Raw genomic sequence first — 57398 nt, forward strand, 5'->3', positions numbered from 1 at the left:
AGCTCACTGGTCTAAATAAGAGATCCTGCGGCGAAGATGTAACGGGGCTAAAGATATGCACCGAAGCTTAGGGTTGCAGTTTACTGCAGCGGTAGCGGAGCGTTCCGTAAGTGGATGAAGCGATCTGGTAATGGATCGTGGACATATCGGAAGTGCGAATGCTGACATGAGTAGCGACAAACAGTGTGAGATGCACTGTCGCCGAAATTCCAAGGGTTCCTGCTTAAAGCTAATCTGAGCAGGGTGAGCCGGCCCCTAAGACGAGCCCGAAGGGGGTAGTCGATGGGAACACAGTTAATATTCTGTGGCTCGGGAGTGTGTGACGGATTGCGTAAGTTGTCTGATCTTATTGGATTGATCAGGCTTCGAAGCAGTTCCAGGAAATAGCCCTCCCTTATGAACCGTACCCTAAACCGACACAGGTGGAATGGTAGAGTATACTAAGGCGCTTGAGAGAAGTATTCTGAAGGAACTCGGCAAATTACCTCCGTAACTTCGGGAAAAGGAGGCCCCATCTGAAGGCAACTTTGGGTGGGGGGCACAAGCCAGGGGGTAGCGACTGTTTAGCAAAAACACAGGACTCTGCTAAGTCGGCTTCAAGACGACGTATAGGGTCTGACGCCTGCCCGGTGCTCGAAGGTTAAGAGGAGGAGTGCAAGCTCTGAATTGAAGCCCGAGTAAACGGCGGCCGTAACTATAACGGTCCTAAGGTAGCGAAATTCCTTGTCGGGTAAGTTCCGACCTGCACGAATGGCGTAACGACTTCCCCACTGTCTCCAGAATATGCTCAGCGAAATTGAATTCTCCGTGAAGATGCGGAGTACCCGCGGTTAGACGGAAAGACCCCGTGCACCTTTACTGCAGCTTTAGAGTGGCATTAGGAAAGAACTGTGTAGCATAGGTGGGAGGCTTTGAAACTTGGGCGCCAGTCCGAGTGGAGCCAACCAGTGAAATACCACCCTGTTGTTTTCTGATGTCTAACCTCGCACCGTTATCCGGTGCAGGGACCCTCTATGGCGGGTAGTTTGACTGGGGCGGTCGCCTCCTAAAGAGTAACGGAGGCGCGCGATGGTGGGCTCAGGACGGTTGGAAACCGTCTGTTAGAGTGCAATGGCATAAGCCCGCCTGACTGCGAGACTGACAAGTCGAGCAGAGACGAAAGTCGGTCATAGTGATCCGGTGGTCCCTCGTGGAAGGGCCATCGCTCAACGGATAAAAGGTACGCCGGGGATAACAGGCTGATGATTCCCAAGAGCTCATATCGACGGAATCGTTTGGCACCTCGATGTCGGCTCATCACATCCTGGGGCTGGAGCAGGTCCCAAGGGTTTGGCTGTTCGCCAATTAAAGTGGTACGTGAGCTGGGTTCAGAACGTCGCGAGACAGTTTGGTCCCTATCTGCCGTGGGCGTCGAAATTTGAGAGGAGTTGACCCTAGTACGAGAGGACCGGGTTGAACATACCTCTGGTGTACCAGTCATTCCGCCAGGAGTGCAGCTGGGTAGCTATGTATGGACGGGATAACCGCTGAAAGCATCTAAGCGGGAAGCCTCCCTCGAGATAAGATTTCTTAGAGTCGTGGAAGACCACCACGTTGATAGGCCAGGTGTGGAAGCGAAGTAATTCGTGAAGCTAACTGGTCCTAATTACTCTTTCGCGCTTGTAGAATCCCACCATCAATGACAGTTTTGGAATATTCCAGGACGATCAGATGATGGCTGCGGATGATAATAAGCTCGGCCCATGATATGTAAGTTAACCACTTACTTTTGATGTACGAATGAATGTGCACGATTAAAAAACCCGAATATTACAGTATATGCGCCTGCTTCATTGCTTGGTGGCCATAGCGCCTGTGACCCACCCGATCCCATCTCGAACTCGGCCGTGAAACCAGGTAGCGCCGATGGTACTACCGCTTAAGCGTTGGAAGAGTAGGTCGTCGCCAGGCATTGTAGCCGGCGCATATGCTGACATATTCGGGCATAGCCCATTTACAATTTCAAACCTTTATAGACCTTCCTGACGCGGGATGGAGCAGTCCGGTAGCTCGTCAGGCTCATAACCTGAAGGTCGCAGGTTCAAATCCTGCTCCCGCAACCAGGAAATACAGGCGCCTTATGGCGCCTTTTTTATTGTCCAGTTGCTCTGGATTCCTGATCAGCCCTGCTTTAGCGGGGCTTTTTTGCGTTTTGGGCAATGGCCTGTTCAGCCTGCACAAAGCTGATGTCTGCTATATGTTGCGCATGAGTTTTACGGTGGAAAAAACACGGCAGGACCGCCTGCTCTCCATAGCGGCCACGCTGGTTATTCATGTCGGCATAGTGGCCGTGCTGGTGAGCGGTTTTGCGGTACAGGCTGTTCGTGCTGCGAAAAAGACACCGACTATCGTGACTGTCAACATTGCGCCGCCACCTCCGCCGCCAGTGATAGAGGATAAACGGGCGCACACTACAGCGCCTGAAGGGCGTGCTTCAGCGGCCAATATGAAATCCAGAGCTACCAACGTCGCGGCCCCCAAAGTGAAAGTGCCGCTCCCGGCAAAAACCGACATCGTCGCTGCGAAAAAGCCGATGGATGCAGATGACACTTCAACCGGCGCATCGAATGAACCAGGTAAGGGAACTGGCGCGGGCGGTGCAGGTGACAGGACTGGCAGTGGCGGCCAGGGTGATGGAACTGGCGGTGGAAACATAATCGCACGCGCGCAGAAAATATCAGGGCAGATCACACAGCGCGACTATCCCAAGGGGTATTCGCGCCGCAAGGGTGTCGAGGAAACTGTTGTCATAAACTATACCGTCATGCCCAATGGCCGTGTAGCGGATTGCCGCACGGTGCAATCAAGTGGAAATCCTGCACTCGACACGTCAACCTGCCAGCTTGTTACAAAACGGTTCCGCTACAGCCCGGCCCGAAATGCGGCCGGCAAGGCGGTGTCCGATGTGACAGGCTGGAAGCAGGTGTGGTGGATTGGCAAGCGTCGCTGAGTATGCAGCCTTCTCAGGAAAGTTCCACCACCTGGGTGCGTCGCCGCACTACTTTTTGTCAGGTGAGGTTTTTGGTGTGGTTCTGCTATCAGGCATCACATATTACGCATAACATCGATCTTTTCATTCTGGTTTCCTTCGCTGATTGTCCGTATAAGCGACCTGAAGACCGTGCAGCGATCGAGAGATCCACCGCCGCCTTGCAGGACATCAATGATCTTATCTTTACTAAGGCTTGTTTCTGCCTGCATCTGCCGGATTAATACCTCTGACAAGTTGAAAGAGGGCGCCTCTTTACTTTGTGGCAGGTCAAAGTTCTGTGCTGCCAGCAAGACTTTAGCTACATGTTTGTTGAATCTGTCGTTCAATTCTTGAGGGAAATTCCCGAAAGCTGCTCTGCCTGATAGGAAATTATCACATGCGCCAGCGTCTTTCTCCCCCAAAATATCAAGCTTTGCTAAAAATATATGCCAGTGTTCCCGCAATAGGTCAGGCTCAGCTTGCCTTACCGCGTGTTCATATTGCGCCGACAGATCTGTGCCTAGTGTATTGCCAAATGATTGCAGATTCCCACCTTTCTGCTTTGAATTAGTCCATATGGATTCAAGGTATGAATAAAGGCTCGGGTTTTTACTTTGAATAGCTACAACACTTAAATTTTCACCAAAAAGCTGATTTAGCACTGTTTCCACGTCTGTACTGGCTGCTATCAATTCCTGCGTCGGGGCATCAACCCCAAAACCACTCTCTACACGATCCGCCTCCTGTGCAATCCTGCCGCAAAAGCTCAATAGCGGTAAGATTATGAAAATTACCCACCAATAATCGAATATGCTGCGATCATTGCCGCTATCGCCCCCGCTGGCCTGATCATATGATTGGTGCAGGTTGAGTTCTCTTTCCCAGTGCCCCACCACTTCATAGTCAAATACTGCTGCGACCGATGGATAGTTGTCCTGTGCATGAACCAGTAATTCATGCACTTTCTTTTTCAATCTTGTATCAAAAAAACTGGTTTTCTGCCTCTCCCCTGTAAGCTCAAGATAGGCAGTATGGTGGGAATGATCAGGGTTCATTATTTTTGCCAGAAAGACATTACCGCCATGCCGGGTTAAAATATGGGTAATAGCCGGATCGCGATCCCATTCCGCACCGCTTCGATCCCAGCCAAAATGTGCAATGGCTTCTTCCAATAACGGATCAGAACGGGGGATGGCATATGCAAGCAACCTCGCAAGGTCGCTTTCAAATGCTTGAGAAACAAGAATAGAAGACGTATTCAACCATGCGAAAAACGCCTGCGTATGTGCTGATAACAGAACCTCTTCATCTTCGGCTAGAAACTGTTCCTGCTTTTCTTCATCAATTAGGATTCGGGCAATATTGTTGAACAACATTTTCACCAATGCTAACAGCTGAGGGCGTAAGCAAATCACCTAGGCTATTGGGTATCAGTTCCGGTTTGCCATCACGCCAGACGGCAACTGCGCTATTAGTGGTTCCCAAATCAATTCCGACGACCGTCACAATGTTCTCCAGCAGGCCTAAAATACTAGCGATATTGGTAATATTCTTTTTTGGCAACAGGGCATATTGCCTTATCTGGAGAGTTCAAGCGCCTCACTGGCCTTGACCCACCGGCTTTCCGCTTCTTCAAGCGCGTCGGCGGCTTTTGCGCGCAATATCATCAGGTCGGACATAGCCTTGTCCGCATATTGCGGTGCTGCCTTGCCAGGCGCGAACATCGCCTCGTCTATTGCGCGCACTTCCTGTGTGGAATCATTCATGTCCTTTTCGGCAGACTTGATGGCCTTGCGTAGCTGCTGGCTTTCCTTGCGTTTTTCAGCAGCGGCGCGGCGGGCGTCCTTGCGCGATGCTCCACTTTCACTTTTACGAGGGCTGCCATCACTGTCTCCACGCAGCACAAGTTCGGTATATTCGTCCAGTGTGCCCGAAAATTCACGTGCTGTACTGTCTGCCACAAGGAATAGCCTGTCAGCGGTCAGTTCCAGCATATGCCGGTCATGGCTCACCATGATGACAGCGCCCGCATAGGCATTAAGCGCCTGCACCAATGCTTCGCGTGCGTCGACATCTAGATGGTTTGTGGGCTCGTCCAGTATCAGGAGATGCGGTGCATCGCGTGTGATGAGTGCCAGCGCCAGCCGTGCACGCTCCCCGCCGGAAAGCTTGCCGACTTCAACCAGCGCCTTGTCACCAGAAAAGCCAAACCGTCCCAATTGCCCGCGTACGGCGCCGGGTTTTGCCTCGGGCATGAGGCGCGACATATGCGCCACCGGCGTTTCATCACGGTCAAGCTCCTCCACCTGATATTGTGTGAAATACCCGATATTGAGCTTACCGGATTTTTTTATCTCGCCGGTTCTGGTCTCCAGCTGACCCGCGAGCAGCCGGGCTAGCGTGGTTTTACCATTGCCATTTTGACCGAGCAGCGCGATCCGGTCTTCCGGATCAAGCCGGATATTGAGGCCGGACAGAATGATTTTGTCACCATATCCGGCAGATGCATTATCCATGGTGATAAGCGGCGGCCGTAGTTCACGGGGATCGGGAAAATCAAAACTGAGCGTCGGATCATCCACCATTTCAGCGACAGGTTGCATCCTGGCCAGTGCCTTGATGCGGCTCTGCGCCTGTTTTGCGCTATGTGCCTTGGTGCGCCACCGGTCGACAAAGGTCTGTAGCTTGTCACGTTCGCGTGCCTGCCGGTCACGCGCCGCCGCCATCTGCGCCTGTCGTTCGGCGCGCTGTTTTTCAAACGCGTCATAGCCGCCAGTGTAAAGCGTTGTTTTGCCGCCCTGCAGGTGCAGAATATGGTCGGCAACCTTGTTCAGCAGGTCGCGCTCATGGCTGATGACTAAAATAGTGGCGGGATAGCTGCGCAGGAAATTTTCCAGCCATAAGGTTGCTTCCAGATCGAGATGGTTGGATGGTTCATCAAGCAGCAGCAAGTCTGGAGCGGAAAATAGCAGTGCCGCCAGCGCGACACGCATCCGCCAGCCACCTGAAAAACTGTCCATTGGTTGCTGTTGTGCGCCATGGTCAAAACCAAGACCGTCCAGTATCCGTGCAGCGCGGGAGGGCGCACTATGTGCGTTGATGGCATTGAGCCGCTCATGAATCTCTGCAATGCGTGCAGGCTCAGAAGCTGTTTCCGCCTCTGTAAGCAGCGCGGTGCGCTCGGTATCTGCCGCCAGAACTGTTTGCAATGGCGTTTCATTCCCGGCCGGAGCTTCCTGTGCAATATAGCCCAGGCGCGCATCTTTGGGCATGTCGACACTGCCATCATCCGCTTCCAGCATCCCGGCCACCACGCGCATCAGTGTGGACTTACCAGCGCCGTTCCGACCGATCAGGCCGACACGTGCGCCGGGCGGAATCGACGCGCTTGCACTTTCCAATATGGTTGCGCCACCCAGCCGTACAGTTATGTTTTGAAAACCCAGCATCATCTATCCTTTTTTGAGCTGCGTAATGGCCAGGTCGAGCGCGGAAAGGAACCTGGAACGGTCGGTTTTGCTGAAAGGGGGTGGCCCGCCGATATTTTCCCCCACTGCGCCAGCGCGCAGATCTGCCATAAGTGCCCTGGTGGCAACTGCCGCACCGATTGAATCTGCTGTGAAAGGCTTGCCGTTCGGAGCGATGACCATGCTGCCCGATTTCATGCAGCGCTGCGCCAGCAGGATATCTGCTGTAATAACTATCATGCGGCCATGCGCCTGCTCTGCGATATAATCGTCTGCCGCATCAAAACTGTCGCTGACGACTTGCCGTGAGATAAGCGGGTGGCGCGGAATGCGCATATGGCTATTGCTGACAACGCATACGGGGATTTCATAGCGATAAGCGACTTTATACACCTCATCCTTTACCGGACAGGCATCGGCATCAATGAATATCTGTATGGGCAGGGCGGTATTGTCGGACATTGCCCTGCCATATGGCGCAATTGCCTAGGCCGCAACCATTTGCCGCACGCCGCGCATGACTGAGAAAGATTTTGCCCCTGATAGTGCAGTCGATTTCTGCTGTACGGTTGCAAGGGTATGAAAATGGCTCGTCACTTTTTCAGGTGTCAGCGATACGGTCATATAGCCGCGATTCTTTGTGTCGGTCCATTTCAGCGTGTCATTCGTGCGGGTGAGTGCAGCGGCAACCTTGTTCTCGTCCACGCCTTTTGAATAGGCTTCAAATCCTGGAGAGGTAACGCTTTGTCCGGCAAATTCGACGCCCGCCGCGCGGCCATCATGCTCGAGCTCAAACGCCCATGCATTATGGCTGTCGCCTGACAGCACGATCAGGTCGCTATCGGCTTCCTGCGCGGCGGCCAGCATTTTGCGCCGCGCCGCCGGATAACCATCCCATGCATCGAAATTGAATGGCAGTCCTGCCTGTGCCGCAAGGACACCCAACTGTGCCCTGCGTTTCACAAATGGACTTGCATCCTGCGGTATCCAGTTAGCCGTTTCACTCGGCAGGCGTAATTCACCCATCACACATTGCTGTGCCCAGATTTGCCATGGCTTGCCCGATTTTTTGGATCCCTTAAGGCCGTCCGCAAGCCATTTTTCCTGCGCCCTTCCCAGCATTGAGCGGTTTTCATCTTGCCATTCATTATCCCTGAAATTGACAAGCGCACGGCCAAGGTCGCTCTGTCCGCGCAGTGCTTCTGCCAGTTCAGCAGGCTCATCACGCCCACTGATACGGCTTTCGGTGCGAAATATCGTGGCAAGATCGCCAATTTCATATTTTGTATATTGTGGCTCACCCGCGGCGCGGTCGCGCACCGGCATCCATTCACGATAGACTTGTTCCGCTGCTTTTTTACGCACGCTCCAGTCGCCTTCACTTGCCTCATCATGGTTTTGCGCGCCGCCTTTCCAGGCATCGTTGGCAAGCTCATGATCGTCCCATTGCGCGACCATGGGGTAAAGCTGGTGCAGCCGCTGTAAATCCGGGTCCGCGCGATAAGACGCATAGCGCATCCGGTAATCGGCCAAGTTCAATATTTCATGATCCGGCTGTATCAGCCGGCCGGGCAGTGCTTCTTTCAGCGAAGGGTAGGTGCCGCGCGCATATTCATACAGGTAGTCACCAAGGTGCAGGACCAGGTCGAGATTGTTGCTTTCAGCCGCATGCGCATAGGCGTTGAAATATCCGAATGGCAGGTTGGAGCAGGAAAACACACCCAGATTAAATCGCTGCGTTGCACCTGCCGGCAATGTGCGTGTGCGTCCAACGGAAGAGACCTGCCCATCAGGTGCAATAAAGCGGTAGTAATACCAGCGGTCTGGGCGTAGCCCGCCAAGCATTGTTTTGGCAATATGGTCATGCATGCCGTGTGCCGTGACATCGCCGCCAGCGATGATATCGCCAAAATCAGTCCGTTCGGAAATTTCAGCTGTCAGCCGTGTGTCATTGGAGCTTGCAAAGCGGGTCCATAGCAGCACGGAATCCGGACCGGGCTCACCACTGGCGACACCGTGTGTGAAACCCTGGCGCAGCATTGCGCTCGCAAAACCTGGCGTGGCCATGGCACCAAGCCCCAAAGTGGCTCCTTTGATGAGCAGGCGGCGGTCAATTTCCAGTGTCATATGCAGAGCCCCTTATTGTGCAATTGCGGTGATGATATTCGAATTTTCCGGTGATTCTATGGTCACTTTGCGGCCGATAGGATCATGTGCCGGTTTTGCCAGCTTAGCCAGGATGGCCGCAATATTTGCATCGCTGGATGACGTGTGTGCCAGGATGCGCCCATTCTCGGTTACCGCGCTTATGATAGCACGGTCGGGCCTGCCGCGTTTATAGCTAAGCGTATAGCTTTCAATATCTGCGGTAATATTACCTTCAAGCTTTGCCACTGGCTGCATCGCATCAATTTCCGCCTGTATGCCCGAACTGCTGACCGGTTGCCAGTCAGGTTTCGGCCGGGCCGAATATATTCCCACTGCCTGCTTTGACAGGAAACCACCATTGGCAACAATCAGGCCATAGTCATTCGGGCAGGCGCGCAGTTTCATGACCATTTCGGCAATGGCATGCATCGAATAATTATTGCCTGCGCCACCAAAAAACGGCAACCCGCCGGTCAGTGTCAGTTGGCGTGTCCGCCAGTTTATGCCTGCTGCTTCAGCGGCAATGAAAACGGCACAGGGGAAGCAGCTGTACAGGTCCATATGCGTGGCATCGCCTGCCATTATGCGCGCACTTTCAAATGCGAGCCCAAGGCTTTTTTCTGCTGCGATTGACCTTGATAAATCCGTTCGCTCGCTAATCATTTTTTCATTGGCGGCGCCATAGCCATGCAGATAGATCCACTTACCCTGAGGGATGCCTAACTCCGCGGCTTTGCGGACGGATGTCAGGATTAGCGCTGCACCCTGGTTGACCGCATCCTGTGCCACATGCCATTTGAGATATGGGTCTGATACCGGGTAGTTTTCAGCCGATGGCGCAGAAAGAAATTCCGCGCTGCGTTCCTGCCGGAACCCGGCATAGGGATTGGCGGTGGCAGTTTTGGAAAAGCGGTGCCACAGCTCTGCCATGTCAGCGGCATGCTCAGCGCGGGTTTGCCCCAGCCTGGCCCGCAATGCGTGCTCAAACAGCGGATAGGTTTGTACAGGCACACCAATGCCATTCGCTATTTCATAGCCATTTACAAAATAGCTTCCAAATCCGCGATCTTCCATATCTTCGTCGTCATCAGAGACGTCCGACCAATCGAGCACCATGTCCTGCCGCAAAGCCATTTTGGCGGCGGCAATGGCTTCTGCACCAGTCAGCAATACGGCGCTGGCGACACCTGCGTAGATTTCTTCGGCAAATTCATTGACCAGAGCCTGGGGGCTTTGCCCGCCGACAACCGAATAGATGGCGCGTTTCGGCATTATACCGTTTTCGCGTGCGACATAGCGAGGCAGGTTATCACACTTGCCGAATTTTTCTGCGCCGGGAATGCCTGACAGTGAATCCGCAAAAAGGCGAATAACTGCCACAACGTCAATATGTGCAGCTATTTCTGCTGCACCGCAGTCATGTAGTGTAGCGCGCGTCGCTGCACACATAAGTGATTGCGGTGAAGGCGCGCAGGCGCTGCTGTGTCCATCCCAGCGATCGATATGCTGCGCAGCGCCAACAAGAATCGGTGTATCCGGCGAAATAGTGTTTTCATCCGCTTCGTGCAAAATCAAAACTGCCCTTTTGTAGTCAGGACCATCGTTTTACCCTTGGGTGTAAACCCGAGCCTTCCCAGAATACCTGTCATATCCGCAGGCGAACCTTCCACTTTGAACACAGCTTCATAGCGGCCGCCTTCCTTGATCGTCAGGTCCAGTCTTTCTAGTCCTGACTGCCCCGCAAGCGGCACGTATAGCGCGCCATAGCGACAGGCGATCTTGCCGGACAGTCCGCGAGAGAGATTCATGCCGAGCAGGCTTTGCTGCACATTGACGCGTACCGTACCGCTGGCTTCCACACATTTGCCATCACGCATTTCTGCATTCACGTTTTCCAACTGGATATTTGACACAGGGACAGGCGCAAATATACCGCGTGTGGCAATATCGGCTGTGACATTCCGGGCAATCAGCACATCATCATTGCCGCCAATCACCGCATGCAGTGCCGGTGAAGAGGCCGACTGTTTCCCGTTTATCACTATTTCTGTCTTGCCTGTCAGAAGAGGCGGGGCGCGCAAGCGGGCACTGACATCGCCAAGCGGTAACTTGCCGATATGAAGTTCGCGCAACCTGCCTGACCAGATGCTTCCTTCGACTGCTTTGGCGGACATACCTCGTTCTTCAAGATCGCTCATACCCAACACGATCCGCATAGGGATGAATATCAGTAGGCATATCAATAGCGCCGCCAAAATGATGAGTGCGCGTTTTGCAGAAATATGTTTCATCATGACGCGCTCATAAAGCTGGCATTTACCGAAATCGTGCCATTGGCCGTTGGCGAGATGCTGAGCGTTTCCAGCCTGATGCCCTGCTGTTCAAGTTCATTGATCCATGCAAAAAATGCAGATGCACTGGCGCTGGATATGGTGATTGTCGTGGAATCATTGCCCATCGGGTTGTTACTGTCGACCGTAAAGCCTTTTTCTGCTGCAGATTCTGCAATAATTTGGTGAAGCGAACCGTCCAGACGCGTTTGCGCCCGTGCATTACCTCTTCCCAGCAAATCTAGCTTGGCCGAAAGTCGCGCACTGTCTTCAACTGCGACCGAATAATCCTGACGTACGGAGCTATATGCGCTGATGAATGGGAGGATAATGCCATATATACCGATTACGATGGCGAGCAGGGCCGCGAAAATGCTGACCAGTATCTGCTCACGCCTGCTGAGTGACACAAACCAGTGTTTGATCCTGGCGATCATAATGCGCGCACCGTTATATTCGCCACTACAGAGCCGGTGGCATCCTGTGTCAGGGCAGGCGGGACTGTGACGGCATAACCGCGCTGCTGTAATAATATGAGCGCGCTATCAATATCTTCCTTGCGCACGGCCGCCAGCGTTACGGACACTGTGCCATCTGCCTGATAGCTCATTTGCCGCACGGAAATGGTGCCGAGCGGTTCAATAGCCGAAAACAGCGCGGCGGTGGGCACTGTAAACATTCGTGTGCCAGCGCCGCGCCGGCGCAATTCTTCATCAACCATCTGCTCTGCACCTGCAATGTCCGCAGCATTCGGGAAAATCTGCTGCGCTTCCGTGAGGGTGCGGCTTTTGACCGTTTCTGTCGCTATGGCATATTTGCCTATCTGCACCAGAAAGATTGCCAGGCTGAGCAGGATCAGTACCACTACCATTATCGCAAGTGTCTGGATTTGCTGCCGAGTCAACCATTTGAATGTGCGTTTTTTGGCATAGACGCCCTGACGCATGTTAAGGGGCGGATCTGTAAAACCGGATGCAATTTGTGCCTGCATTTTGTCCGTGCTGAACTGGGTAACGGCAATATCGCCGAGCAGAGCATCACGTAGTGCCGGCTCGTCACTGAAAACCGCACCGGCTGTGCGGATGACCGGTCCATTCCCGGTATCGCCAGCGACAGCGCCTTCCTCCGGCTCTGGCAGTAATAGACCCACAGGCATGACTATGTCGGGATCAATCCCGACCAGCGCCAGTGTTTCAAGCCAGCTGACCAGATATTGCCCGCTCACCGCAGCGCTTACGGTCCTGATAGGTTGGGTATTGGGGAGTGCGGCGCTTGCGCAATGCATCTCTTCGGTCTGCCCCATCAACTTGTCCATTGTCTGCAATGAAGCGGCGGCAGAGGCCTGCGCGGGTGCGAGTTCAGACCATTCCGCAAAGTGTACAGTTGTCTCGCTCGCCGGGAGTAGCGCCATGATGCGCGCATCATCGTCGCTGGACAATATATCGGTCAGCTCTGCATCGCTTTCCAGCAAGTCAGACTGTCCTGAAGATATGATGGTGCCATTTCCCAATTGCCACCAGTTCACGGGTTGGGCAGGTGACATGGGTAATGCCAGGACGAGGCCGTGTCCTTCACTCACGTGCTGATCCGCTGGGAAGCTGTTGCTGGCTTATGATAATGTGCATCGGATACCATCTTTCGCGGGTTTTGGGGCTACGGTCCAGCCCCTAATTGCCGCCGCTATTTATATCCGCGTTCAACCCGTCGCCGCCAGGGGCACCATCTGCACCCAATGAATAGATATCATAGCCCGTGCCGCCGCGTCCCGGATTGCTGTACTGGTACGGCCTGCCCCAGGGGTCATCCGGCAATTGCTGGATATATCCGCCTGCCCGGTAGCGTTCGGGCCGTGTGAGCGAGGCAGGCGGGGTACGCAGCGCCTGCAGTCCTTCACCAGTGGAGGGGTAATTAAGATTATCCAGCCGGTACATTTCCAGCGCCTGGCCCATAGTGGCGATATCGCTTTCGGCCTTGGTAACCATGGCCTGGTCCTGGCTGGGCAGCACGTTCAGAATGACCACCGTCGCCAGCAGGCCGATAATGAAAATAACCACCATCAATTCCACCAGGGTGAACCCCTGTTCTTTTTTCCGCATTTTCCGGCGTGTGTGCGTCATTCTGGCAAGCAGTTCGGCAAGTCTTTGTGAAAGCATGATTATAATCCTGTCAGGTTTTGCAGCTGCAATATGGGCAGCAATATAGCGAGAATTATGAGCGCCACCAACCCGCCCATTATGACGATGATGGCAGGTTCCAGCAGAGACAGCGCGGTGGAAGTGAAATTGCTGAATTCGCGTTCCAGATAATCTGCGGCGCGGTCGAGCATGGGACCCAATTGTCCGGCACTTTCCCCGCTGGATGCGAGATAGACAAGCAGGGGCGGAAAATGGCCGGAAGCTGACAGGGCACCAGAGAGGCTGCCGCCGCCACGAATGCGTTCGACGATTTCGTCCATTGACCGGCGCAAAACGGTGTTGCGTATAGTCTGGCTGGTGAGTTTCAGGCCATCGAGCAGGGGCAAGCCGCTTTGCACCATGGTTGCAAGCGTGCGGGCAAGGCGCGCTGCATGCACATCACGTATCAGCTTCCCGATTATCGGAAGTCTTAGCAACATGGAATCAAAGCGGTAGCGTATGTCCGCATTTCGCAAGGCCTGCCACAGCAGCAGCGTCATGATCACGAGCCCGGCCAATATGGCCCACCACCACTCAGCGAGAAATTGTGATACCGCAATGACTATCCGGGTAAGCAGTGGCAGCTGCCGGCTGGCATTATCAAACTGTTCGACAACACGCGGGACAACCGAAACCATCAAACCTGTGACAACTGCAATGGCCACCAGGGTGAGCACCACCGGATAGGCGAGTGCCGAAATAATCTTGCCGCGTATTTCCGCCTGTTTTTCCAGCAGGTCGGCGAGCCGTTCCATTATAACAGGCAGGCTGCCTGAATTCTCACCTGCAGCCACCATTGCCCGGAAAATTGCGGGAAAGCTTTTGGGCTCGCGCCGCATCGCTTCGGCAAGCGTCTGTCCTTCGACTACGCCGGCATGGACATTACCCAATATGGTGCGGTGGCTTTCCTTTTCAGTCTGCCTGCTAATGGTGCGCAGGCTTTCTTCAAGCGGACTGACACGCATCAAAGAAGACATTTGCCGGGTGAATAAAGTAAGCGCTTTGGTCGACATTTTTGGCTGGCGGCTTGAAAGAATCGGCTTTCTAACGGCTTTTTCCGCTGCGGGACTTATGGTGACGACGTACAGTTTCTGGTTTTCCAGTTTGCTGCGCCCGTCGGCATCATTATCCGCAGTCAATCGGCCCAGCTTTTCGCGGCCCTTCGGGTCAATCGCAACATAGTCGAATTCAGCCATCATTGCTCTCGCGCCGCGACACGCGGATGGCTTCCTCTGCCGTTGTTTCCCCGCTGCGTACGAGTGCACGTGCCGCCGCACCCAGATTGGGGTTGCCGACAAAGGCATGGCGGGTAATGATGGCCTCGTCACCGCCATCGTTGATCAGCCGACGCAGAGTTTCGTCAATCTTGACTGCTTCGAATACGCCGATCCGGCCCTGAAAGCCTGTATGATTGCAGCTGTCACACCCACCGGGCTGATAAACGACCGTGCCGCTGTCAAAACCCAATAGTGAAGCGACCGAGCCGCTCGCCTGAACAGGCTGGCGGCAATCGGGACACAGCCGCCGCACCAGTCGCTGCGCGATCACTGCCCTCAGTGTCGATGCCAGCAGGAAAGGTTCGATTTTCATATCGCGCAGCCGGGTGATTGCGCCGACCGCATCATTGGTGTGCACGGTGGACAGCACCAGATGGCCCGTCAGTGATGCCTGCACTGCGATTTCGGCGGTTTCATGGTCGCGTATCTCGCCGAGCATGACGACATCGGGGTCCTGCCGCAATATAGCGCGCAGACCGGTGGCAAAGGTGAGGCCGACTTTGGTGTTAACCTGCGTCTGACCTACACCTTCAATCGCATATTCCACCGGATCTTCGACCGTGAGGATATTGCGCGCGCCATCATTAAGCTGTTTAAGGCCAGCATAGAGCGTCGTGGTCTTGCCCGAACCAGTCGGGCCTGTAACCAGGATAATGCCATTGGGTTCATTCAATGCTTCTTGCAGTATTGCCCTTGTCTGTTCGCTCATGCCCAGAAGATCGAGATTGAGGTCGGCATTGTCCTTGTCCAGCAGGCGCAAGACAACACGTTCACCCGCGCGGCTGGGCAGGGTGGAGACGCGTACGTCGATCAGCTTTCCCCCCAGCGTAAGGCCGATACGTCCGTCCTGTGGTATGCGGCGTTCGGCAATATCAAGCCGTGCCATCACCTTGATGCGGCTGACAATCACGGGCGCGACATGCGGCGGCATGCGCAGTTTTTCCTGCAATACGCCGTCGATGCGCATCCTGACCACCAGCCCTGTTTCATAGGGTTCAATATGAATATCCGAAACACCCTGCCGTGCCGCCTCTGCGATTATCCCATTGATAAGGCGTATGGCGGGCGCATCGTCCGCACTGTCAAGCAGGTCTTCGGCAGTGGGCAGGTCGCCCGCTATGTTGTTCAGGTCGCCGGTGTCCATATCGAATGAACTTGCCATCGCCTCGGCACTGCCATCCATGGCGTAGCGTGTTGAAAGCTGTTTTTCAAAAGCTGCCGCATCGATAAATTCCACGTCAAAGGGCAGGGCAAGGTGGCGCCGCACTTCGAGTAAAACATAGGGGTCAGCATTTTCACGCAGCGCGATTTTTAACCTGCCATCCTCTTCACCTGCAATCACCACGCCATTATCGCGGGCAAAACTGTACGGAATCTCGATAATATTGGCGGCTTCCGAAACAGGAGCGGCGATATCATCTGCAACCTGTTCCTGCGGCAGTTCTTCTGGCGCAGTTTTTATTTTTTCGCCGCCGCGCTTTATCTTCATTTTGCGTCACTCTCTGGCACGTCAGTTTGGTCAATTGCGGCTGGAGGCTGCATGGATGACGGACGTATGATCATGTCACTGGGCCGGAAGACGCCCGGAGGTGTGGTGCCCAGATAATCACGCACCAGTTGATCCAGGCTTGGCTCAATATCCGGATTGCGCAGCAATTGCTGCCCGCGCACATAACCATAACGCTGTGCGGCGAGCCTGCGGGCATCGGCCTGACTGCGCAAAATAGTGGGACGGATAAAGACCATCAAATTGGTTTTGACCCGGCTGCGCCCACGCGATTTGAACAGCTCGCCAATGATCGGGATATCGCCCAGCAGCGGTATTTTCTGGATCGTGCGGCGTTCGTTGTCATCCAGCAAACCGCCCAGTGCGACAATTTCGCCGTCCCCGACCGTCACTGTCGTGTCAATTTCACGCTTGTTGATGATGAGCTCGTTAAAATCATTGGAAACCGGGCCGACTATCGAGGACACTTCCTGCCTGAGGTCCAGCTTGACCTGGTTGCCCGCGTTAATCTGTGGCAGCACCTCAAGCTCGATACCGACATTTTGCCGCTGGATGGTACGGAATGCATTGTCGAAATTGTTGCTCAGCGCCTCGCCGGTCGACACCGGAATTTCCTGCCCGAACAATATGCTAGCCTTCACATTGTCATTGGTGGTGATGGAAGGGGTGGAAAGGATATTGGAATTGCTGTCCGCCTGCACGGCATTGATAATGGCACCCAGCACTGCGTTATTGCCAAGATCGGTGGCGAACCCTGTAAAGCCGCCGCGTGCTCCCAGTGCAGCCTGTGCGGCATTTTGACGCAGGAAATCACTGGTGGCGCTGTTTGTGCTGGTGGTGACGGTATCGCCATTGATAACTGTGGTCGTTTCATCAATCCGATCAGCGATCAAACCGCCCGCAAGATCAAGGATATTGGGTATCACATTGGAAAAATTGGTGACAGCAAAGGGAATATCCTTGCCCCCCAGCAATATCTGTACGCCTAGTTCTTTGGCGACGCTGTCTGAAATCTCGACGATAATTGCCTCGACCAGCACCTGTTCCTGTCGAACGTCAAGTTGCCGGATCAGTTCGGAGAGTTGTCTTTGCACGTCTAGCGGTGCGGATATGATGATGGCGTTTGCGCCTTCATAGCGGGTGATGATTGCCTTGCCGCGGCCATTGGGCAGGGTGATTGCGGATCCTCCCGTTGCTGCCGCGACAGAAGAGCCATTGCCGTTTTCCGAAGCGACAGGGGTGATGGCAGCAGCAGCGGGCGCGCCCTGGCCGCCAACCAGCCGTTCCAATACAGGCACCATTGTGGTGGCATCGGCATAATCGAGCCAGATCACGCGGATTTCCGAACCATTGGCGGCGCGGGCATCAAGCTCGCGGGCCATGGCCGCCAGCCGTGCAAGCGTGCGTGGTTCGCCGCGCATCGCAATGGCATTGGAACTGTCCACCGCAGCAATGGAGGCAAGCGGGCTTGCGCCTTCACGAGCTGGCACAAGCTGTGTCAGGGCCTGCGCAATTTCACGAGCGCCCGCATGCTCAAGCCCGACCAGCATGGTGGAAGCATTGTCCTGGTCAATCTGCCGGATAAGCTGGCGGATGCGGCGCACATTATCGGCATAATCGGCCACCACCAGACTATTGCCTGAACGGTTCGCGGTCACCGAACCTTCCTTGCTGACCAGGGGACGCAAGGTTTCGACGGCGCTGGCGGCATCCATGGCTTTCAGGCGGAAAACCTCTGTCACAAACTGATTGCGGTTAACGCGTGTCGTGCCCACTGGGCCGGGCTGGCTGGCCGCATTGTCGGCCGGTTGAATTCGTAGTGCGCCGCCTGCGACCGGTATCGCAACCAGGCCGTTGGCACGCAAAGTTGCCAGAAATACTTCAAAATATTCAGATCGCGATAATGGCCGGTCAGTAACGACGGATACAGTGCCCTGAACGCGCCCATCAACAATGAAGGTACGGCCGGTAACGCGTGCAGCATCTTCCACAAACGCACGGATATCGGCATCACGAACGTTCAATATATGCTGCGCCATGACAGCGGCTGGCGTAGCCATAGCGACGGAGGCAATGGCAAGAGCCATTGGAACAAAAATTGTTTTTTTCATTGGGCAGGTATCACAATCGCTATGGGCACTTCAGATGCGCCGCGTTCCACATTGACGGAAATGCGGGCGCCGGGGGCAAGCTGCCCCATTAATTTTTCAACATCAGCAGCTGATCGGACGGGCTGGCCGTTAATGGCTGTTATCACATCTCCGCTACGCAAACCGGTGGCAGTGAATATTTGTGCATTGCTTCCGGGTGAGACAGTAAGGCCCGTAACAGCCCCGTCATTGCTTCGAGGGGCCAGCGACACTGCGCTTCGTATCGTCGCGGCATTGGTTGGCATTGCAGGTGCAGTACTGGCAGGACGCCCGGTTTCAACTACCGGAACTCTGGCACCTGCCGGTAGATTGCCCGTCCCTGCTGTGCCTACCGTTTCCGCTGGCACAGACTGATCCAGATACAGACTTTCTTTTGCGCCATTGCGGCTGAGCGTCACGTGATCAAACGCGACCGAGGCCAGTGTGACACCGGGCATAATTTCCTGTCCCACATCAAATGTTTTCTGTACGCCATCTTCGCCGGCGATAATTGCTGAGCCCTGGCCGGATGCCTGATTGATGCGGATACCGTAAAGAGTAAGCTGCAATGCAGTGATATCCGTGGTCTGCTGTGTCTGCACGGCATTGCGGTTAAATGGGTCAAAGCGGGTAAAAAGCAGTGTGCGAGCATTGGGGTCGATCACTTCCGCGCCTGCGGGACGCCAGTCACCATAGGGAGTAACAGGCGTTACGATTGCCCAAACCAGCCTCGCCGCCTGAACAATGATTAGAAACGCAAGCACTGCCCATATCCAGCTATACAGCACCGATGCATCGCGGCGCAGGAGCAGTGAACGCGCCGGATGTAACCAGGACTGGTTGTATAACGCTGTCACGAATCATCACCCCTTTGACTTACATCGTAGCTAGAGGCGGTAAGTTACCATAGGGTGACGGAAATATTACAGAAATTTTGACATGCGGCTACATCCCCCATTTTCCCGGGGTCATATTGCTGGAAACAAAGAAAAGGCGGCCGTTTAAACGGCCGCCTTCCAGGGTATTTCGCCATGGGGGGAGGAGTGGCGAAAACAGTATGTTTAAAAGGTCGTGCTGACCCCAAACTTGAAAGTAGTGCCAATGTCATAGGCATTGTTCAGGATCAGGACCTCACCCTGCTGGAATTCGCGGTAATCCTGTCCGGTAATGTTCCGCGCTTCCAGTTTCAGTTCCAGCTCGCGGCCAAACAGGGTCACGCCCTGACGCGCGACAAAGTCGATCGTTACGCCTGGGCTTTCCACAAGGTCGGGATCAATCAGGCCGCCTGTGATAGGCCCGCGCGCCGTGACGCGGTCACTCGCGTAGCGCATCAGGAATGTATATTGTGACAGGCTCTCTGTATCCTCTATGCCGATTTGCACGTTGGCCAGATGTTTGGACTGTCCTGTCAGCGGGCTGCCATCGATGAATACCTGCGAAGCAGGGCGGAAGCCAAGGTTGTCGTTGAGGATTGTCTCGTCATTCGCGCCGACTTTCAACTCTGATTCGGTAAAGGTGTAGTTGCCGATAAGCACAAGGCGCCGTCCGGACCAGAAGTCAGAGTCGAAAACAGTATCCAGCGGGATATATTTAAGAACTTCCAGTTCGGCCCCGTACAACTCCGCTTCGGGGGCATTGGCAAATGTGGTTTGCAGTCCACCACCCCCCGGAATGAAAGCGACAGGTTCAACCGGATTGTCAATTTTCTTGTAAAAACCGGCTACACTCATCCGCTCGCCATCGCCGAAATACCACTCGTAACGTGCTTCTGCATTAAACAGCTCGCTGTCCTGCAGGAAAGGATTGCCAAAGAATATACGGCCACTGTCGGTATCAAGGTATTGCGGGCGTGCAAGTTCGCGAAACTGCGGCCTTGCAATGGTTTTCGACGCGTTGAAGCGCAATTGCATGTCTTCAACGAAATTCCATGTAACCGTTGCTGCGGGCAGCCAATAGTCGTTGTTCAAAGGCGGCGTCTGTTCCACGGTGCCGTCATTGAAGATATCAAGGGCCACAACCTGTTGCGTGGCATCTTCGTAACGGACCCCGACATCCACTTTCACATATTCAATTGGCTCGACTTCCAGCTTGAGATAGGCACCATGCACTTCCAGGCCAGCCTCATATGCCTGCGAACCGGCTGCGGTGTTGGCTTCCTGAAGCTGTATATCGAACAGCTGGATTGTGGCGTCTGAGACGAGGAAGTCGGGGCGCAACTGGGTTACGCCGAACGGCAACGTGCCTGATGGGCGGTAAATGAAATCGCGGCGAAAAGCGTCACGTGTCGTGTCCGAATACCCATAACCTGCCGAAACGATCATGTTGACGGATGACGGAATGTTATAGGCAACATCAATCGAGCCGCTCCAGATATCCTCGTTCAGGTCACTGAAGGTTATCGTCGCTGTTTCGGGATTGCGGGTCAGGCTATTGACATAATCGTCGGCATCTTCATCAAAACGGTAGACAAAGTTACGCTCATAGGGCGCTTCACGCTGTGAATTTGCGTATGCGCCGCGGATATCGACCGCCAGGTCGCCAAATTCGAATTCACCGATAAACTGGCTGTCGATGAGCTGGCGCTCGATCCAGTTGGTACGCTGGCGCAGCAGGTCAGGCGGCGTGGATGGATCGATATCGCCAATGCCAAGGTTGTCTGCAGCCGACAGGCGGGACTGTTTCAGGCTGTCCCGGATATAAAGGTTGGTGAAACGGACCTTATGCTCATCAAACTCAGCGCCCAGGCCCAGCAGCCCGCTGACGACAATATTATTGTCAGTACGCACTGTGCGTGCATCGTCGGCAATCGCGGCACGCGTCCCTGCCTGCTGGATGGCGTCGCGAGTCATCCATGTGTTGCTGTAACCCAGGTTGGCGATCACGCCAAAACGCGTGGCACCAATGTCCGTGCTGATGCCACCAGAAATATCCAGCCCAAAATTGGCAGGTATGTTATCGTTTCTTTGCAATAATGTGGTTGGCGCGTTGAGAAGGCTTGTTGCAAAGCCTTCCAGATCATCTTCCGAAAAGACATCGTTGAATTCAATGGGAACGCCTGCATTAAAAGCGGCGGCCAGCCCGGTCGGAATGTCACGGGATCCGTCATCAAAGCCGGTAAAATCACTGTCACTGCCAAAATGGGTATAGCCCAGCTGTCCTGTTGTTTCCGTGTTGGCGGCCACGGAGCCACCGATGGTCAGGAAACTTTCGTCAGGAATAGCCGATGTCGTAAGGTTGATGACACCGCCGCCGAATTCGCCTGGATAGTTGACGGAATAGCTTTTCTGGACAACCGCGCTGGACAGTACGCTGGTCGGGAAAATATCAAGCGGGACAACGCGTTTGAGTGGTTCCGGTGACGGCAGGGGGGAGCCATTGAGCAAAGCCTGTGAGTAGCGGTCACCAAGGCCGCGTACATAAACGAAACCGCCACTATCGACGGAAAGGCCAGTCACGCGTTCCAGCGAGCTGGCGATATCGCCATCGCCCGAGCGGGCAATATCTTCTGCCGAAAGGACCGAGACCACCTGTGTTGTGTTGCGGATGGGTTCCGGGATGAAGCGGCCTTTGACGACGATGACATCATCGTCAAAACTGCCGGCGCCAGGCGTTGATATATCCACATCTTCCTGGCTGGCCTCTTCAGGCTGCCCTGTCTGCGTGCCAGTTGTGTCTTGCGTATCTGCAGCGGTTGCTTCTTCTTGTGGATCCTGCACTTGCGCATATGCAGGCACGGCGTAAAGCGCTGTAGAAAAAAGCAGTGCGCCGGAAATGGCTGGCTTGTTCAGCATTGTAATTCCCCGATTAAAAAAGGGGGTGCGACAGCATGGCTGCCGCGCCCCCGCAGTCTCACTCAATTAACTTGCCGGAATATCGACACAGTTTGCAGGAGCGCTGAAATCGGCATAATCCGCATTACAGCTCCAGCTCTGGTACCAGGTGTCGTTGGCGTCGCGAACCGCGCCAATATAGTCGACCTGGGTAAAGAAGCTGCTGAATGACAGGAGATCAGCAACAGCTGTCACAGCGGTCTCGTTCGCTCCGTTGATGTACAGCATGCTCAACGTGCTGGTCAGCCCGAAATCGTTGTTCATGTTGCCCGCGGCGTTGAAAGCCGTTGCTTCAAAATCATCGCTGTCATCGTCAAAAGGCGTATCGCCGCATGCGCCAACCACCGACTGGAATTCAGGTGGGCCGTTTTCGTCAGGGCCGGACGCCTGTACGGTTTCAGCCTGGTCAATATCAAGGCAGTGACCGGGCGTTACAATAACACCGTTCAGTATCTTGGCATCTGGTCCGCCGCGCAGGTGGATCGCTTTGTCGCCTGTCTTGCGCTGGATGAATGTGAAGTTGGCAAGCCGTGTGTCCTGACGGGGCGTGAGGTCAAAGCCGCTGTCATCGTCTGAGTCTGCTTCCCATAAAGTATCGCCACCGGACGTGTTCTGGATACCGATCAGGAACTGGATCGCGCCTTTATAGCCAAGGTCCGTATCCAGTGAATCGTCATCAGCGCCAGTGATGATGATGTTTTTGAGATTGGTGCGACCGCCGAAAATCTCAATTCCGTCATCGCCGCTATTGTGAACCTGCACAAACGAAATGTTGGTGTTGGAGCCAGTGCCGGCAAGCGTCAGGCCTTGCAATTCCTTATTAGGTGTTGAGGCATTGCCGGAATAGCGTATCTGAAGATACTGGATTGTACCGCTGTCATCATTGGCATCGCTGCCGCCGTAAAAGTCCGTTGGCCCGGCACCTTCAGCCAATTGCTGGCAATCCGCAGCGCCGCCCGTCGCGCCGCCGATACAGTTACTGATGGGGGCACGTCCCAGAAGCAGGATGCCGCCCCATTGTGTTGTGTCCCTGTCGGTTGCCTGGCCCAGCATGTTCTGGCGCGATGTGAAAATGACAGGCTGTGTTGCCGTGCCGGTCACATTAAGCTGTGACCCGCGGTTGACGATCAGGAAGGTGTTGGCGCTTTGTGCGTATACTGTGACGCCTGCCGCAATATTAAGCGCGGCAGACTGCCCCCCGGCTGCGGCACCATCGCCGCCTACATCAGTACCAACTTCCACACGGCCGCTCATTGTATATACAACGCCATCAAGCTTATCGAGCGAGAGTGTCGTCGAAATCTGGTTGGGTAGCTGGCATGCGCGGTTGTTCGCGATCGTGCCGGCGTTGGTAAAGCCGGTCGGGCAGCTGTCAGCAGGGCCCGCAGTAGGCGTTGGTGTTGGTGACGGTGTTGGTGCTGGCGCAGGAGCTGGCGCTGGCAATACAATCACACCTTCGCCAGGAGAGGCGACATCATCTGCGCCACATGCACTGACTGTTATGGCAGCTGCGGTTGCGAAAAGAACGGAACGCATACGAGAGTTATTCATCTGGAAAGTCTCCACCTTGATAAAATCTTTTAAAAGCAAGCTATTATATAGATTTACTGCAAATAGATTCGGTATTGAGCAGCCCTTTACTGCTCTCTTGGCGAGGGCAATAGGCGTGAGTCATTACGCGCTGTTGCACTTTCCGGGTCTTTTCGGAGACAGTTTTTTGACACTATTATTGCACGCCTCCGGTGCGGCAGTGAGTGTCCTTACAGATGAGGCGGTTATGCCTTGCAGGCGACAGGGCGCATAAGGAAAAGGCCGGGAATAATTCCCGGCCTTCTTCTTTTAATTCTGGCTTCTTTTAATTCTGGGCTGATTTAGCGTGCGGCCAGTTTGCGATCCATTTTGTCAAGGGCGATCTTCGCTACCGTGCGCGAATTCATGACCCCGCCATTTGCCAGCACAAGGTCAAACTGCTTCTTCCCCTCCAGAGCCGCCAGTACCAGCTCCCGTCCCTCGACCAGACGGCCCGTTTTCGCATAGGCCTGGCCAAGGTTGATAAGCCTTGCCGGATCATCATGCGCTGCGCTTCCCCGCTCGATCTGCGTTATTGCTGTTTTATAGTCGCGCTCAACCATGGCATCATAGCCGAGTGCGCCCTTCGGATATCCGACCTCGCTGCTTTCTCCGCCCCTTGGCGCATCAACGCGAATTACTTCGGTATTGTCGGCAAACGCTGTGCCGACACTCAATGCTGTGATTATGGCAACTGCAGCCGCTTTTACGGTTTTCATGTCATCTCTCCTAGAATGAAGAGATTATTACACTAATATTACAATCTATGCAACAAAACTGTAATATTAGTGTTTAGAGGCGTGCCTTCAAAATGGCTGCCCTATCTTTTCGTTTTTTGCAACTTATTCAGAAAAAAGAATTTTTATCAGATTCGGCAGTTTTATCCACGACCGGCTCAGCTGCCGGTTCCTTGTCTGCAAGCTGCGGCTTCGCGGCTGCGTCTGTTTGAGCGGCAGTGGTTTCATTCTCCGCCTGCCGCCTTACTATTCCGAAAACAACATAAGCAAAAACCAATATCGCGATGCTTGCCGCCTCAATCAGCATGACAGAGATAATGCCTTGTGATCCGGTTTCCATGAAAACTCCGAATAGGCGGCCCAGAAAGGCAACTATAAAGAGCGCAATGGCGCCCAGCAGCCAGTGTCGCTGCCGCGGGAAAAGGGATGTCAGAGCAAAGCCGCCAGAGCATACAAAAAATGCGCCCATATCCGCACGCACTGCACTACGGCCGTCCAGGGTAGGGGATACAAGACCGAAATCGTTCATCAATGTGCTAGGATCGAGCATTGTTCCGATGCCGATGATGACAAATATAACTCCGAGCAGTGCAACCAATAAGCGTGCAATCCATATCATGGGAAACCCTCCTGTTTATCTGGCAGGAAGACTATAGACGCCAGCCAGTTACGGCAAGGCTGCTATGTGACCTTTGCTTTGACTTGAAATATTCGGGAATGCTGGTGCGGACGGCGGGACTCGAACCCGCACACCCAGTTGGATAGCAGATTTTAAGTCTGCTGCGTCTACCATTTCGCCACGTCCGCATGCGATTTGCCTGACACACGCAGATGATATCATCTGCAGTTTTCAGGACATCGCGACAGCGTGCCTCGTCAAACAGGAATTATCGCCACGGTCAAGTGCCGATAGGGAAAAACTGCAATCTTTGGGATTATTGCGTGTCGATAGAACAGGCCCGGAGCCTAGCCATTATTCAGGCGAGCGTGCATTTCCTTGCCAGCTTTAAAGTAAGGCACGCGCTTCGCAGGCACATCAACGGATTCACCTGTGCGTGGATTGCGGCCTTTGCGGGGCGCACGTTCACGTGTTGAAAAAGCACCAAAACCGCGCAGTTCGACACGGCCACCTTCGGCTAGCCTCTGAGTAATCTGGTTAAAGAAGATGTCGACAATTTTTTCGACTTCTTCGGGTTTCATATCCGAATTTTCGTCAGCAAGCTTTTGAATTAGTTCTGAACGGATCACGGCAATTCCTTCCTCGGTTTGTCCTGACGCATATATTATTTTATTTTGTCGCCAGTTTTGGTCTTTTCTGAACGCTATCTATCCGAAAACTGACAGAAAAGCTAGTGTAATGCAATTGCCATAATTTGCCATGCCCCGATTTGGCACAAAAAAAGGGCGCCCACAAAAGGCGCCCTTTCTTTACAGATGCTTACACAAGTGTCGGTAAGTGATTAATCCTTTTTCTTCAGCGCTTCGCCAAGGATATCACCCAGGCTTGCACCGGAATCGGAGGAACCATATTGCTCGACAGCCTGTTTCTCTTCTTTCAGCTGGTATGCTTTGATAGAGAAGTTTGGTTTCTTCGACCGATCAAAACCGGTGACCATCGCGTCAAGCTTCTGACCGACCTGGAAACGGTCGGGACGCTGCTCGTCGCGGTCGCGCCCAAGGTCGCTGCGCTTGATAAAGCCGGTTGCACCGTCTTCACCTGCCTGAACCTCAAGGCCACCGTCACGAACTTCGAGAACAGTTACAGTCACGATTTCATTGCGTTTCAGCGAGCCATCTGTGCCACCCACAGCAGGCGCACCTTTTTCAAGCTGCTTCATGCCAAGTGAAATACGTTCTTTTTCTGCATCGATATCAAGCACGACAGCTTTCACTTCTTCGCCCTTACGGTGCAGGTTGAGTGCGTCTTCACCGGAAATGCCCCATGCGATGTCAGACATGTGGACCATGCCGTCAACATCACCGTCAAGGCCGATGAACAGGCCGAATTCGGTGGCGTTCTTGACTTCACCTTCAACGGTGCTGCCAACAGGGTATTTCTCTGCAAACGCATCCCATGGGTTGTTCTGTGCCTGTTTGAGGCCCAGTGAGATGCGGCGTTTTTCAGCGTCAACTTCAAGCACGACCACGTCAACTTCCTGCGAAGTTGAAACGATTTTGCCGGGGTGCACGTTTTTCTTGGTCCAGCTCATTTCAGAAACATGGACCAGGCCTTCGATGCCGGGCTCAAGCTCAATGAAAGCACCATATTCGGTAATGTTGGTGACTGTACCGGAAAGTTTCGCACCTACAGGATATTTGGCTGATGCGCCTTCCCATGGGTCGCTTTCCAGCTGTTTCATACCCAGCGAGATACGCTGTGTTTCCTGATTGATGCGGATGATCTGCACCTTGACCGTATCACCAATGTTGATGATTTCGTTCGGGTGATTGATGCGCTTGTAGCTCATGTCGGTGACGTGGAGCAGGCCATCAATGCCGCCCAGGTCAACAAATGCACCATAATCGGTGATGTTCTTGACAACGCCTTCGATCATCTGGCCTTCGGTCAGATCCTTGATCAGGCCGCTACGCTGTTCAGCGCGGGTTTCTTCGAGGATGGCGCGGCGCGAAACAACAATGTTGCCGCGGCGGCGGTCCATTTTCAGGATCTGGAATGGCTGCGGGATGTCCATTAGCGGCTGTACGTCGCGGACGGGGCGGATATCAACCTGGCTGCCGGGCAGGAAGGCTACGGCACCGTCAAGGTCGACGGTGAAGCCACCTTTAACACGGCCGAAGATTACACCTTCAACGCGCGCATTTTCGCCAAATTCATTTTCCAGTTTGTCCCAGGCGGCTTCGCGGCGGGCACGGTCGCGTGACAGCATGGCTTCGCCGTCGGCATTTTCAACGCGGTCGACATAAACTTCGACTTCGTCGCCAACGCTGAGTTCGGCTTTCTGGCCCGGCGCAGCAAATTCGCGCAGCGCAACGCGGCCTTCTGATTTCAGGCCTACGTCGATGACGGCTTTGTCATTTTCGATGCCTGTGACAGTGCCTTTTACAACACGTCCTTCAAAACTGACGTCTTCGCCGCCAAGTGATTCGTTTAATAGCGCTTCAAAATCGTCGCGCGTCGGGTTTGCCGTTGAGGCCATAAATTGTGTTCCTGTACTTGCTTTATTCCGGCCAGCCGGTTGTCTCCGGCGGTCTTGGCCAAACTGCCACATACACCGAATATGTACGCGGCGTCCGCAGAACTAAGCCGTTTCTGGTGGTTGGCTTATTATATACGAAAAGACGCATAGCGGAGAAAAGCACTGCCTTGCCCCGTTGCGCCGGATTTTCCCGTATGAAAGCTGCTGCCTTATCCGGCAGCCTCTAATTTGCCGCTCACCAGAGCAATAGCCCTTTGAACAGCGGCGTCTATAGTCAAATCGCTGGTATCTAGCAAGAGCGCATCTTCCGCCGGTTTCAGCGGTGCGGTGGCGCGGTTCGTGTCGCGGGCATCGCGGGCAATGATATCAGCCAGCATATTATCAAAGCTGGGCTTGTCGCCTTGCGCTATCATTTCCTTGAAACGGCGAGACGCACGCGCTTCTGCTGAGGCAGTGATGAACAGCTTGGCATCGGCATCCGGTGCAATAACTGTCCCGATATCGCGCCCATCCAAAACGGCGCCACCATCCTGCACTGCAAAACTGCATTGCCGCGCCAGCAGAGCGGTGCGCACTTCGGGATGCACGGACACCCGGCTGGCGAGGCCGCCAGTCGCTTCGGCGCGCAGTTCGGGGTCATGCAGTAGTATATCGGGGAAGTCGCATGCTGCCAGCGCATCAACCTGGTTGTCCGGATTGTCGCCGCTGCGGGCTACAGTCAGACCAACAGCACGGTAGAGCAGGCCGGTATCAAGATAGGGCAGACCAAAATGCGACGCAAGTGCGCGTGCGATCGTGCCCTTTCCAGATGCACTGGGGCCATCGACCGCGATAACTGACATCAGGCCGTGCTTCCCCTGTTCTGAGCAATCATAAGCGACACGATGCCGTAAATTGCAATCGCCATCCAGGTGACCTCCAAAAGCAACACAGGCAGGTTGTAATTAATATACAGGGACACCGCTAGCCCGCCTGCACCGAGCAGATTCATAACGTTAAAGGTAATATCAGGCGCGCGTTTCAACACATTGACATATGCAAAGGCGAGCAGGATCAGGATTGATCCGATTGCGCCGAAAATATCTGCTGTTTCCATTATATTATCCTTGTGTCTGTTCTATCAGAGTTTCGAAATTCGGGAAGCTGGTTGCAATTGGGCTGACATCGTCAATAGTCACCCCGTTTTCTGACGCGAGGCCTGCTACTGCAAAGCTCATGGCGATACGGTGGTCAAGTGCGGAATGGATGGAGGACTCCAGCCTGCTTATAAAGGGCTTTCCAGAACGGCCTTCTATAACAAGCCCATCCTCATTTTCCTGAAGCTCTACACCGGTTTGTTGCAATCCTTTGGCCATCATGGCCAGTCGGTCCGATTCCTTGACACGCAGCTCTTCAAGGCCGCTGGTAACCGTCTGTCCATCCGCCATTGCGGCGGCGATAAAGAAAACGGGAAACTCGTCAATCATGCTAGGGGCAATAGCTGGATCGACAGCAACGCCTTTTAGCGGGCTATGCCGCACATGCAGATCTGCAACCGGTTCACCGCCAATTTCTCGTTCGTTCTGTAGCTCTATCTGTCCGCCCATCTGTTGTAACAGGCCAATCAGACCCGCACGAGTGGCGTTGATACCGACATTTTCAATGATCAGGTCACTTTCCGGCACAATAAGCGCAGCCACCATAAAAAATGCCGCGGATGAAGGGTCGCCCGGCACCGTGATATGCTGTGGTTGCAACTCGGCTGGACCGTGCAGCGATATTGTCCGGACCCCGTTCGTATCTGTCTCTACATCAATATCCGCGCCAAAGCCTTTCAGCATGCGCTCGCTATGGTCACGGGTCGGGATAGGCTCAACCACACGGGTAATGCCAGACGTGTTCAATCCTGCAAGCAATATTGCGGATTTCACCTGTGCAGAGGCGACAGGCAACCGATATTCAATCGGTACCGCGGGTGTCATGCCGCGCAGCATAAGGGGCAATGTGCCGCCTGGGCTGGTGGTAAACTCGGCCCCCGTCTTGCCAAGCGGGTCAGTAACACGCGCCATTGGCCGGCTGGATAACGATGCGTCACCAGTCATGCTGACAATAACATCATGGCTGGCAAGAAGACCCATAAGCAGGCGCGCCGATGTCCCGCTATTACCCATGTCCAGTGCCTTGCCCGGCTGCGTTAGACCCCCGGTGCCCACGCCGTGTACGACCCATGTGGCGTCATCATGCCGCCTAATGTCCGCGCCCATGGCGTGCAATGCGGCAGCTGTCGAAAGAACATCTTCGCCCTCCAGCAATCCTGCAATTTGGCTTCTGCCAATGGCCAGCGCGGACAGCATAAGCGCGCGGTGTGAAATCGATTTGTCGCCCGGCACGCGAATTGTACCGGTGAGTGGCCCGCCTGCACGGAATGTCTGCATATTATTCTGGTGGCTATTTTCTTGCATTGGCGCCGTTTCTGACTATGTGCCCTTTATCCGAGCATAAGATTTAATACACCGGCTTTTGACAGCGCCGCCAAGCTATGGCAAGGCGCTCGCGAATTTGGTGGTAAATTTATATGCCATCGGTCCTGATTTTATTTTGGAAAGATTGAGACAATCCATGATTAAGCCTGAATGGGGTACGAAACAAAACTGCCCGAAATGCGGTACGCGCTTTTACGATCTGGGTAAGGATGACCCGGCAACCTGCATCGAATGCGGCAATGAATGGGACCCCGAGCCTGTCCTGAAGTCGAAACAGCCGATGCCGTTTGATGAAGCGGATAAGAAAACGAAGGAAGGCGATTCTGATCTTGCCGATGATGAGGATGTAAGCTCGGACATCGACGAAGAAGAAGATTCGCCGGACAATGATATTGACCTGGGCGGTGATGATGATCTGGGCGTTACCAAATCAAAAGGTGACGATGACGATAAAGACGAAACCTGATTTTATCCTGTGTAGCGGGCATATGTGAATTGCATCTTGCAAAAGATACACCCGCTGCACTAAAGAGACTTCCCGCGCGGCGAGAATCGTGTCGCCGCGCCGTTATGGGGCCTTAGCTCAGCTGGGAGAGCGCTTCGCTGGCAGCGAAGAGGTCAGCGGTTCGATCCCGCTAGGCTCCACCAATTTTTCTACATTGCAATTATTGGACGTGGTGTGGCTTTAATGTTGCTCTGCGTTGCCTCGCATACATAATGATGCGCTTGGCCGAAAAGTGATAACTTCAGCCTGCTTTGGGATCCAAGCTTGTAATGCGCACCGTTTTCGAAGAAGGCGACCCGCATACGGCAAATCCGTATTCCTGGTGCATTCATGGCCTTGTGATTGCTTCATCCATCCCGAAATACATTCAGGATAACGCGCTTTGGCTAGTATCATTTAGAGCAGCACCACTATCGGCAAAAGAGTTGCGACCCGGAGAGGCATTGCCGATAGTGTGCAATGCCACATTGCCAGCGGGCATGCGTATAGTGAAATCATAAAAGCAAATAAGAACTATTCGAAATTCTTATCTCTGTACTTCTTTGTGCATTAGGCGTTGAATTGCAATGCTATGCTCAAGAGGCTATCAATAATGCTCCTATGCACAGTGAGTGGGTAGCCCAAAAGCATTTACGCTAGCAAAATAAGTTTATTTCAATGTCTTCATTACAGCATCTGCGGTCCGTCAACCTCAATCAATTGCCAATTCTGCGTGAGATTTTGCGGCAGGAAAGCATTACGCGCGCGGCAGAATCGCTCAATCTATCCCAGCCGGCTGTGAGCAATGTACTTAAATCATTACGCGGGCATTTTGGCGATGATTTGTTGACTCGTGACGGCACCAATATGCGCCGGACCACAAAGGGTGAGGAGCTGCTGCTTTTACTCGAAACGGCACTCGCGCATATTGAATCCGCCATTAAAGGCGGTGAATTTGATCCCGCTTTGGCCACGGGCCCCGTGCGCATCGCGACTGTTGATAATGTTATCAGCACATTTGCCGGGCCTATGTGCCAGAAACTGGAGAAGGAAGCGCCAAACCTGGAAGTCCAGTTTGTTATTGCAACGCATAATCTGGCAGGAGACCTTAAATCAGGGGCGGTAGATATTGCGGTCACATCAACCGAGTTTATGGACTCGCCCGCGATTCCCGAGTCATTGCGTAAAGAGCTTTGCACAAAGCCGGTGGGCGTTGAACGCCTGGTCTGCATTGGACGCAGTGATGATGTGCAGTTGGCGAACGGGCTATCACTTGATGTCTATTTATCGCGCCCGCATGCGAGCTATGTTGTCGACCCGGACCATCATCATACGGTAGAGCGTCAACATATCCGGGATGTAGGGCTTAGCCGGTCCACACGCATAGCGACTTCAAGCAACCATACTCTGCCGGCTATTGTGGCGAACAGTAACTGTATTGCCATCGTTCCAATGACTTTGGCCAAATCCGCAGCCCGGCAGTATCCCATAAAAATCTTCCGACCGCCGTTCGATCTGCCGGATATCAAATGGGTCATGGCATGGCATGAGCGTGGTTCGGTCAATCCTCTTTTAAGATGGTCGAAAGACGCAATTCTGCGCTGCTCAAAAGAATTGGAATTATAGTAACAAAGCGTTTGGCGCACGTGCGCTATTGCATTGCCGCCAGTCCCGGGCTTCACATGGCAGCAAGGTCATCGGACAGCCCTCCATTCCAGATTGTCTATCAAAGCCTGAGCGGCCGCCTTGGATAACGTGCGTAGGCGCGGCATATCGCCGATCAGGGCAAAGCTATCGACGTTGAAATAGATGCCCAAGATACCAGCGGCAGAGGCTTCTACTCTGTCTGACTCAGCGTCCGGGAATCCTTGCCTTACGACATCTGCAATCATGTCCACGGATTGATCTATCCAATCGCGCAATCGTTTTGCAAGTTCTGCATCCTGCGCTCCTGCGGCTATTAGCGCCTCGGTCAAAAGCACCAGTTGCGGGTCGCTGTAACGAGAATCGAACAGATATTCTATCAGAGCTTTGGTTTTGCCAGTTTCGGGCAGAGCTTCGATCAGCGTTGTCCACTGGGCATTTGAATGCGCGAAAAACCGTTCGACCATGGCTTCCACCAGATCGTCGCGGTTGCCAACATTGTGGCGGATCAGAGCGCGAGCGAGGCCCGCTTCTTCAGCGATCCGCTCAAGCGTAGCCCCTTCAAACCCATAGCGCGCTACACAGCGCTCAAACGCCTGCAAGATCTGTTCGCGGCGTTCTTTTTTCAGTGCAGGGCGTGGCATAAGGATTCCGTAAATTATCACAGTTGACAATTTATAGTAGAGCGCTATTTGAAGATTATCAAGTGTGATAATTTTATGATTTGGAGTGAAAATTGAACTTCCTGTTTGAAAGCATCAATCCCTCATGGGTTGAATATTGGGACGTGATACTCAACGACTGGTTCTTTGTCGGCGCGCTGATCTTCCTCACATTGGAATTTATCCGCTATCGCATGAAGGGGCGTCTCGGCTCGGATATCGTCGGCGACACTATCACCAACTACATCACGCTTGCGATGTTCATCGGTATCAATCTTCTGGTTCTTAGTGGGCTCTATTATCTCTTTGTATATGGATCGCAGGATTTTGCCTTGTTCGATATCGACACCAACCTGGCAACAATCGCAATCTGCATCATCATCGCCGACCTACTCTATTATTGGGAGCATCGATGTATGCACCGATTCAATTTTGCGTGGGCGACACACAGTGTCCACCATAGCTCACCGCATTTCAATATTTCTGTGGCATATCGTTTTGGTCCGATGGATGGGCTTTGGCCGATATTCGGAACGGTGGTTATGGTTTTACTTGGATTTCATCCCATTATCGTTGCTTTCGCAGAGATTGTTGTGCAGCTTTATCAAACGGCGCTGCATACCGAAATGGTCAAGAAACTGCCACGTCCTGTTGAATTGATTTTCAACACACCATCTCACCACCGCGTCCATCATGGTTCAAATCCGGAATACTTGGATACCAATTATGGCGGGATATTCATTCTCTGGGACCGGTTGTTTGGCACCTTTGCCGAAGAAAAAACACCTGTAGTTTACGGACTCGTCAAACCGATTAACAGCAACAACCCGCTTGTTGCCTTCTTTCACGGCATATACCGCGTCGCCAAAAACGTCATCATGGCAAAGGGCTGGCGCAACAAAGCAGGGTATTTCTTTGGACCGCCGGAATTTGAGCCGGTGAAAACTACAAACCACCAATCGTCAAATTGAAGCACCAGAAAGCGGCCATCCTCATGTCAACGAACAAACAACGTATTAACGCGGTTGCGGCAACCGCCGTCATAGTCCTCGCAGGAGGGTGGTTCGCCAGTCTGGTTCCATCGGCCGACGCAAGTGATACAGGCTATGCCAAGCCAGATAACATCGCGCCAGCATCTCCTGTGGCCAAGTTGCAAAAAACACTGGCCGAGCAGGTTGGGGCCTCACAAATGGGAAAGCATGCAAATGTGCCTTCTGGCGAAACGATAAAGGTATCGATCGATGGCATCCGCAGCAATCGCGGGAAGATTTATGTCGCGTTATTTGATGATGCCAAGGCTTTCAACAGCCATGATTACGGCCGTGCTGTCGGATTCAAGGAACTGCAAGCGAGAACCGGGTCCATGGAGACAAATTTCCCCGATCTTGACATAAAAGCTTATGCCATTTCGATATTCCATGATGAAAATGGCAATCAGAGTTTTGATATGCTGGATGGATACCCCGCTGAAGGCTACGGTATGTCACGTGCAAATAGTGCTTATGATGAGCTAAAGTTTCATCAAGCCAGGGTCAAACCGGGTTCGGTAGACATCAGGTTACACTATCTGCAGTGAAGTCCAATGCTCGCTTTGTGACCTGAACAGAACCACACTGGCTTAAGCGCTATAAGACGAGCGTCATAGCCAGTACGGTGTTGAATACCATCAGCGTGAAATCAATCACAAAGATACGCAGCATCACGCCTTTGAAGACGTTCCATAGTCCGTTTCCGCGGCGGTTCTGCAAAGCCATGGGAATGTTTCCGGCAAACTGGGATCCGTGGGCGATGGCATTGAAGATAAGCAAGGTTGCCCATTGACTGTCTTTATCAAATCCACCGACATTAAGCAGGAGGAGAATGTTGAGTGCTGACAGGGCCAGGTTGAAACCGCCCATAAACCGCCCGGTCTCGATAATTGCTTCATAGGCAGAGTTATCGCGGTGTTTCCTGTTAGGGACGACGACCTTGGCGAACAATCTTCTGCGGATGTAAAAGGCATGAAACCCCATTGCGAACCATATCGCGTTAAGGACAAGCACAGCTTCAAGCATTGTTTTTAAATTCGCTCATTGTCAAATGTCTGGTGCCGTGGCGCTTGGCTCCCAAGCTTAGTTCTCCGGTGCAAATGTCAGGCCAGCCTTGGCCTGCAACCTGCCTACCAGCTTTTCACCCAGCAAAGCGCCTGGTGTCCACATGCCGCCATTGCTTTGCGGGACATCCTGTACCAGGCATAGCGCCGTTTCGGCGATCATTTTCGACGTCGAGCCATAGCCCGGGTCCTTGTCGCCCTTCACCGAGTAAAGTACGGTTTCACCATCATCGGTGTTGCCGACAAACAGCACGTCGTAAAATCCGTTTTCGCGTTCTTCCTTATCCGGGCCTTCGCCGGGCTTGGGCCCGTCTTCGCCGCCCATGGGATCGCTGTTTGCCACGCCCTGTGCGATTTTTTCGCCTTGTTCACCGGGGCCTGTCAGCATCATTTCGTCATAAACGAAGTTTTTGCCGTAAGAGTGGCCCAGCAGGGCATTGGTACGATGCACGTTTTTGGTGTTGATCGGTGCCATGATGAAAGATGTGGCCCAACTGCCAAGCTGTTCATCATATTCCGGTTTGTTGCCTTTGGGTTGTTCAGGGCCTTCAAAACCTTCTGCGAGTGAGAATGGATTCATCAGATACTGGATCACCTGCGGGTCTTTGGCCGCCGCGGCCATGGTGGCTTTCAGGCTGGCCGCTGTGCCACCCGAAAAAGTGCCCTGCATGGCACGGACGCGGCCTTTGACGCGCGTTGCTGGTTTTCCAAAACGGCTTTGCGCCTCTTTTTGCAACATCAGCACACCGCAGTCGAACGGGATTGAGTCAAAGCCGGAAGAAAAGACAATCCGTGCGCCGCTTGCCTTGGCCTTGTCTTGATGCGCGTCAATCATCTGCCGCATCCAGGCAGGCTCGCCGGAAAGATCGCAATAGTCGGTACCATGTGTGCTGCAAGCTTCGACCAGCTCATTACCATAGAGCTGGTATGGCCCCACAGTGGTCAGGACGACTTTGGTGCGTTTCACCATATCCTCAATAGAAGCAGCGTCATTTGCATCGGCCACCACCAGCGGCGTTTCCGCAGGTGCGCCGATTTCATCACGCACGGCGGCCAATTTCTCTTCTGACCGGCCTGCCATCGCCCATTTGGGTGCATCACCGCCCACGCCATATTGTCCTGCCAGATATTCCGCGACAAGCCGCCCCGTAAATCCGCTGGCGCCATATACAATTACGTCAAATTCACGGGAGTCGGTCATATCGGCTTTCCTCTTGCTGTTTTAATCGTGCAGTTAAATAGCCTAAAGCTTGGGCAGAGTCACACCCTTTTGCCTCATATATTTGCCCGCGCGGTCGGCATAGCTGGTTTCGCACGGTTCGTTACCTTTCAGGAACAGGAACTGACACGCGCCTTCATTGGCGTAGATCTTGGCTGGTAGCGGGGTGGTGTTGGAAAATTCCAGCGTCACATGACCTTCCCAACCGGGCTCAAGCGGGGTTACATTCACGATAATACCGCAACGTGCATAGGTGGATTTGCCGAGACAAATGACCAGTACATCGCTTGGGATACGGAAATATTCCACGGTACGCGCCAATGCGAAGCTGTTGGGCGGGATGATGCAGACATCGGTTTCACGGTCGACAAAGTTTTTCGGGTCAAATTTCTTAGGGTCGACCACGCTGGAATCGACATTGGTGAAAATCTTGAACTCCGGTGCAACGCGGGCGTCATAGCCATAGGAGGAGAGGCCATAGCTGATACAGCCATCACGGCGCTGTGCCTCGACAAACGGTTCTATCATACCATTTGCCTGCGCCTGCGTGCGTATCCACTTGTCGGAAAGTATGCTCATGAGTGTATATGCCTTTAGTCTATATCAATGCCGAGCTGTGCGGGACCAAAAGGCTGCGGCAACAGGTCGGAAAAGTCAAAGAGGACGGGTTCATTTGATGTGGAACAAATGATCGCGGCGTTCCCGGCTGGGGCTGCTATAACTTCGTTCAGAACCTGGCGGCAGCGACCACAGGGTGTCACAGGGGCGCTATCCATGACAAGTTTTCCATTTTCGACCCGTCCGCCCGCAATGGCCACGGCACGCAATCCCTTGCGTCGGCCTTCACTACTGGCTTTAGCAACGGCCACGGTTTCTGCGCAAAGCGTCATTCCGTAACTGGCATTTTCAAAATTCGCGCCGGTGATAATGGTGCCATCATCGTACAGCAAGGCCGCACCGACATGGAAACGGGAATAGGGGGCATAGCCTTTAAGTGCCGCCGCCTGCGCAGTATCGTCCAGTTTTGCTATTTCATCTTCGGATAATTTTACTGTCATTTTTTACTCGCTGCCTTGCACAACGCTCCATTTGACGGGACCGTCAATTCCCCTGATACGGTAATAGTCATTCGCTTGCCACATGACCCATGGCTTTGCGGCATAATCGGGTTCAAAAAAATTGCCTGTTACCCATATCGTCCGACCAATGGCCTCGCTGACTTTATATTTTTCCTCAAAATCCTGACTGATGCGCAATATGGCGGGTTTGCCACTATGGCTTTCTATCTGGTTCAGGAAGGTACCAAGCTCGCTCAGCACCAGCGAACGCACGGGCCGCGTTTTGCACGCCTCATGGAAATCCAGTGCAACGGCAGGTGGCAGCGCAGCGGAAGACCTCGGTACGGTTGTGACGAAATTCGTTGCCTGTTCCTGCGCGATATCGCACAGGCTATATTGATGCAATGCGCCAACACGCAGACCTGCCTTACGGGCACCCATGAAATTCGCTGCAAAATTGCGGTCACGGATATCTGCGCCATGACCGACGCGGATATAGGCAAAGCCGGCACCAAGCGCCTTGACATTCGGCCAGTTTATACTGCCATTACCCTCACTGACACTGACGCCCTGAGTAGGATATTGATCGCGCTGCGGCGTCCATTTGCCAATATAGTTCCATGCAACAATACCTGCTATGCATGCAATAATTGCCAGCACAGCTAACCAAACCAGCTTTTTGCGATATCGCTGCAGCATTATCTTTTCATTGCCCCCGGCACAGCCCTATCCCTTGATATGCAATACGCAGATAAGCGTGAAAAGCCGCCGTGCAGTTGGAAAGTCAACGTCGATTTTGCCTTCCAGTCGCTCTTTCAGCATTTCTGCTGCATCATTATGCACACCGCGCCGCGCCATATCGATCGTTTCTATTTCCTGCGCGGTGGCTTTGCGAATGGCCTGATAGTAGCTGTCACATATCGCAAAATAGTCACGGATGGGGCGGCGGAAACGGCCAAGGGCCAACACAATGGTTTCCAGGTGCTGTTCACCTTCAGTGCCGATCGCAAGTGCCAGGCGGCCTTCATGTACGGATAGCTGTAAGCGATATGGTCCGGCATACCCGCCATCATATTCGCGTTCGGGCCTGAAATAATTGTCTTCGATCAGGTCAAAAATCGCGATCCGGCGCTCCTGTTCGATATCAGCATTACGCCAGAGAATCGTTTCTTCATCAAGATCAACATGGATGATGCGCGGGTTGGACATGGTGAATATAGCTTTTGCCGATGGAATGGCGGAGGGCAAGAGGAAAGGTAAACTTATCCTCGTTGTCCACAGACAGGCCGCTGAAAATAATTAAATGGAAACCATTGCAACAGGCTCCCAAAAAATTGCATTACACAGCGCATGGCAACAGCATTTGATCTTGAAACTGATTCTGATGGCAGCGGCACCGACGCAGTGCAGCAGCTTCCCCGCAATATCGAAGCGGAGGCTGCGTTTCTGGGTGCGCTGCTGATTGATAACCGCGTTGCCGAGGACGTGCCGATCAAGCTGAAGCCGGAGCATTTCTTCGAGCCGACTCATGCACGGATTTATGAGCAGATTCTGAAACTTCTTGATCGCAACATGGTGGTTACACCCGTGACGCTCAAACCTTATTTTGAAGGTGATGAGGGATTGAAGGAACTGGGCGGCCTTGGTTATCTGGCCAAGCTGACAGGCGATGGTGCCGGTCTGATCGGTGCGCGTGATTTTGCCTCGCAAATATATGACCTCGCCCTGCTGCGCGCATTGGTGCAGGTTGGCCGGTCGCTGGTCGACGATGCGATGGACACCAGCGAAGCCGTTGATCCCAAGGGGCAGATAGAAAATGCGGAGTCCGCGCTCTATTCGGTGGCCGAAGGCGATGGTGATTCCAGCGGTGCGATGAGTTTCGGCACGGCGACCACAGAAGCTGTTAAAATAGCCGAAAAGGCGTTTAACAGCGGCGGCCATCTGTCAGGCGTTACCACTGGCCTTTCCTCGGTAAACGAAAAAATCGGCGGCATGCATAACAGCGATCTTATGATCCTGGCCGGGCGGCCCGGCATGGGCAAGACATCTCTGGCCACCAACTTTGCCTTTAATGCGGCTTCTCGTTGGCAGCGCGAAGAATTGGACGGTATTGAACCTGCCAAACGGGTAGGGGCGAAAGTCGCCTTTTTTAGCTTGGAAATGTCCGCGGACCAGCTCGCCACGCGTATCCTGGCGTCGGAATCGGGTATCTCGTCCGAAGCACTCCGCATGGGCAAGATCAGCCGTGAGGATTTCCATAACCTGTCGCGCGCCAGTCAGGAATTGCAGGATTTACCGCTATTTATTGATGACACGCCTGCGCTCACCATCGCGGCGCTGCGTACACGGGCGCGGCGGCTGAAAAGACGGCACGATATTGGCTTGATCGTGGTGGATTACCTGCAGCTTTTGCAGGGGAGCGGTAAAGCCAATGATAACCGCGTGAATGAGATTTCGGAAATCAGCCGAGGCCTTAAAACGCTTGCCAAGGAATTGCAGGTTCCAGTGCTGGCCCTGTCACAGCTAAGCCGTGCGGTGGAACAGCGCGAAGACAAAACACCACAGCTTTCCGACCTGCGTGAATCAGGTTCGATCGAGCAGGATGCCGACATGGTGCTGTTTGTATATCGCGAAGATTATTATGTGGCGTCGAAAGAACCAAAAACACCTAATGATGGCGACGATGCCAAAATCCATGACGCGCATGCACAGTGGGCGATGGAAATGGAACGCGTGTTTGGGCTGGCTGAACTGGTCGTCGCCAAATCACGCCATGGTTCGACCGGCAAAGTGAAAATGAAGTTCGAAGCAAAAGTAACCCGCTTTAGCGATCTTGCATCCGACGCCTATGCACCTGAAGCGTATGAATAAACCGTATTAGAAGATCGGGTCGTTCGCGCCATTATCGTCGTCTTTGCCGGGGAGTGGGGTCACGTCACTATGGATACCGCATTCGGTTTTGTCCCAGCCTTTCCAGCGGCCTGAGCGCGGATCTTCGCCGGGCGCGACTTTGTTGGTGCACGGTGCGCAGCCGATAGAGGGATAGCCTTCGGCTTCAAGAGGATGACGCGGTAGATCGTATTTTTCGAAATAGGTATCGAGCCGTTCTTTGGTCCAGTTGGCGAGTGGATTAATTTTCAGGCGATCTCCATCGACTTCAAAACGCGGCAGGCCATTGCGGGTCGAGCTTTGGAAGCCTTTGCGCCCGGTAATCGATGCATCATAGGCGGTAAGAGCCTTTTCCAGAGGTTTCACCTTGCGGATTTCGCAGCAGCCATCGGGATCATAGGACCAGCGCAGACCGGTTTCATCCTTGGCCTGTAGTTGCTCTCCATCGGGTGTGATGATGATGAGGTTGGTCAGGCCCAAACGTTTCGTCAGTACATCACGATATTCCAGCGTTTCCGCAAAATGCTTGCCGGTATCGAGAAACAGCACGGGTACGGATGGATCGACACTGGCAATCATGTGCAGCAATACCGCGCTTTCGGTGCCGAAAGACGATACAACGGCCATATCGCCCGCAATATTGTCGCGGATTACGGTTTCCATCATCTCGGCAGGGTCTGTGCCGCGGAACATATTGTTCAGACGAATTGCATCGCCTTCGGTATAGCGCGGGGCAACGTCAAGACGGTCGATGGTACGGGCTTGCTCATTCATGGCGTATTTCCCAGATCGGACGGCGCCCGGATATCGGGGCTGTTCCCGTCGTTTTCTGATAGACATGAGGATAACGGTTTAATGCATTTTGAACAGCATCTGCATCGAGTGCCTGATCGGGGTCTGCACTGTCAAAACCGCAGCGCAGCATATAAGCGAGCTGATCAACCAGTACATCACCAATTGCACGCAGTTCACCCGTAAAGCCGTGTTCGCGCAATATCTGTGCTGCGCTATATCCGCGTCCGTCACCAAATACGGGAAAATTGATTTCAACCAAAGCGACTCGGTCGAGATGCGGCAAAAGTTCACGGATGTCCTCACCAGGTTCGATACGTACGGCGGTGGTGTTGCTTGCGCCCAAAAAACCTTCGAGAGAGACGGCCACTGCGTCTGATGCGGAGCGATCGTTAAATATAATGATATCAGTCATAAAGCGCCTCCTTGAACGGGACCATGCCGATGCGGCGATAGGTGTCGACGAAACGCTCATCACCCTCGCGGTCGCGCAGGTACACGTCCGTTACTTTTTCAACGGCATCGACAATCCCATCTTCATCAAAGCCGGGACCGGTAATTTTGGCGAGGCTTACATCTTCCGCGCCGGAACCGCCGAGCGAAAGTTGGTAATTTTCCACGCCTTTGCGATCGACGCCCAAAATGCCGATATGACCAGCGTGATGATGGCCGCAGGCATTGATACAGCCGGAGATTTTGAGTTTGAGCTCGCCCAGTTCCTTTTGTCGGCCAATATCGGAGAAACGTTGGCCGATTTTCTGTGCCACCGGAATCGAGCGCGCATTGGCAAGGCTGCAATAATCGAGGCCGGGACAGGCGATCATATCGCTGATCAGATCAAGATTGGCCGGAGCTAGACCTGCATCATCCAGTTTTTGCCATAGCGCATAAAGTTCGGACTTTTTAACATGTGGCAACACGATATTTTGTGCATGCGTCACGCGCAGCTCGTCAAAACTATATTCTTTGGCAAGGTCTGCCATCAGGTCGATTTGATCTGCGCTGGCATCGCCGGGAATACCGCCTGTCGGCTTGAGGCTGATATTGGCAATGGCATATCCGGCTTGTTTATGCGGGTGTGTGTTTTGTTCGACCCAGATACGGAAATCGGGATCGGTCAGGTCCAGCTCATCATTTGCGGTTGTGTCATAGGCTGGGTCCGGGAAAAATTCGGTGATGCGCGCCAATTCAGCCACAGGCGGATTGAGGCCGAGCGTCTTCATATGCGCGAATTCTTCTTCCACCTGCCGGGTATATTCGTCTTTGCCCAGCTCATGGACAAGAATTTTGATCCGCGCCTTATACTTGTTGTCGCGGCGGCCATAGCGGTTATAGACGCGCAGGCAGGCCTCGGCATAATGAATGAGCTCATCGGCCGGCACGAAATCGCGGATTTCCGGGCCAATCATCGGTGTCCGGCCCATGCCGCCGCCGACAAAGAATTTCGCGCCAAGCTTGCCCGCGTCATTATGGATCAGCTGGATTCCGATATCGTGCAGGCGCATTGCCGCGCGGTCTTCGTCGCTGGCAATTACCGCGATTTTGAATTTGCGCGGCAGATAGGAAAATTCGGGGTGAAAACTCGACCATTGGCGCAGTAATTCGGCCCAGGGTCGCGGATCGGTAATTTCGTCTGCCGCTGCGCCCGCAAACTGATCCGAACTGATATTGCGGATGCAATTGCCACTGGTCTGGATCGCATGCATTTCGACGGTCGAAAGGTCAGCCAGAATGTCAGGCGCGTCTTCCAGTTTGATCCAGTTATACTGGATATTTTGCCGTGTCGTAAAATGGCCATAACCGCGGTCATATTTGCGTGCGATATGACCCAGCATGTTCATTTGTTGGCTATTGAGCGTGCCATAGGGAATGGCGACGCGTAGCATATAGGCGTGCAGTTGCAGATAGAGGCCGTTCATCAGTCTGAGCGGCTTGAACTGGTCTTCGGTCAGTTCGCCTGCAAGGCGGCGGCGCGTCTGATCGCGGAATTCCTCGACACGGGCATCCACCATCGCTTGGTCATATTCATCATATTTATACATGGGTTTCTCCCGCGCTTTTACGCGTTCACAATCGGAATATCAGTGTTGATGGCAAGATCGGTGCGCACTGTAGGGCCGGATGCGCGCACGCGCTCTTTGATATGCAGCGGCATAGGTCCTTTGCCTGTGGCTTCGGCAGCGACAATATAGCTTGCGTTGACGCGGCGCGCAGCTTCTTCGCGGGCCAATATAGCTTCGCCCTCGTCGCCTGCGTCTGCCGCATCTGCGACGTGTAGCGACCAGCCTTTATCGCCTGCCCACCAGATAACATCACCGGTTTTCAGGTCGTTTCCCGTCAGGAGATTCATGTGCTTTCTTCCATTTCATATTGCTGTGCCAGCGCCTTGAACTGCGCGAATTTGTCTTCTGCTCCGCACCGTTTTACGACTTCGCCAATCACGATCAGCGCGGGGCTTTTCACATTTTCACGCACAATCATGCCGCCCAGATCAGCAAGCACGGTGCGCAGCGCGCGGCTATCTTCGCGCGTGCCTTTTTCCAGAACGGCGACAGGCATATCGGGCGACACACCGTCTGCGATCAGTTTTTCCGAAATCATTTCTGAAGTGGCAACGCCCATATAGATAACGAGCGTGCGGTCCTGTCCGGCAAGCCCGGCCCAGTTCTGGTCGGTCAGGCCTTTGCATTGGCCCGCGACAAATGTCACCGCGCTCGCGGCTTCGCGGTGGGTGAGAGGCAGCAAGGCCTCTGCCGCCGCACCATTGGCCGCACTAATGCCGGGTACAGCCTCTACAGGGACGCCCGCCGCCTTGCAGTCTTCGGCTTCTTCGCCGCCGCGCCCGAATATAAAGGGATCGCCGCCCTTCAGGCGCACGACATCATGGCCTTTCAGCGCTTCATTCACCAGCAGCTGGTTAATCTGATCTTGTGGCAGGGTATGGCGTGCGCGTTGTTTGGCGACAGAGATAAGGCGCGCCTGAGGCGAAGCCATATCGAGTATCGCTTTGTCCACCAGCCCGTCATGTACGATAAGGCGCGCCGACGCGATAAGGCGTGCGGCCTTGATTGTCAGCAGGTCGGGATCGCCCGGACCTGCGCCGACAAGATATACTGTGCCTGTTTCAGCCATATCGGCCCGCCTTTCTCACACTTACTGAACCTGCAATGTGTGAGTGAGGCGCGATAAAGGCAAAGCAAATTGTTTTGGCGCGATATTAGATATTCTTTAGCGAGGCTTTGTAACGCGGGTTCCGGGCGGCGGAGGCGGGACTGGTGCGCCCGCAAAACATTGGGCTTTCTGCATCCAGTCGGCGGCGACAGCGCCGGTGACCTGGAGGTGGGTATCGGCAATATTGCGTGTTTGCGTGACCACCTGGCAAAATTCCTCGGCCAGACCTTCAATCCGCTCATTCCCGTTTTCTTCGCCATAGGTCCAGATATCCCCGGACGGCGCGGTCAGCACGAGATAGGGCATCTGCTCCGGTACATCTTCCCGGCGGTTCTTATAGGTCCAGCCAAAAGTATTGACGCCCAGCACGACAATGCCGCGGATATGGTCGCCATTCTGTCGCTTTAGTCCAAGCAGGTCATATATTTCCTGCCCATGGGCCCATGTTTCCATCAGGCGCGCGGTGATTGAGGAGCGTGCGCTCATGCTGGGCCCCGCCCATGGTAACCGCGCCTTGGGATCAGCCTTGGCGAAGTTTTTTGCTATTTCCTTATAGTCTTCATGCCATTGCGCGACCAACGCCTTGCCACGAAGGTTCTCAAGAAAGTTCCGCTCAAAATCCTTCAGTGAACCTTGTTGGAAACTGGCCGCGACCTCTGCGAAAAAGGCGCGGAATACAGCTTCATCGCGCAGCGAAAGATCGGCGGCGATGTTCCAGATATGCAGATGGCCGATTACATCATTGATGGTCCAGCCTTTAAATGCCGTAACCTGCTCCAGACCGGAATCGGATAAAGGCTGGACGATCTGGTGGAGCGCATCGCTTTCGGTGTGGAAATCATGGGCCTGCTGCATGAAAGCCATGCTAGCCAGTCATGCTGCGCCATTCAACTGGCGTATCGTGCGAATATCCAGCAACTCGGTATCTGGCGCAATGTAGCCGGGTTTAATAGGCTCCTGCCGCGACAGGTCGGTGGAAAGATATTTGACATTGCTGTCGGCAAACACCGTTGCAACCGCGCAATTGCCGCAATCCAGCGTCATGGCGAGTTCAATCGCTGCGATCAGGTTCGCGCCGCTGGAAATGCCGACACCCAGGCCGAATTCGCTGGCGAGCTTTTGCGCCATTAAAATGCTGTCGCCATCATGCACGGCCATGACCGCGTCCAGGGCGTCCAGCTTGACAATTTCGGGAATGAATTCGTCGGAAACGCCCTGTATGCGGTGATGGCCCACTTTATGGCCGGTCGACATGGTAGGGGATTCAACCGGCTCGACCGGATGCACTTTAATGGCTGCATGCCGCTCTTTCAGATAGGCACCGCAGCCCATGACAGTACCGCCGGTACCCACGCCGGCGACAAACCCCGCAATATCAATGCCCAGCGCGTCCATTTGCGCCCATAGCTCGGGCGCGGTGCCGTTATAATGCGCGGCGACATTGGCGGGGTTGGAAAACTGCCGCGGCAGGAATGCGCCTTCTTCCTTACCCATTTTCTCGGCAAGCGCGATGGCGCCCAGAAAACCGCCCTCTTCCTTGCTGACCAGCCTCACCGTCGCACCATGGCTGGCCAGGATATGGCGGCGCTCCACGCTCATCCAGTCGGGCATGAATATGGTGACCGGATGTCCCATGGCACGGCCCAGCGCGGCAATGGCGATGCCCGCATTGCCACTGGTCGCCTCGGCAATGGGCTGGCCGGGTTTCAGCCTGCCCGCCGCTTTCGCTTCGGACAGGATGGACAGCGCCATGCGGTCCTTGATGCTGCCCGACAGGTTGTACATTTCGGCCTTGGCATAAATGGTGAGGTCGCGGCCCCTATGGCGCAGGTCGATGGCCAGCATCGGTGTGTTGCCGATGAGCGGGGAAAGCGCTTTTGCGCGGCAATTTTCATATCGGCCAACCATATCGTGCATCTCAAACAAAACCCTTGGTGATTATCTGCTGATGGAGAAAATAGGGTCATGCAGGCGCAAAATCATTGCCGAAAATACACGATTTTTCTGGATAAATAGAAATAAATTCTATTTATATGAAATATGTTAGAAAATATTGATGACAATGACCGTAATATCCTAAAGGCTTTGCAGGCAGATGCTTCCCTGTCGCTCGAAAAACTGGCCGGGAAGCTCAGCCTGTCCACCAATGCCTGTTGGCGCCGGATAAAGCGGCTCGAAGAAACGGGTGTTATCACTCGCCGCGTCGCGATCGTGGATCCGGAAAAACTGGGCATTGCCATGACCGTGATGGTCGCGGTCAAGACCAATGACCATAGCCGGGCCTGGCTCAACAAATTTGCGCGCGCCGCAGCAGCGATTGAGGAAGTCACAGAATTCTACCGAATGGCGGGCGATGTCGACTATCTGCTCAAGATCATGGTCCGCGATGTCGCAGATTATGACCGCGTCTACAAAAAACTGATCGCCGCCGCGCCGCTATCCGATGTGTCAGCGAGCTTCGCGATGGAGCGGATTAAGTATGAAACGGCAGTGCCGGTGGCGGGGTAGGCAATATTGCAAGAGAGTATTCACTATTCAGTGTGACAACAGCCGAGTGCGGCAAAGTGCCTGCTTAGGGCGTAACAGCGGACATTGCGGATACAGCAACTGCCTTTCCGCTTCCGCCCCAATTGCGGTCGTTGGTGCGGCTTCACTGGACCGGCCAATAAGCTCGCTGCATATGCTGTTAGTCGAATGGTAAGTGAACTTTACCGAACAACATGGCCAGGACGTTTCCGAAGACCATACCGTGCGGCGCAAATGAGTTTCATACCTGAAAAGCAAGTGATTTTTTAACATTTGTAGAAAGTGCAACCGCATGCAACTAACGACAGAATTGCTGTTATTGAGTGCTACACTATCAGTCTTAGCTACTGAAGCGGACGCGATTGAAGCCAATGTTTCCGAAGCCATTACCATAAACCCAAACCGCGAAGCGCGACACAGTGGCGGTCGTCACTGCCCGATCTTGCCCTCTCTTGCTTCCGCCGACGCCTCCTCCCCGCCTACGCAACACAAAATTCTTTCCAGTGATGGAGCTTCGGAAGATTTCTTCGGTTTTAGCGTTGCGATCTCCGGGGATACAGCAATAGCCGGGGCCTTTAGAGCCGATGACGAGATCAAGGGCTTAGACGCGGGGGCTGCATATATATTCAGTCGCACCGGGAACGTTTGGCAACCGCGGGCCAAGCTCACCGCTCTCGATGGCCGGGCGAATGACACGCTCGGAGGGAATGTGGCTATTTGGGGTGACACGGCGGTTGTCGGCGCCATCGGCCATGACGGGAACGGCAACAATGCAGGGGCAGCCTATGTGTTCGAGCGTTCGGGTGACGCTTGGCAACAGCAAGCCAAGCTTATGGCGTCAGATGGTGATGCGGACGATGCATTTGGTCAGAATGTAGCAATTTTTGGCGATAGGATAGTGATTGGAGCGCCGCATGATGACGACAAGGGTGATGGTTCAGGGTCCGTTTACGTGTTCACTCGCAACGGAGAAAATTGGGAGCAGCAAGCTAAGCTTACAGCTAGGGATGGCTTAACTGGCGATCTGTTTGGCATAAGCGTTGCACTTACTCACGATACGATCCTGGTTGGTGCCGACTTGCACGACGAAAGGGCGACCAATGCAGGGGCCGCTTACGTGTTCGTTCAGTCTGGAAACAAATGGGTTCAGCAGGCTAAACTAACAGCTGCGGATGGAGCAGAAACTGACATTTTTGGTGTCCGGGTCGCCCTATCTGGTGACACCGCCTTGATCTCGGCACGGCGAGATGATGACAAAGTGATGGGCGTTGATGCGGGCTCTGCATATGTATTTACACGAAGAGGAACGACGTGGCATCAGCAAGCAAAGCTGGTCGCCCCGGACGGCGACGTGGATGATAGATTCGGGCGCGACGTTGCGCTCAACAAAGACACGGCCTTGATTGGCGCAATGCATCAGGACGATCGAGGTGACAATTCCGGCGCTGCCTACGTCTTCAAGCGCGCTGGAACCTCTTGGACACTATTGACCAAGTTGACGGCCCACGATGGTGCATCCGGCGATTTGCTGGGCTGGAGCGTCGCGATGTCGCATAATAATGCGTTGATTGCGGCAGTTCGTAATGATGATCACGGCAATGAGTCTGGAGCAGCATATATATTTGATTTTGATGATCAAAACCTCCCCACCATTCCATGCAATATCGAGAAGGGCATGACACCCAATGATTGATTCGGACACCAAGAAGAGCCGCGTTAAGGTCATAATTCTAGCATACCCGCTCGCATTGCTGGTGATTAGCGTAATTTTGAACCTCTTCGCTTTTGGCGTTCGGCCTGCCATCGTTGCGCTACCATCATCCGAGGCAGTTCTTGCGTTGGCTATTGCAGCAATGTTGCTTTTGCTGAACCACACCTGGCTCATGACAACCACTGAACTAACAAGGTTGCAATATGGGCTGCACGCCACGCCTGAAGAATGGGAAAGCAGCGAGAATAGCAAGGAAAACGTCACTCAAAAAGGATGGGAAGAACTCAAACGTAGGCATAACGCGCATCGAAATGCGACCGAGAATACAATTCACTTTGCGCTACTTGCAGTCTCCATGATCATGATCTCACCTACCACGATTGCGGCGCAAGTCTGGCTCATAATATTCGCAATATCCCGGCTTGGGCACTCGTATAGCTATATCAACGGCAATGATGGCCTGCGTGGCTTGTTTATGAGCTTTGGCCTGATTGCGACATACGGACTAGCGAGCTACATTGTCATCGGCCTAGTAATCTGATTGGCAGTCAATGCGCGACAGGAAAGCAACAGAACTCGCAGATCGCATCACGTCATGTGGTATTGTAAACGTCCGCTTTCCACCCCAATTGTTGCCGTTAAAAGACAAAACTTAATGTCCGCTTTCGGGGTATTTCAAGCATGGACAGGTGATTGCCTCATCCTGAATTCCAATAAAAACAGTTGTCAGGGCGCTGGGTGCGAATATCTTCCTTTGTACCACTCTGAATATAGCGCACCCCACGAATATCATTTGCAATCATTGTGTCCCAACTTTAGTGCTGGTGTCTATTTCCCTTTTCCGGAGTGTTCCCCATGCGTCTGTTTGCCACCCTATGCCTGATCTTTAGTGCTGCTGCCCTTACGGCCTGTTCCACGCAGAGCGATGCACCAGAGGCCAATGGCGAGCCGATTGTGTCGCCGATACTCACCAGCGATGATGCGAAAGACCCGTATAGCTATGCCCAGCCCGAAATCGCGCGGGTCACCCATGTCGCGCTGGACCTGGCGCTCGATTTTGAAAACCGGAATGTTGGCGGCACGGCGACACTCGACATCATGGCAGCGGATGGCGCGGATACGGTCATTCTCGACACGATGGCGCTGGAAATATCATCGGTCACCGATGATGCGGGCAATGCCCTGCCATTTGAGCTGGGTGCGGCAAAGGACGGCATGGGTGCGCCGCTGGCGATCACCATGGGCGATAAGCGGCAGGTTGTCATTACCTATACATCAGGCCCCGATGCCAAGGCGCTGCAATGGCTGGTGCCTGCGCAGACGGCGGGCGGGGAGCATCCCTATCTGCTCAGCCAGGGCCAGCCAACGCTGAACCGCACATGGATACCGACGCAGGACAGCCCTGGCATCCGCCAGACATGGGAAGCGAAAATTACCGCGCCTGACCCGCTGACAGTCGTGATGTCCGGCCTTTCCGGCGGTGATCCGGTGGATACCGGTGAAGGCCGCCGCACCTTCAGTTTTGCCATGGACAAGCCGGTTGCTCCCTACCTTATCGCGATTGCTGCGGGCGATATCGTGTTTCAGGAACTGGGGCCGCGTTCGGGCGTGTGGACTGAACCGGTGATGCTGGACAGGGCCGCGGCAGAGCTTGCCGATACGGAAAAGATGATCGATGCGGCAGAAGAGCTTTACGGTGAGTATCGCTGGGGCCGGTATGACATGATCGTGCTGCCGCCCAGCTTCCCTTACGGGGGCATGGAAAACCCGGTTATGACATTCCTGACGCCGACTTTCATCGCGGGTGACCGCAGCCTGACCGGGCTGATCGCGCATGAGCTGGCGCATAGCTGGTCGGGCAACCTGGTGACCAATGCCAACTGGGCGGATAGCTGGCTTAACGAGGGCACCACCAGCTATTTCGAAAACCGGATTATCGAGAAACTATATGGCGAAAAACGGGCGAGCCAGGAACGCGCGCTCAATTTTGCGGCGATGGAAGACACCATTGCCGAAGAAGGCGCCGCCAATGCCATCACCGCGCTGCACCTGACCGGCGAAAATGCAGCCCCTGAGGGCGGGACGAGCGGCGTCATTTACGACAAAGGCGCGACTTTCCTGCACACGGTGGAATCAATCGTCGGGCGCGAGAAATTCGATGTGTGGCTGGAAAGCTGGTTCGACCGGCATGCTTTTGAACCTGCGACATCGGCCATGTTCCTCGCGGATATGCGGGATAACCTGGTCAAGGGTGACGAAGGGCTGGAAGCAAGGCTGATGCTGGACGAATGGGTGTATAAACCCGGGCTGCCGTCCAATGCGCTGCGCCCTGACCCGGCTGCTTTCGCCGAGGTGGACAAAGCGGCGGAGGCCTATGCCAGCAGCCGCACGCTCGATGAAGCTGTTTGGGGCAAGTGGACCAGCGCAGAACGGCTGCGCCTGCTCAGCAAGCTGCCTCGCGACTTGTCGGACGAGGAACTGGCGAAGCTTGATAATGACCTTGGCCTGTCAGCATCCGGCAATAATGAAATCCTGTTCGCCTGGCTCGAACTGGCACTGCAGAACCGTTATGAACCCGCGGTGCCGCTGGCTGAAAAATTCCTTGGCACGGTGGGGCGCCGCAAATTTGTCTCCCCCCTGTTTGAAGCGCTGATGGAGCAGGGCACATGGGGTCAACCCATCGCGAGACGCATCTATGCCAAAACGCGCAGCGGCTATCACGCGGTCACCACAGGGACCGTGGATGAAGTTCTGTCAGGCGGCGGTTAAATAGGTATTTAGGTATTACTAGCTGAACATATCGCTATGGCGCAACTGGCAAGGTTTATCGTTTTTTCGCAATTTTGAGCTTGTCAGATTTGGCCCGCTTCTTGATTGATTCTTCACTGCGGGTCAGGGCTTTGGAAATTGCCTTGAGCGTCATTCCTTTTTTCGCAAATGCATGAAGTTTTTGGATCTCTTCGCTGTTCCATGGCTGCTTATGGCGTTCGAAATGTTCTTTCATGGGCTTTAGCTTAACAGATTATCGCCGCTATGCACCCAAATACAGCCAATCATTAGCAGAGCTTTCTTCCCAATTGCAGCCGATCTTTTGTGATCTTAGACTTCCCGCAGCAAAGGCCAATTGTTGAGCCAACCTTTGGTCTTTAGCCTTTCGACGTAAATGTCGTGCTTTTCGTCAGCAAAGCGGGGTGTGGGCCGCAAGATCAATCCGAACAGGTCCTTGAGGCCAATGGGTGCTGCGACTTCACAACTATCATCTCCAAGGTGTCTTGCTGCAACAGCAGTGGCTGTTTCAGGCCAATATCGCATTGCATCTGTCGCAGAAGTGTAGGGTAGGTCTGCGTTGCGATCATGCATCCTTGCTTGGTTTTTCACCGACCATGCAATTGTTGGTTCCACTGACAAAAGTGCAGCCTCGTGGCGTCTGTCTTCGGTTGGATCAGTTTGCCCGGGATCATACCAGATTACATCAATATCCCCCCTTATAGGTGAAATGGTGCGCTGATGCAGATGATCCCAAACAGCATTTCTGACGAAGCCAGCACCAATCCAGCAATCGGGTAAACCCAGCTCACTGACTACGCCAAGCAGTTGCCAACGGCGCGGGTCGGCGCGTAGAATGGCAATCACCTGGGTTGCAGCATCGGTCATAACCTTGGAAACTAGCGGACATCGCTAACGAAGGTAAAGTGCGAAGATACGGTTGCCCATATCCGGGTAAAACGACTCCAAAGCCAGTTGTTTTCTGCCGGGGTTAAAATCGCCAATTGCAGATAGCAGTTTCTTGCCTCTATATTGGCCAAATGGCAGCCCATTACGATACTATCGGCGTCAACTACGCTGATCTTCGAAAGCCCGATCCACGAATCGCAGCTGCCATCGAGGACACTTTAGGGACTGCTCGCACGGTCCTAAATGTTGGCGCTGGCACTGGTTCATATGAGCCGACGGATCGTGAAGTTACGGCAGTAGAACCATCTATCGAAATGATCCGGAAGCGCAGTCGTCTAGCTGCACCCTGCATTCAAGCATCCGCAGATGATCTTCCCTTCGACGACGATAGTTTCGACGCTGCCATGGCCATCCTCACGATCCATCACTGGCCGGATAAAGAAGCCGGATTGCGTGAGATCAGGCGAGTAACGCGTGGCCGCGTTATACTGCTCACGTTTGATCCGTCGATGCGGCCCTGGCTTACCGGCTACTTTCCCAAACTGGCCGCGTTGGACGATGCACAGATGCCCACCATGTCTGACTATACGCGCTGGCTTGGGCCTGTTCGAGTAATACCGTTGCCCGTACCTCACGACTGTAGCGACGGCTTCCTCTATGCGTATTGGCGGCGTCCAGAAGCCTATCTTGATTCACGTATTCGATCGGGCAGTTCATCGTTCTGGGCGATTAACGGAGTAGATGTGGGGCTAAAGAAGCTTGCTGACGACATTGGAACCGGTGAATGGGATCGTCTTTATGGACATTTATGCAAGTCGGAAGAATATGATGCGGGATATCGGATCGTGATTGCAGACTAGAGTTTAACGACCGTTTTTTCTGCATTCCACCCAGAAGAAGACAGTCAGCGAAACCCCAGACCATGACATTCGAGGTGGCCTAAGACAGAGTGCGCTCTCGGGATAAAGCGGACTGTAATTGCATTGGACAGGCTGTGTTGTATCTCTATTCACCGTCATCGAGAGCCAAGCTACCCTTATTATACAATTTGGCAATAAGTGCGATAGTTTGCTGTGATGCTGTCAATTCAGAATCCACATAAACAATTTCTTGCGAACAGATTTGCTCGGCCAAGGCGGTTGTTTCGTCGGTGCAGTCATAACAATCGCCATCGGCAAATAATGAAACCGAATTGCCCTCATGACGAATAAATGAAAAACGGCTGGCGGGATTGCGCAGCAGGCATGCGCCATTGGCCAGTATATTATGCACTTGGCCGGATTGCAGCGGTTCTTCCGGTGTCCAGTCCATATCGGGATATTTGCGGGTGCTGTTATACGCACCGAACCAGCGCACAAAAGTTTCGCGGTCGTTTATTTTTTCGGTGAGCATAGTGTGGAGCTGCTCTATCGCTGCAGCAGGAATCTCGCCCGGATTGCTTTGTAGTTTTAAGCCGGTGTCGCTGTAACGGTCATCATCGTCCAGATGCTCGAGAAGATCGTCACAATAATCGGCAATCAGTTCGGCACGCGATGGTGCGCGAAAGCCAATGGAATAGGTCATGCAATCATCACCTATTGCGGTTCCGTTATGTGGGATGCGCGGCGGCACATATAATATATCGCCGGGTTCCAATATCCATTCTTGCGTTGGCTGAAATTCGGCAAGCTGCCGCAGATCGCTATTAGGCAACATGGGTGTGTCCGAATTGCAGATCTCGCCCACCTGCCATCTGCGCTTGCCCAGGCCCTGGATCAGGAACACGTCATATTGGTCATAATGCGGTCCCACACCGCCGCCATCGGCAGCATAGCTGACCATAACGTCATCAATGCGCCAGTTGGGGATAAAGCGAAACGGTTCGATCAGAGCAGCAACCGCCGGTACATAATGATCGGCGGCCTGCACCAGCAAAGCCCAGTCTTTTGCTTCAAGCTCGCCAAAACGCGCTTCTGGCAATGGACCATTTTCAACGTTCCACGCCTCGCCTGTTTTCGTAATCAGCCGCGATTCAATCTGCGGCTCACACGCCAGCCCGGCCAGTTCATCAGGCGTGATCGGGTTATCCCATGACGGCCAGGCGTTTTTTATCAACATCGGCTTTTTCTGCCAGTGATCGCGCAGGAAAACATCAATATCAAAATCTTGCAATTGCATATATGGTCGCCTGGAAAACACGGCTCGCTCAATAGGAGCATCGCCAGATTAAATATGTGACAGAACGAAAGATGACAAAGCCATGCCGCAGTTAATTCTGTTTAACAAGCCATATGGTGTGCTTTCGCAATTCACCGATCGCGGTACGGAAACCGCGCGTGCGACCCTCTCCGATTATATCGATATACCCGGCGTGTATCCGGCAGGACGGCTCGACCGTGATAGTGAGGGTCTTTTGCTGCTGACGGATAATGGCAAATTACAGGCACGGATTGCCGATCCGAAGTTCAAAATGCCCAAAACCTATCTGGTGCAGGTTGAAGGGGATGCCGAAGAGCGTGCGCTTTCCAAACTGCGCCGCGGTGTGGAATTAAAAGATGGATGGACGCGCCCTGCTGAGGTGGAGCGGATTGATCCGCCCGGTTTATGGGACCGTGACCCGCCGGTGCGGTTCCGCAAAACCGTGCCCGATTGCTGGCTGAAGCTGACTATCCGCGAAGGCCGCAATCGGCAGGTGCGCCGCATGACCGCCGCGATCGGCTATCCGACGCTACGGCTGGTGCGGTGGAGTGTTGGCGACTGGACACTGGACGGTGTGAAATCCGGCGAGTGGATAGCCGGATGATCCAAGAGCATGATCAAGCAGTTTCTGTGCGGGTGTCATCCACCACGCGGCGGTACAGATGCCATGTGGTGTGGGCGAGAACCGGCAGCACGATAAACAGGCCGAGGAAAAGCGGGAGCATGGCGATAAACAATGTAACTGCGATGATGACAGCCCAGGCCAGCATTACGAACTTGTTCGATCGTATGGTGGCCAGGCTGACGATAATGGCAGTGATAAAGTCGACTTCACGGTCAACCAGCAACGGCAGGCTGATAACGGTGATCGCGTAAAAGGCGAGCGCTATTAATGCGCCGACAATACTGCCAACCAGAAGCATTGCCAGGCCTGTGCCGGTGAAAAAGAATTCTATTGATTCTGATCCGGCACCGGCCTGAGCCACAAAAACCGCGAAAATGCCGTGTGCAATCATGAGCCAGAAACTAAATGCGACAAACAGGATTACGCCCATGCTCAGTATCTGTTCATCGCCATGCCCGCGCATCGCGCCCAGCGCCGCGCGCCAGCTCATTGGCAGTCCGGCCTCGCGGCGGCGGCTGACTTCATATAATCCCACGGCGACAAAAGGCGCGAGCAGCGGGAAGCCCGCTGCAGCGGGGATCAGCCACATGATTTCGCCGCGCTCAAAAAGCCCGAAATATATGCATATGCCGCCAATCACATAGATCGCGGCGAAAAACAGTCCGAATGCGGGATGTGCAATAAAGTCCCGCCAGCCTGCCGCAAGAGCGGCGCGAAGGTCGCTTATCCTGAGGTCGCTGGCAACTGAAACTGGCGCAATCTGCACTTTTTGGCCCGTATCCATGACATTTCCTCCCGCGGTAATATCATGAGAATAATGTAACAAATTACCCGCTACATCAAGATGCCATGAAAGTTAGGATTTCAGTGCTTTCCAAGGCCCTTCGATCGCCAGCGTCAGCCCCGGTTCCTGAATGTTGACGAACATCACCTGTCCGTCGGGGGAGAAGCAGGCGCCGCAGAATTCGCTTTTTTCCGAATGCGCGTTGCGGGCGATCTCATATATCTGCCCTTCGGATGTCAGTCCGCGCAGATACTGGTCACCGCGGCCATCTTCACACAGGACCAGGTCGCCCCAAGGTGCAACCGCTATATTGTCACACATATCCATCGTATCGGCACCGGGCGATTCATAGACCAGTTCCAGTACACCATCTGATGTGGCGCTGGGCGTGTAGCGCCAAATCTGCCCAGTACCCATGATGCCGCCCTGCGTACAGCTGAAATAGATATCACCGGTCTTGCCATCGCTCCGCAGCGCATAGTCCATGCCTTCACCGCGAAAGAACTGTGCAGCACCCGCAGCATGGCCGCGCTTGGCAAGCTCATTACCAGGTAGCTCGTAATTGGTGGCGTCTTCCATATCGATCCATGTAACGGCGAATATCTCATTGGCCATATAGGTGGTCGGCCCCTGGCCTTCCCCGCCCCAGTCCCTGGGCCAGTTGCTCGTGACAGCAGAGGGGCGTCCCTTGATCACCAGTGCCTGCAACTTACCGCCTTTGTGTAGCTGCTCCGGCACATCGGGAATATAGCGGTAGAACAGCCCGCGTGGGTTATCCTCGGTCATATAGACAATACCGGTCTGCGGATCGACGGCGGCAGCTTCGTGAACGAACCGGCCCATTGCCGTGATTGGTTTGGGGTCGACCGGTCCGGTGGCAGAGGCCGGGACCTCAAACACGAACCCATGATGCTTGTTCGCACCTTCGGCAGGGACCACCGCGGCTTCTTCGCAGCTAAGCCAGGATCCCCAGGGGGTTGGCCCGCCCGCGCAATTGCCGGCAGTGCCGGCAAGCACCAGAAAATCCTCCACCATCTCCTTCTTTTCAAGGTCGTAAACCAGCTTGGTCACGCCGCCGAAAAAAGGGCGTCCGGTGGCTTTGGTGTCATACAGCTTACCCTCGGGCAGCCTGTCCAATAGCTCGTCATTATCGCCAAACGGGCTGCCGCTTTCAGTCGAAGGCCAGTTTTCATGGTTGCGCATCAATATGCATTTGCCGTCATCATCCGGGTGCGGGAAACAGGCCATGCCATCGGCGCGCCCGGGGCGGAAAAAACCGTCGGACATCATATCGCCGGCTTTTGATATAAGACGATATGTAAAGCCTTCGGGAAGATCGAGGATACCATCCGGATCGGGAACAAGCGGATGCTTGCCGGTTTTTTCAAATGCCAGCGCGCTGCCGCTCAGTGAAAGTGAGGCATAGAAAATACCAGCCGCCTGCGCCTTTTTCATGAAACTGCGTCTGCTTAATGTCATCTTCTCTCCCCTTCGCCAGCTATGTACATGCAGTGAAGGCCTGTGCGCGAATAGAGTCAAGCATGTGTGTGCCAGCCGAATAATATATTCGACAAAAGCCATGCCGCTGATATTAATGGAGTGAAATTCACGAAAGGTATGCCCCCATGAAGACACGTGCCGCCGTTGCATTTGAAGCGAAGCAGCCGCTTGAGATTGTCGAGCTCGATCTGGAAGGACCAAAGGCGGGTGAGGTGCTGGTCGAAATCATGGCAACGGGCATCTGTCATACCGATGCCTATACGCTGGATGGGTTGGATAGCGAGGGGCTGTTTCCCGCCGTGCTGGGCCATGAAGGAGCGGGCATTGTCCGTGAAGTGGGTGCGGGTGTAACGTCGGTGGCCGTGGGGGATCATGTGATTCCGCTTTACACGCCCGAATGCCGGCAGTGCAAAATGTGCCTGAGCGGCAAGACCAACCTGTGCAGCGCGATCCGCGAGACTCAGGGGCGCGGGGTGATGCCCGATGGCACAAGCAGGTTCAGCTATAAGGGCGAAAGTATTTACCATTATATGGGTTGTTCGACCTTCTCAAACTTCACGGTGTTGCCGGAAATTGCAGTCGCGAAAATC

Annotated in this window: 54 protein-coding genes, 3 tRNA genes, 2 rRNA genes and 1 pseudogene (2 of these 60 cut by a window edge); 17 read left to right on the plus strand and 43 right to left on the minus strand. The window is 53.9% G+C overall.

Translation table 11 applies throughout. From position 1 onward, the window contains the following. From G6Q15_RS03585 to G6Q15_RS03600, 4 genes are all read left to right on the plus strand, one after another. Positions 1-1664 (plus strand): 23S ribosomal RNA (locus G6Q15_RS03585) (it extends 1126 nt beyond the left edge of the window). A 171-nt stretch (positions 1665-1835) separates the two neighbouring features. Next, positions 1836-1950: ribosomal RNA gene (rrf, locus tag G6Q15_RS03590) — 5S ribosomal RNA — on the plus strand. Between the two features lie 75 nt (positions 1951-2025). Beyond that, positions 2026-2102: transfer RNA gene (locus G6Q15_RS03595), tRNA-Met, on the plus strand. Between the two features lie 17 nt (positions 2103-2119). Continuing rightward, the gene (locus G6Q15_RS03600; RefSeq protein WP_164115700.1) at positions 2120-2989 is read left to right on the plus strand and encodes an energy transducer TonB; all 870 of its coding nucleotides are present in this window, start codon (positions 2120-2122) and stop codon (positions 2987-2989) included. Between the two features lie 95 nt (positions 2990-3084). On the opposite strand, the gene G6Q15_RS03605 is transcribed toward G6Q15_RS03600, so the two are convergent. The 24 genes and pseudogenes from G6Q15_RS03605 to aroA form a co-directional block, all read right to left on the minus strand. Continuing rightward, positions 3085-4386 (minus strand): hypothetical protein, encoded by a 1302-nt coding sequence (locus G6Q15_RS03605; protein ID WP_164115702.1) that lies wholly within the window; start codon positions 4384-4386, stop codon positions 3085-3087. Positions 4387-4396: 10 nt separating this feature from the next. After that, positions 4397-4519 (minus strand): annotated as a pseudogene (locus G6Q15_RS03610) (Hsp70 family protein); the annotation flags it as partial. 68 nt (positions 4520-4587) lie between these two features. Then, on the minus strand, positions 4588-6459 hold the full coding sequence (gene abc-f / locus G6Q15_RS03615; RefSeq protein ID WP_164115886.1) for a ribosomal protection-like ABC-F family protein: 1872 nt from the start codon (positions 6457-6459) through the stop codon (positions 4588-4590). A 3-nt stretch (positions 6460-6462) separates the two neighbouring features. Next, entirely contained in the window at positions 6463-6915 is a 453-nt protein-coding gene (locus tag G6Q15_RS03620) for a YaiI/YqxD family protein (protein ID WP_164115888.1), read from the minus strand. A 48-nt stretch (positions 6916-6963) separates the two neighbouring features. Further along, positions 6964-8604, minus strand: coding sequence for an alkaline phosphatase D family protein (locus G6Q15_RS03625; RefSeq protein WP_164115703.1), 1641 nt, complete (start codon positions 8602-8604; stop codon positions 6964-6966). A gap of 12 nt (positions 8605-8616) precedes the next feature. Continuing rightward, a complete protein-coding gene (locus G6Q15_RS03630) occupies positions 8617-10194 on the minus strand; it encodes an acetyl-CoA acetyltransferase (RefSeq protein ID WP_164115705.1) in 1578 nt (525 codons plus the stop codon). A gap of 2 nt (positions 10195-10196) precedes the next feature. Continuing rightward, the gene (gene gspN, locus G6Q15_RS03635; RefSeq protein WP_164115707.1) at positions 10197-10919 is read right to left on the minus strand and encodes a type II secretion system protein N; all 723 of its coding nucleotides are present in this window, start codon (positions 10917-10919) and stop codon (positions 10197-10199) included. Further along, positions 10916-11392, minus strand: coding sequence for a type II secretion system protein GspM (gspM, locus tag G6Q15_RS03640; RefSeq protein ID WP_164115709.1), 477 nt, complete (start codon positions 11390-11392; stop codon positions 10916-10918). Before gspM ends, gspN begins: the two co-directional genes overlap by 4 nt. Continuing rightward, complete coding sequence (gene gspL, locus G6Q15_RS03645; RefSeq protein WP_275897584.1) at positions 11389-12534, minus strand: type II secretion system protein GspL; 1146 nt, start codon at positions 12532-12534, stop codon at positions 11389-11391. Before gspL ends, gspM begins: the two co-directional genes overlap by 4 nt. 88 nt (positions 12535-12622) lie before the next feature. Then, on the minus strand, positions 12623-13108 hold the full coding sequence (gene gspG / locus G6Q15_RS03650) for a type II secretion system major pseudopilin GspG (protein ID WP_205518072.1): 486 nt from the start codon (positions 13106-13108) through the stop codon (positions 12623-12625). Between the two features lie 2 nt (positions 13109-13110). Further along, complete coding sequence (gene gspF / locus G6Q15_RS03655) at positions 13111-14325, minus strand: type II secretion system inner membrane protein GspF (RefSeq protein WP_164115890.1); 1215 nt, start codon at positions 14323-14325, stop codon at positions 13111-13113. Further along, entirely contained in the window at positions 14318-15895 is a 1578-nt protein-coding gene (gspE, locus tag G6Q15_RS03660; protein WP_164115712.1) for a type II secretion system ATPase GspE, read from the minus strand. Before gspE ends, gspF begins: the two co-directional genes overlap by 8 nt. Continuing rightward, positions 15892-17973 (minus strand): type II secretion system secretin GspD, encoded by a 2082-nt coding sequence (gene gspD, locus G6Q15_RS03665; RefSeq protein WP_240330731.1) that lies wholly within the window; start codon positions 17971-17973, stop codon positions 15892-15894. The genes gspE and gspD overlap by 4 nt, the downstream gene beginning before the upstream one ends. A gap of 47 nt (positions 17974-18020) precedes the next feature. Further along, on the minus strand, positions 18021-18899 hold the full coding sequence (locus tag G6Q15_RS03670) for a type II secretion system protein N (protein WP_164115716.1): 879 nt from the start codon (positions 18897-18899) through the stop codon (positions 18021-18023). A gap of 204 nt (positions 18900-19103) precedes the next feature. Then, a complete protein-coding gene (locus G6Q15_RS03675) occupies positions 19104-21833 on the minus strand; it encodes a TonB-dependent receptor (protein WP_164115718.1) in 2730 nt (909 codons plus the stop codon). Between the two features lie 66 nt (positions 21834-21899). Next, entirely contained in the window at positions 21900-23423 is a 1524-nt protein-coding gene (locus G6Q15_RS03680; RefSeq protein ID WP_164115720.1) for a hypothetical protein, read from the minus strand. A 320-nt stretch (positions 23424-23743) separates the two neighbouring features. Continuing rightward, positions 23744-24160: a hypothetical protein gene (locus G6Q15_RS03685; protein WP_164115722.1), complete on the minus strand. Its 417-nt coding sequence runs from the start codon at positions 24158-24160 to the stop codon at positions 23744-23746. Between the two features lie 127 nt (positions 24161-24287). Continuing rightward, a complete protein-coding gene (locus tag G6Q15_RS03690) occupies positions 24288-24797 on the minus strand; it encodes a DUF4345 family protein (protein WP_164115724.1) in 510 nt (169 codons plus the stop codon). Between the two features lie 102 nt (positions 24798-24899). Next, positions 24900-24985, minus strand: a tRNA-Leu gene (locus G6Q15_RS03695). Between the two features lie 159 nt (positions 24986-25144). Then, positions 25145-25426 (minus strand): integration host factor subunit beta, encoded by a 282-nt coding sequence (locus tag G6Q15_RS03700; protein ID WP_164115726.1) that lies wholly within the window; start codon positions 25424-25426, stop codon positions 25145-25147. A gap of 212 nt (positions 25427-25638) precedes the next feature. Next, entirely contained in the window at positions 25639-27336 is a 1698-nt protein-coding gene (gene rpsA / locus G6Q15_RS03705; protein WP_164115727.1) for a 30S ribosomal protein S1, read from the minus strand. A gap of 209 nt (positions 27337-27545) precedes the next feature. Next, positions 27546-28178, minus strand: coding sequence for a (d)CMP kinase (gene cmk, locus G6Q15_RS03710; protein ID WP_164115729.1), 633 nt, complete (start codon positions 28176-28178; stop codon positions 27546-27548). Continuing rightward, on the minus strand, positions 28178-28432 hold the full coding sequence (locus G6Q15_RS03715; RefSeq protein WP_164115731.1) for a hypothetical protein: 255 nt from the start codon (positions 28430-28432) through the stop codon (positions 28178-28180). The genes cmk and G6Q15_RS03715 overlap by 1 nt, the downstream gene beginning before the upstream one ends. A gap of 4 nt (positions 28433-28436) precedes the next feature. Continuing rightward, entirely contained in the window at positions 28437-29750 is a 1314-nt protein-coding gene (aroA, locus tag G6Q15_RS03720; RefSeq protein WP_240330732.1) for a 3-phosphoshikimate 1-carboxyvinyltransferase, read from the minus strand. Between the two features lie 184 nt (positions 29751-29934). On the opposite strand from aroA, the gene G6Q15_RS03725 reads away from it, so the two are divergent. From G6Q15_RS03725 to G6Q15_RS03735, 3 genes are all read left to right on the plus strand, one after another. Further along, positions 29935-30264, plus strand: a complete 330-nt coding sequence (locus G6Q15_RS03725; RefSeq protein WP_164115734.1) for a TIGR02300 family protein — start codon at positions 29935-29937, stop codon at positions 30262-30264. A gap of 106 nt (positions 30265-30370) precedes the next feature. Then, positions 30371-30446 (plus strand) — tRNA-Ala (locus G6Q15_RS03730). Between the two features lie 514 nt (positions 30447-30960). Further along, a complete protein-coding gene (locus G6Q15_RS03735; RefSeq protein WP_275897585.1) occupies positions 30961-31908 on the plus strand; it encodes a LysR family transcriptional regulator in 948 nt (315 codons plus the stop codon). A gap of 68 nt (positions 31909-31976) precedes the next feature. Here G6Q15_RS03735 and G6Q15_RS03740 read toward each other — a convergent pair whose 3' ends face one another. Next, the gene (locus G6Q15_RS03740) at positions 31977-32570 is read right to left on the minus strand and encodes a TetR/AcrR family transcriptional regulator (RefSeq protein WP_164115738.1); all 594 of its coding nucleotides are present in this window, start codon (positions 32568-32570) and stop codon (positions 31977-31979) included. A 92-nt stretch (positions 32571-32662) separates the two neighbouring features. Between G6Q15_RS03740 and G6Q15_RS03745 the strand changes: the two genes are divergently transcribed. Both G6Q15_RS03745 and G6Q15_RS03750 read left to right on the plus strand, forming a co-directional pair. Continuing rightward, positions 32663-33559 (plus strand): sterol desaturase family protein, encoded by an 897-nt coding sequence (locus G6Q15_RS03745; protein WP_164115740.1) that lies wholly within the window; start codon positions 32663-32665, stop codon positions 33557-33559. Beyond that, positions 33556-34164 (plus strand): DUF2141 domain-containing protein, encoded by a 609-nt coding sequence (locus G6Q15_RS03750; protein WP_164115742.1) that lies wholly within the window; start codon positions 33556-33558, stop codon positions 34162-34164. The genes G6Q15_RS03745 and G6Q15_RS03750 overlap by 4 nt, the downstream gene beginning before the upstream one ends. 49 nt (positions 34165-34213) lie before the next feature. Here the strand turns inward: G6Q15_RS03750 and G6Q15_RS03755 are convergent, their stop codons facing one another. From G6Q15_RS03755 to G6Q15_RS03780, 6 genes are read right to left on the minus strand one after another with little or no spacing between them, the layout of a single operon-like run. Beyond that, positions 34214-34642: a hypothetical protein gene (locus tag G6Q15_RS03755; RefSeq protein WP_164115744.1), complete on the minus strand. Its 429-nt coding sequence runs from the start codon at positions 34640-34642 to the stop codon at positions 34214-34216. Positions 34643-34699: 57 nt separating this feature from the next. Beyond that, the gene (locus G6Q15_RS03760) at positions 34700-35881 is read right to left on the minus strand and encodes a saccharopine dehydrogenase NADP-binding domain-containing protein (RefSeq protein WP_164115746.1); all 1182 of its coding nucleotides are present in this window, start codon (positions 35879-35881) and stop codon (positions 34700-34702) included. A gap of 42 nt (positions 35882-35923) precedes the next feature. After that, positions 35924-36478 carry a dCTP deaminase gene (dcd, locus tag G6Q15_RS03765; protein WP_164115748.1) on the minus strand — a complete coding sequence of 185 codons (555 nt, stop codon included), beginning with the start codon at positions 36476-36478 and terminating at the stop codon, positions 35924-35926. A gap of 14 nt (positions 36479-36492) precedes the next feature. Further along, positions 36493-36957: a cytidine deaminase gene (locus tag G6Q15_RS03770; RefSeq protein ID WP_164115750.1), complete on the minus strand. Its 465-nt coding sequence runs from the start codon at positions 36955-36957 to the stop codon at positions 36493-36495. A gap of 3 nt (positions 36958-36960) precedes the next feature. After that, the gene (locus tag G6Q15_RS03775) at positions 36961-37656 is read right to left on the minus strand and encodes a GH25 family lysozyme (protein ID WP_164115753.1); all 696 of its coding nucleotides are present in this window, start codon (positions 37654-37656) and stop codon (positions 36961-36963) included. A 27-nt stretch (positions 37657-37683) separates the two neighbouring features. Beyond that, complete coding sequence (locus tag G6Q15_RS03780; RefSeq protein ID WP_164115754.1) at positions 37684-38166, minus strand: UPF0262 family protein; 483 nt, start codon at positions 38164-38166, stop codon at positions 37684-37686. Positions 38167-38307: 141 nt separating this feature from the next. On the opposite strand from G6Q15_RS03780, the gene G6Q15_RS03785 reads away from it, so the two are divergent. Continuing rightward, positions 38308-39828 (plus strand): replicative DNA helicase, encoded by a 1521-nt coding sequence (locus G6Q15_RS03785; protein ID WP_164115756.1) that lies wholly within the window; start codon positions 38308-38310, stop codon positions 39826-39828. A gap of 6 nt (positions 39829-39834) precedes the next feature. Here G6Q15_RS03785 and G6Q15_RS03790 read toward each other — a convergent pair whose 3' ends face one another. The 7 genes from G6Q15_RS03790 to G6Q15_RS03820 all read right to left on the minus strand — a co-directional run bounded on the left by G6Q15_RS03790 (position 39835) and on the right by G6Q15_RS03820 (position 45726). Then, positions 39835-40620 (minus strand): phosphoadenylyl-sulfate reductase, encoded by a 786-nt coding sequence (locus G6Q15_RS03790; protein ID WP_164115759.1) that lies wholly within the window; start codon positions 40618-40620, stop codon positions 39835-39837. Then, positions 40613-41053 carry a DUF934 domain-containing protein gene (locus tag G6Q15_RS03795; RefSeq protein WP_164115761.1) on the minus strand — a complete coding sequence of 147 codons (441 nt, stop codon included), beginning with the start codon at positions 41051-41053 and terminating at the stop codon, positions 40613-40615. The genes G6Q15_RS03790 and G6Q15_RS03795 overlap by 8 nt, the downstream gene beginning before the upstream one ends. Then, entirely contained in the window at positions 41046-42680 is a 1635-nt protein-coding gene (locus G6Q15_RS03800) for a nitrite/sulfite reductase (RefSeq protein ID WP_164115763.1), read from the minus strand. The genes G6Q15_RS03795 and G6Q15_RS03800 overlap by 8 nt, the downstream gene beginning before the upstream one ends. Before the next feature lie 17 nt (positions 42681-42697). Continuing rightward, positions 42698-42988, minus strand: a complete 291-nt coding sequence (locus G6Q15_RS03805; protein ID WP_164115766.1) for a DUF2849 domain-containing protein — start codon at positions 42986-42988, stop codon at positions 42698-42700. Further along, on the minus strand, positions 42985-43770 hold the full coding sequence (cobA, locus tag G6Q15_RS03810) for a uroporphyrinogen-III C-methyltransferase (protein ID WP_164115768.1): 786 nt from the start codon (positions 43768-43770) through the stop codon (positions 42985-42987). Before cobA ends, G6Q15_RS03805 begins: the two co-directional genes overlap by 4 nt. A 96-nt stretch (positions 43771-43866) precedes the next feature. Further along, a complete protein-coding gene (locus G6Q15_RS03815) occupies positions 43867-44664 on the minus strand; it encodes a TIGR03084 family metal-binding protein (RefSeq protein WP_164115769.1) in 798 nt (265 codons plus the stop codon). 18 nt (positions 44665-44682) lie between these two features. Then, on the minus strand, positions 44683-45726 hold the full coding sequence (locus G6Q15_RS03820; protein ID WP_164115771.1) for a PLP-dependent cysteine synthase family protein: 1044 nt from the start codon (positions 45724-45726) through the stop codon (positions 44683-44685). 123 nt (positions 45727-45849) lie between these two features. On the opposite strand from G6Q15_RS03820, the gene G6Q15_RS03825 reads away from it, so the two are divergent. The 4 genes from G6Q15_RS03825 (at position 45850) to G6Q15_RS03840 (ending at position 50815) form a co-directional block, all read left to right on the plus strand. Then, on the plus strand, positions 45850-46317 hold the full coding sequence (locus G6Q15_RS03825; protein ID WP_164115773.1) for an Lrp/AsnC family transcriptional regulator: 468 nt from the start codon (positions 45850-45852) through the stop codon (positions 46315-46317). A gap of 310 nt (positions 46318-46627) precedes the next feature. Beyond that, the gene (locus tag G6Q15_RS03830) at positions 46628-48028 is read left to right on the plus strand and encodes an FG-GAP repeat protein (RefSeq protein ID WP_164115775.1); all 1401 of its coding nucleotides are present in this window, start codon (positions 46628-46630) and stop codon (positions 48026-48028) included. After that, the gene (locus tag G6Q15_RS03835) at positions 48021-48587 is read left to right on the plus strand and encodes an MAPEG family protein (protein ID WP_164115777.1); all 567 of its coding nucleotides are present in this window, start codon (positions 48021-48023) and stop codon (positions 48585-48587) included. The genes G6Q15_RS03830 and G6Q15_RS03835 overlap by 8 nt, the downstream gene beginning before the upstream one ends. 314 nt (positions 48588-48901) lie before the next feature. After that, positions 48902-50815 (plus strand): M1 family metallopeptidase, encoded by a 1914-nt coding sequence (locus tag G6Q15_RS03840; protein ID WP_164115779.1) that lies wholly within the window; start codon positions 48902-48904, stop codon positions 50813-50815. A gap of 55 nt (positions 50816-50870) precedes the next feature. On the opposite strand, the gene G6Q15_RS03845 is transcribed toward G6Q15_RS03840, so the two are convergent. Both G6Q15_RS03845 and G6Q15_RS03850 read right to left on the minus strand, forming a co-directional pair. After that, positions 50871-51050, minus strand: a complete 180-nt coding sequence (locus G6Q15_RS03845) for a hypothetical protein (protein WP_164115781.1) — start codon at positions 51048-51050, stop codon at positions 50871-50873. Between the two features lie 95 nt (positions 51051-51145). After that, positions 51146-51700: a nucleotidyltransferase family protein gene (locus G6Q15_RS03850; protein WP_164115783.1), complete on the minus strand. Its 555-nt coding sequence runs from the start codon at positions 51698-51700 to the stop codon at positions 51146-51148. Positions 51701-51852: 152 nt separating this feature from the next. On the opposite strand from G6Q15_RS03850, the gene G6Q15_RS03855 reads away from it, so the two are divergent. Next, the gene (locus G6Q15_RS03855) at positions 51853-52581 is read left to right on the plus strand and encodes a class I SAM-dependent methyltransferase (RefSeq protein ID WP_164115785.1); all 729 of its coding nucleotides are present in this window, start codon (positions 51853-51855) and stop codon (positions 52579-52581) included. A gap of 145 nt (positions 52582-52726) precedes the next feature. Here the strand turns inward: G6Q15_RS03855 and G6Q15_RS03860 are convergent, their stop codons facing one another. Continuing rightward, entirely contained in the window at positions 52727-53878 is a 1152-nt protein-coding gene (locus G6Q15_RS03860) for a cupin domain-containing protein (protein ID WP_164115787.1), read from the minus strand. An 82-nt stretch (positions 53879-53960) separates the two neighbouring features. On the opposite strand from G6Q15_RS03860, the gene G6Q15_RS03865 reads away from it, so the two are divergent. After that, complete coding sequence (locus tag G6Q15_RS03865) at positions 53961-54503, plus strand: pseudouridine synthase (RefSeq protein WP_164115789.1); 543 nt, start codon at positions 53961-53963, stop codon at positions 54501-54503. Between the two features lie 13 nt (positions 54504-54516). Here G6Q15_RS03865 and G6Q15_RS03870 read toward each other — a convergent pair whose 3' ends face one another. Next, positions 54517-55308 carry a DUF2189 domain-containing protein gene (locus tag G6Q15_RS03870; protein ID WP_164115791.1) on the minus strand — a complete coding sequence of 264 codons (792 nt, stop codon included), beginning with the start codon at positions 55306-55308 and terminating at the stop codon, positions 54517-54519. 72 nt (positions 55309-55380) lie between these two features. After that, positions 55381-56787 (minus strand): alkaline phosphatase PhoX, encoded by a 1407-nt coding sequence (locus G6Q15_RS03875; protein WP_164115794.1) that lies wholly within the window; start codon positions 56785-56787, stop codon positions 55381-55383. Positions 56788-56933: 146 nt separating this feature from the next. On the opposite strand from G6Q15_RS03875, the gene G6Q15_RS03880 reads away from it, so the two are divergent. Then, positions 56934-57398, plus strand: the start of a protein-coding gene (locus G6Q15_RS03880; protein ID WP_164115796.1) for an S-(hydroxymethyl)glutathione dehydrogenase/class III alcohol dehydrogenase. Its footprint extends 642 nt past the window's final position; only the first 465 of its 1107 coding nucleotides appear in the window; the start codon lies at positions 56934-56936; its stop codon lies beyond the right edge, outside the window.

It is taken from the genome of Sphingorhabdus sp. Alg239-R122 (assembly GCF_900537065.1).
Classification (GTDB): Bacteria; Pseudomonadota; Alphaproteobacteria; order Sphingomonadales; family Sphingomonadaceae; genus Alg239-R122.

Bases quoted from the DNA above. Each gene is read 5' to 3' on its own strand.
- gspN (WP_164115707.1), bottom strand. From the start codon at position 10,919: ATGATGAAACATATTTCTGCAAAACGCGCACTCATCATTTTGGCGGCG.
- G6Q15_RS03865 (WP_164115789.1), top strand. From the start codon at position 53,961: ATGCCGCAGTTAATTCTGTTTAACAAGCCATATGGTGTGCTTTCGCAA.
- gspM (WP_164115709.1), bottom strand. From the start codon at position 11,392: ATGATCGCCAGGATCAAACACTGGTTTGTGTCACTCAGCAGGCGTGAG.
- G6Q15_RS03795 (WP_164115761.1), bottom strand. From the start codon at position 41,053: ATGACTGATATCATTATATTTAACGATCGCTCCGCATCAGACGCAGTG.
- G6Q15_RS03825 (WP_164115773.1), top strand. From the start codon at position 45,850: ATGTTAGAAAATATTGATGACAATGACCGTAATATCCTAAAGGCTTTG.
- G6Q15_RS03625 (WP_164115703.1), bottom strand. From the start codon at position 8,604: ATGACACTGGAAATTGACCGCCGCCTGCTCATCAAAGGAGCCACTTTG.
- G6Q15_RS03790 (WP_164115759.1), bottom strand. From the start codon at position 40,620: ATGAATGAGCAAGCCCGTACCATCGACCGTCTTGACGTTGCCCCGCGC.
- G6Q15_RS03715 (WP_164115731.1), bottom strand. From the start codon at position 28,432: ATGGAAACAGCAGATATTTTCGGCGCAATCGGATCAATCCTGATCCTG.
- G6Q15_RS03875 (WP_164115794.1), bottom strand. From the start codon at position 56,787: ATGACATTAAGCAGACGCAGTTTCATGAAAAAGGCGCAGGCGGCTGGT.
- G6Q15_RS03735 (WP_275897585.1), top strand. From the start codon at position 30,961: ATGTCTTCATTACAGCATCTGCGGTCCGTCAACCTCAATCAATTGCCA.
- G6Q15_RS03605 (WP_164115702.1), bottom strand. From the start codon at position 4,386: ATGTTGTTCAACAATATTGCCCGAATCCTAATTGATGAAGAAAAGCAG.
- G6Q15_RS03775 (WP_164115753.1), bottom strand. From the start codon at position 37,656: ATGCTGCAGCGATATCGCAAAAAGCTGGTTTGGTTAGCTGTGCTGGCA.
- G6Q15_RS03815 (WP_164115769.1), bottom strand. From the start codon at position 44,664: ATGCAGCAGGCCCATGATTTCCACACCGAAAGCGATGCGCTCCACCAG.
- gspG (WP_205518072.1), bottom strand. From the start codon at position 13,108: ATGCTTTCACAAAGACTTGCCGAACTGCTTGCCAGAATGACGCACACA.
- rpsA (WP_164115727.1), bottom strand. From the start codon at position 27,336: ATGGCCTCAACGGCAAACCCGACGCGCGACGATTTTGAAGCGCTATTA.
- G6Q15_RS03835 (WP_164115777.1), top strand. From the start codon at position 48,021: ATGATTGATTCGGACACCAAGAAGAGCCGCGTTAAGGTCATAATTCTA.
- G6Q15_RS03785 (WP_164115756.1), top strand. From the start codon at position 38,308: ATGGCAACAGCATTTGATCTTGAAACTGATTCTGATGGCAGCGGCACC.
- G6Q15_RS03780 (WP_164115754.1), bottom strand. From the start codon at position 38,166: ATGTCCAACCCGCGCATCATCCATGTTGATCTTGATGAAGAAACGATT.
- G6Q15_RS03760 (WP_164115746.1), bottom strand. From the start codon at position 35,881: ATGACCGACTCCCGTGAATTTGACGTAATTGTATATGGCGCCAGCGGA.
- G6Q15_RS03855 (WP_164115785.1), top strand. From the start codon at position 51,853: ATGGCAGCCCATTACGATACTATCGGCGTCAACTACGCTGATCTTCGA.
- G6Q15_RS03805 (WP_164115766.1), bottom strand. From the start codon at position 42,988: ATGAATCTCCTGACGGGAAACGACCTGAAAACCGGTGATGTTATCTGG.
- G6Q15_RS03690 (WP_164115724.1), bottom strand. From the start codon at position 24,797: ATGATATGGATTGCACGCTTATTGGTTGCACTGCTCGGAGTTATATTT.
- G6Q15_RS03800 (WP_164115763.1), bottom strand. From the start codon at position 42,680: ATGTATAAATATGATGAATATGACCAAGCGATGGTGGATGCCCGTGTC.
- G6Q15_RS03725 (WP_164115734.1), top strand. From the start codon at position 29,935: ATGATTAAGCCTGAATGGGGTACGAAACAAAACTGCCCGAAATGCGGT.
- G6Q15_RS03600 (WP_164115700.1), top strand. From the start codon at position 2,120: ATGGCGCCTTTTTTATTGTCCAGTTGCTCTGGATTCCTGATCAGCCCT.
- G6Q15_RS03870 (WP_164115791.1), bottom strand. From the start codon at position 55,308: ATGGATACGGGCCAAAAAGTGCAGATTGCGCCAGTTTCAGTTGCCAGC.
- G6Q15_RS03770 (WP_164115750.1), bottom strand. From the start codon at position 36,957: ATGACAGTAAAATTATCCGAAGATGAAATAGCAAAACTGGACGATACT.
- G6Q15_RS03740 (WP_164115738.1), bottom strand. From the start codon at position 32,570: ATGCCACGCCCTGCACTGAAAAAAGAACGCCGCGAACAGATCTTGCAG.
- gspD (WP_240330731.1), bottom strand. From the start codon at position 17,973: ATGGCTACGCCAGCCGCTGTCATGGCGCAGCATATATTGAACGTTCGT.
- dcd (WP_164115748.1), bottom strand. From the start codon at position 36,478: ATGAGCATACTTTCCGACAAGTGGATACGCACGCAGGCGCAGGCAAAT.
- abc-f (WP_164115886.1), bottom strand. From the start codon at position 6,459: ATGCTGGGTTTTCAAAACATAACTGTACGGCTGGGTGGCGCAACCATA.
- cmk (WP_164115729.1), bottom strand. From the start codon at position 28,178: ATGTCAGTTATCGCGGTCGATGGCCCCAGTGCATCTGGAAAGGGCACG.
- G6Q15_RS03820 (WP_164115771.1), bottom strand. From the start codon at position 45,726: ATGCACGATATGGTTGGCCGATATGAAAATTGCCGCGCAAAAGCGCTT.
- G6Q15_RS03845 (WP_164115781.1), bottom strand. From the start codon at position 51,050: ATGAAAGAACATTTCGAACGCCATAAGCAGCCATGGAACAGCGAAGAG.
- G6Q15_RS03675 (WP_164115718.1), bottom strand. From the start codon at position 21,833: ATGCTGAACAAGCCAGCCATTTCCGGCGCACTGCTTTTTTCTACAGCG.
- aroA (WP_240330732.1), bottom strand. From the start codon at position 29,750: ATGCAGACATTCCGTGCAGGCGGGCCACTCACCGGTACAATTCGCGTG.
- gspE (WP_164115712.1), bottom strand. From the start codon at position 15,895: ATGAAGATAAAGCGCGGCGGCGAAAAAATAAAAACTGCGCCAGAAGAA.
- G6Q15_RS03680 (WP_164115720.1), bottom strand. From the start codon at position 23,423: ATGAATAACTCTCGTATGCGTTCCGTTCTTTTCGCAACCGCAGCTGCC.
- G6Q15_RS03830 (WP_164115775.1), top strand. From the start codon at position 46,628: ATGCAACTAACGACAGAATTGCTGTTATTGAGTGCTACACTATCAGTC.
- G6Q15_RS03860 (WP_164115787.1), bottom strand. From the start codon at position 53,878: ATGCAATTGCAAGATTTTGATATTGATGTTTTCCTGCGCGATCACTGG.
- G6Q15_RS03755 (WP_164115744.1), bottom strand. From the start codon at position 34,642: ATGCTTGAAGCTGTGCTTGTCCTTAACGCGATATGGTTCGCAATGGGG.
- gspF (WP_164115890.1), bottom strand. From the start codon at position 14,325: ATGGCTGAATTCGACTATGTTGCGATTGACCCGAAGGGCCGCGAAAAG.
- G6Q15_RS03685 (WP_164115722.1), bottom strand. From the start codon at position 24,160: ATGAAAACCGTAAAAGCGGCTGCAGTTGCCATAATCACAGCATTGAGT.
- G6Q15_RS03840 (WP_164115779.1), top strand. From the start codon at position 48,902: ATGCGTCTGTTTGCCACCCTATGCCTGATCTTTAGTGCTGCTGCCCTT.
- cobA (WP_164115768.1), bottom strand. From the start codon at position 43,770: ATGGCTGAAACAGGCACAGTATATCTTGTCGGCGCAGGTCCGGGCGAT.
- G6Q15_RS03850 (WP_164115783.1), bottom strand. From the start codon at position 51,700: ATGACCGATGCTGCAACCCAGGTGATTGCCATTCTACGCGCCGACCCG.